Raw genomic sequence first — 57,671 nt, 5'->3', positions numbered from 1 at the left:
TGCCGCGCAGTTCGTCGAGCGACGGCAGCGAGGCGAGCGCCTTGACGCCCTCCGCGTCGAGCAGCTGGCTGCCCATCGCGCCGCCAACGATCTCGAGCTTGTCGTTGGTCTTCGCGAAATCGATCGCCACCTTTGCCGCAGCAACGGGATCGATCGAGGTCGCAAGCGCCGTCGGACCCGTCAGCAGGTCCGCCAGCACGGTGTAATCCGTGCCGTCGAGCGCGATCTTGGCAAGGCGGTTCTTCGCGACCTTGTAGCTGGCACCAGCGTCGCGCATCTTGTTGCGGAGGTCCGTCGATTGCTTGACGGTCATCCCGAGGTTGCGGGTGACAACCACCACGCCGACCTCGCCAAAGGTGCGGTTCAGCTCGGCAACGGCTTCGGTCTTCTGAGTACGATCCATGCCGGTCTCCTCATTAGTCCCCAGTCCGAAGACTGGAGCCGGTTACGCCGGAGGATGGGCGGATGCCCAACCCCCTCGTCCGAGGGGCATGATCGTCAGGGCGCGGATAAGCTCCGGCTGGCTGACCTGGCCTGCCCGCAAGGGCTGGACCAGCGAATATCGTGTCCCCGTCTTGGCTGGAAATTAAGACCGGCAGATTCCGGTCACCAACTGTCTCGGACGGTTTCGCATGGCGGACGAGTCCGTCGTGCGAGGGCGCGCAATTAGCGGATTGCGCGCCCAAGTCAAGTCGCGGCGGCTTACTCGACCGGCTGCGGGGTTGGTTCGGCGTCGGGGCGGGGCAGGCGCGAGGTCATGCCGACCGCATCGGCATCGTCCTGAACCTGCTGCGCTTCCGACAGGTTCTGCGCCACCGGCGTCGGGGTCGGCGTGGGGGTGGGAGTCGGCGTGGGTTCGGCCTCGACCGCGACATTCTCGGTCGGGGTCTCGTCGATCACCACCGTGCTATCGGTCTCGTTCGACGTGGGCGGCGGCGCGTCCGGCTCGCTCGAGCAGGCGGCGAGCGCGGCGGCGGCGAGCAGGGCGGCAATCGGGGGAAGGCGACGGGTCATAAGGTCTCCTGTGAGCATCAGCTGTAGTGGGAGGCGATCGCCCTCACCCTTCCCACCGCCTGCGGCGGCGGACCCCTTCCCTCTCCGATGGGAGAGGGAGGGAGGCGCGAAGCGCCGGAAGGGTGAGGGCGACGCGATGGTGCTACCGTGCGGCCAGCGCCTGCGCGGCGGAGCGGGTTTCGATCTTGGACGCCAGCGTCTTGTCCCAGCCATAGGGGTCGCCGCGGAAGTTCATCGTGCCGTTCTGACTGGCATAGGCCGTCCAGTAGAGCAGATAGACCGCGACTTCCTTGGGCAGCTTGGCGCGGACGGTCTTGCCGGCGGCGAGTGCGCCGTCGATCGCCTCGGGCGTCCACTCGGCGCTGCCGTCGAGCAGCAGGCGGGCAAGGTCGCCGGGCTTTTCAAGGCGGATGCAGCCATGGCTGGCAAGCCGGTCATAGGCGTTGAAGATGCCCTTGCCCGGCGTGTCGTGGAGATAGACGGCGAAGGGGTTGTCGAAGTCGAACTTGTACTTGCCGAGCGCCGATTGCGCGGGCTGCTGCTGAAGGCGGCGATTGGCGCCGGTGCCGATCACCTTGAACCCGTTGCGCGCGAGATAGGCCGCGCCCTTGGGGAACAGCTCGCGCGCCGCGATGCCGGCCGGCACGTTCCATGGCGGATTGAGCACGACCGAGTGGATCGACGAGGCGAGCATCGGCGTCTCGCCGCCGCCGGGCTTGCCCGTCGCGCCGCGCATCGACATGACCGGGCGGTCGCCCTCGAACACCGCGACTTGCGCCGCGGCGATGTTCACCTGGATGCGATCGACCGGCATCTCCTTGGGCATCCAGCGCCAGCGCTCCATGTTCGCCATGATCTGGCGCACGCGGCTGGCAACGGGCACGTTCAATGCGGCGAGCGTCTGGGTCGACACCGTGCCGGTCGGCGGCAGGCCGTAGCGGCGCTGGGCGCGGACCACCGCGTCCTTGAGCGCGGCGTCGAAGCTGTTGCCGGTCGCGGCGACGTCGCCATCCTCGGCCGCAAGGCGTGCGCGCAGCGCGGCGACACGCGCGCCGCTGCTGCCGACGGAAAGGTCGGGACCGGCGGGAATCGCGCTCCAGCCGCCCGCCGCCTCGATCCGGCGATAGCGGGCCAGGCCCTTGCGCAGATTGTCGTAGCCTTCGTACTGCGGGGTCAGGCCGGCGAACCATTGCGGGATGCGGTTGTCGGCCACGGCCCTGGCAAAGGCGGGCAGGGGGTCCCAGGCGGCGGGACGCAGCGCCCAGTCTTCCTGGAAATCGGCGGTGGCGAGCCGCCCGATGTGAATGGCGCGGGCATAATCGAGCGCGGCGCGGACCAGGCCCTGATCGTCCTGCGGCAGCACCTGCGCCTCGGCCGCCGAATAGCGCAGCCCCTGCGCGATGCGACCCTCGACGATCAAGCGGCGAACCTGCTCGGCCTGTTCGCGCGAAAGCGTCGGCAGCGGCGTCTGGACCGGCGTGACCTGAACCGGGGTGGGGGTCTGTCCGGCCTGCGGCGCGGGGATTGCGCCGGTCGCCGGCGGTGGCGCCGTTACCTGTCCGCCGGCCTGCTGCGCGAGCGCGGCGGTCGAAACGCTGGTTGCAAGCAGAGCCGCCAATACACGCGACCCGGTTCGTCCAAACATCGATTGCTTCATCCCAATAGCGGTTTCGGGCCCCCAGCCTGACCGATGATAAGGGTCGCGGGCCGTAATGTCACCCGCCTGCGCGACCGAATCGGACTTCAGCGCGACAATCGCACCAGCGCCTGATCGAGCGCCTGAAGGAAATTGGAGCGATCGGTCTTGCCGAACGGGGCCGGTCCGCCGAGCTGATCGCCGCCGGCACGCAGGTCGGCCATGATCGCGCGCGTGGCGATCTGTGCGCCGATCGAGTTCGAGGTAAAAGCCTTGCCGGTCGGGGCAAGCACGGTCGCGCCGGCCCTGAGGCAGCGGTCGGCGAGCAGGATGTCGGCGGTGACGACCACCGTCCTTGCCCCAGCGCGCTCCGCAATCCAGTCATCGGCAGCGTCGAAACCGTCGCTCACCACTTCGCGCTGGATCAGCGGGTGGTCAGGGATGCGGATGAAGCTGTTGGCGACGATGGTCACCGGTATCTCGCGGCGCCAGGCGACCTTGTAGATCTCGTCCTTCACCGGACAGGCGTCGGCATCGACGAGGATTTGAACACTCATTGGTCATCACCGCGGCCTTGTGCCGGGGCCCACGGTGCGGCTTGAGATAGGCCAAGCCGATGGCGCGCTGAACGAGCCGAAAGGCAAACACGCAACGGCGCCGTGGATCCCGGCACGAGGCCGGGATGACGAAGGACTATACGAGCGGCTTGCCTCACTTCTTCGGCGGTTTGCCGCGATGATGCGGCTTGGCCGGGCGGGCGGCGTGGACCTTGCGGTCATGGTTGCGCGGCGGGCCGCGGCGTGCGCGGTCGTTCGGGCCATGGTCGCCGCGCGTGCCGGGCGGAGGCGGGCCGTCGGCGAGGGCGATGCGGACATCCTCGTCATCCGGTCCGGCCGATTTGGCGACTTCCTTGGCGAAGCGGTCGGCGATGGCGCGCGGGACCTGGAAACGGGTTTCGCCCGCGCCGATCCGGATCGCGCCGATCTCCTGCTTGGTGACATGGCCGCGGCGGCAGATCAGCGGCAGGATCCAGCGCGGGTCGGCATTCTGGCGACGGCCGATATTGATCGCGAACCACACGGTATCGTCGAAGCCGGGGCGATGCACCGGGCCGCGCTGTTCGGCCGGTCCGCGATCGATCAGTTCTTCCGGCGCGGGCATCGACGCGCGATGCGCCTGGACCAGCGCGGCGGCGATTTCCAGCGGCGACTTCTGCTCGAGCAGGGCTTCTGCGATCTCGCGATCGTCATCCTCGATCTCGATCGGGGCGATCAGCTTTTCCATCAGCCGCTCGCGGTCCTTGGCACGAATGTCCTCAGCGCTCGGCACCGGCAGCCATTCGGCCGCGATCTTCGCCTGCTTGAGCGTCATCTCGACGCGGCGGCGGCGGGGATAGGGGACGATGAGCACGGCGGTGCCCTTCTTGCCCGCGCGGCCGGTGCGACCCGAGCGGTGCTGAAGCGCCTCGGCGTCGCGCGGCAATTCGACATGCACGACCAGCGTGACGGTCGGCAGGTCGATGCCGCGGGCGGCGACGTCGGTTGCCACGCACACGCGGGCGCGGCGATCGCGCAAGGCCTGCAACGCGGCATTGCGCTCGTTCTGGCTATGCTCGCCGGACAGCGCGACGGCGGAAAAGCCGCGCTCGACCAGCCCCGCATGAAGATGGCGGACATTGTCGCGCGTGGCGCAGAACAGGATCGCCGTCTCCGCCTCGTGAAAGCGCAGCAGGTTGATGACGGCGTGCTCGATGTCCGCGGGCGCAACGGCGATCGCCTGATAGGCGATGTCGCCATGGCCGCGTTCCTCGCCAACGGTCGAGATGCGATGGGCGTCGCGCTGATAGCGTCTGGCGAGCGCGACGATCGGCTTGGGCATCGTCGCCGAGAAGAGGAGCGTGCGGCGCTCCTGCGGCGTCGCGTCGAGCAGCGCCTCCAGTTCCTCGCGAAAGCCCATGTCGAGCATCTCGTCGGCTTCGTCGAGCACGGCGACGCGCGCCTGGGACAGGTCGAGCGCGCCGCGCTCCACATGGTCGCGCAGACGGCCGGGGGTGCCGACGACGATGTGTGTGCCATGGCTCAATGTGCGCCGCTCGCGACTGGGGTCCATGCCGCCGACACAGGTCGCGACGCGCGCGCCGGCCGAGGCATAGAGCCAGGACAGTTCCTTGGCGACCTGAAGCGCCAGTTCGCGGGTCGGCGCGATGACCAGCGCAAGCGGCAGGCCGGGAGCGGGCAGGCGGCCATCGGCATCGAGCAGCTCGCCGGCCATGGCGAGGCCGAAGGCGACGGTCTTGCCCGACCCGGTCTGGGCGGAAACGAGCAGGTCGCGATCCTTGGCATCGTCCTGCACGACGGCGGCCTGCACGGCCGTGAGATCGGTATAGCCGCGCGCGGTCAGCGCCTCCGCGAGGCTGGAGGGAAGGTTGGGAAAGGTCATGGGCCTCAAATTCTGGGCGCGCGGGCAAATGACGCAGGCGCGCGGAAAGCGAGCCCCTTAGCGGAAAAGTGGCGCCTTGGCGAGAGCCTTGGCTGCGGCGCGCTGGAGACCGGTCAGGCTGCGCAGGTTGAACAGCTGCAGGCGGCGTCGTTCGCGGCGTTCGTCCATCCAATCGGCCTTGTACGCCTCGTCGCCATTGCCATAGGAGATGAGGTCGGGCCGGTCGTCGTCCAGCACGTGGCGGAACATCGCTTCGGACAGCCGCGTGCCGGGCGAATGTTCGCGTTCGCTTTCCAGATGCGCAAGCTTGTGGATCGTGGCGACACCGTTCTCGACGGTCCAGAGCTGCGCAGCGACCGCGCGGCCGTCACGCGTGGCAAGGCCGAGCCGCAGCGTGCCGGCGGCACCTTCTGCCCGAGCCAGTTCATGCAGGAACGCCATCGAGCCTTCGGCGGGTTTCCAGCTTTGTGCGTAGATTGCTTCGTAATCGGCCCAGGCCTGGGCGTCGAAGGCGGTGAACACCCGGCACGCGACCGCCGACTTCCTGGCGCGGCGGCGCACCGTGTTGCGCAGTCTGGACGAGCGGTTCGCCCAATAGGCGTCGAAATCCAGCCCTGCGGTATGCGCCACCCAGTGCGCGGCCTCGAACGAATCGCGCACCAGCCAGCCATTGGCGGCGAAGGCGCGGTGCAGCGCGGCGGCATCGGTCGGTTCGAGCGGCCAGAGATTGATCGTGGCGAAGCGATCGCGAAGCAGGCGGGCCGCCCGGTCGAGCAAGAGTGTCCGCGTGGCGGCATCGGTCCCCGGCGTGAAGAGCGGGGCGAAGGCGAGCGTATACCAGCTGGCGAGCGCGCGGCCGTGACGCTGGCCGTCGTCGCGGATCGGCAGCCACAAGGCGTCCTCGCCGCGCCGGACCGCGGCGATTGCGAGCGGCGCGTCGGGCCACAGCTGGCGGTGCGTCGGGTCGAGCCAGTCGAGCCGATCGTACAGGCCGGGCTGCACGTGCCGATCGAGGCTACCGCCGGCATCGCCCGCGACCTCGCCAAGCGAGGCGAGCAGCCGCGCCTCGATCGTCGGTTCGATCCGGGCGAAGTGCGCGGTCATCCCTCGCGCCTGAACTTGTTGATCGCGCGCCAGGCATAGGCTTTGAACAGGTTCTGACCCGGATGGCGCGATGGCAGGGCGGGCTTCATCCCCACCCGCCGCAGCATGGCGTTGAAGGCATGCGCGTCCATCTCGCGGTAGCTCCATTCGCTGCGCCAGGTGACCGACAGCGAGATCGAGGTGGCCGGGCCGTTCTGCACCCAGTGAGGCGACTTGACCGGCACATAGATGCCTTCGCCCGGATCGAGCGTCACTGGCGTGCCCTTTGGCATGAAGGCATCGCGGAAAGGCAGGTTGCGGTGGCTGCCGCGATGAAACGCCTCCTGCAGCTCGCCCGGCGTGAGTTCGGGGTCGGCAGCGGGGAACACCGTCATCGTCTTGCTGCCCCGCAGCTGCAGCAGGATATTGTGTTCGGGGTCCATGTGGAACGGCGTGACGGCGTTGGGCGAGGAGACGAAGATGAACGCGTCGCGCTTGTACATGCGGCCCGTCTGCGCGCGGACGGCGGGTTCGAGCTCGTCGAGGATCTCGTCCAGCAAGGCGCGGTAGGTCGGGTCCTGTTCGACGAACTTCAGCACCATCCACGACCCGTTCTGCTCGATCGAGCGGATCGAATCGGCGACCGACAGGCCGTTATGGCGAACGGCCGCGGGATCGACCTCGATCGGCAAGTCGGCAAGGTTCTGTTCGACATCGACCGGGCGGATGCGCTGCGACAGCTCGACCAGCGCTTCAAGCTCGAACAGCGGATGGCCGGCAATGCCATGCGTCACCTTGCCATGCCGCTCGGGATAGAGCGTGGCGAAATGGGCAAGGGCGCTGGGGTCGAAGACGGTGCCGGGGATGAGGCGCGTGTGAGCAGTCATGCGGAGGGCTCCGGGGCAGGGCGCTTGCGCGCGGCGGCGAGGCGTTCGAGTGTGCGGACAGCGTGGAAGATCGCCCGGCTTCGCACGCCCGCGAGCGGCAGGGTCACGCGCACGATGGCGCGGCGCTGCCCCCACAGGCTGTCGATCATCGGGTGGTCCTGCGCGGCGCAGCTGTCCATCCACGCGATCTCGTCGCGGTCGAGCATGTCGAAATTGGCGAGCTGGATCAGCACGCCGGGCGAATAGCGGGCATAGGCTTCGTCAAATGCGGTCTTGAAGGAATAGCTGCCGGGCGGGCTGAGGAAATTGACGAGGATCGCGATGGCGCGCCCGTCGAGGTCGAGGCGCAGCAGCTCGAGCTTGCCGGCGGCGCGAGCGCCGTGGAGCGCAGCGCGGAAAAAGGCGGCGGTCTGCGGCGTGCAGGCCAGGGCCGAGCCGGCCCGGCCCTTCCAGCCCGATGCTTCGAGCGCGAGGAAGGCGTCGATCCACGAGTCCAGGTCGTCGGCATCGTCGAGCCGGCGAATGGCGACAGCGCCCTGTTCGGCGAGGCGGGACTGGAGCCGGGCGATCTCCTTGCGCTTCTTCTTGCGCACGGTCGCCTCGTAATAGGCCTCCGGCGCGAGATCGCTTTGCAGCAGCGCGCGTTCGATGCGGTACACCGTGTCGCAGGGGCGCGCGGCCGCCTGGATCAGCGCGCGATGGACCGGGCCGTGCTCGACCAGCCCGGTCAGGTGCAGCAGGCCGGTGGCGTGTGGATCGGCGTCGAGTGCGGCTAGGATCGCGGCCCAGGCCGCATGCTCGTGCCCGGCACGCAGCAGCGGCCCGCCCAGAAAAGCGTGGTGGTGCAGCCAGTTCTCGTCATGCGGAAGGGGGAGGCGGCCATAACGGCTGGCGTTGGCCAGCGGGAGCAGGCCGATCAGCCGCCCGGCCTGACGAACCGCGAGCAGGCGCACGTCGCGGCTTGCCAGCGGAGCGCTCGCTTCGACGAACCAGCGCTGCGCGAAAACGTTCGGCTCGGCGGCATCCAGCGCGAGCGCATCCCATTGCGCCGCCAGATCGGCGGGCAGCGCGCCGGGCATGGCCCATTGCACGGCCGGCGTCGGCGTGGCGGCGACAGCCGCACCGGGATCGATTGCGGTGAACGCGTTCATGCTGTCTCGTGCCGTCTCCCAGGCGAGCGTTAGCGACGAAGCGTTAAATTTCGGCCACCAAAGTGAGCGCCATCCGGCATTTCCGTTACAGGTCCGGATCGGATTGCGCGCTCATGCGTAGGTTGGGCAGGGGAACCAACGGGTGAAGATCAATCAAGAGCGAGACGATGAGAGAACCCCCGCGCGCATTGTTGCGGGACGCGAGCCTGTTACTGGATTTCGACGGCACGCTGGTCGAGATCGCGGCCACGCCTGAGGCCGTGCGGGTGCCGGTCGAGCTGACGCAGTTGATCGGGCGGCTCCACGATGCGCTGGATGGCCGCGTCGCGCTCATCACCGGGCGACCTGCCCGGGCGGTGAGCGAGTTGATCGGCTATCCGGTCCATGTGGTCGGCAGTCATGGCGTGGAGTTCGCCTGGGCCGACCGGCCGCTCGAAGTGATGGAGCGGCCGGCTGCGCTGGACGAAGTGCTGGCGCGGATGCGCGCCTTTGCCGCGGATCATCCCGGCGTGCTGGTCGAGGAAAAGCCGCTCGGCGCCGCGCTGCATTTCCGCAATGCGCCTGCGGCCGAGGCAGCGTGCCTCGATCTGGCTACCACGCTCGCGCGGGAGGCGGGGCTGCAGCTGCAGGCTGGCAAGATGATGAGCGAGGCGCGCGCCGGCGGCGGCGACAAGGGGAGCGCGGTGCGCCGCATCATGGCCGAACCGGGCTTTGCCGGCACGCGGCCGGTGTTCCTCGGCGACGATGTGACGGACGAGGCCGGCTTCGTCGCGGCGGCGGCGCTGGGTGGCGCGGGCATCCTGGTCGGCGATCCGCGCGAAACCGCCGCGACCCACCGCCTGCCCGATGTCGCGGCGGTGCGCGGCTGGCTGGCATCAAGCATCGAGGTGACGGCATGAGCGATCTTGACCTCTGGCCGATCGGCAATTGCCAGGTCAGCGCGCTGATCGATCGCACCGGGCGCTTCGTGTGGGGCTGCGTGCCGCGCGTGGATGGCGATCCGCTCTTCTCCGCGCTGATCGACGGCGACGAGCCCGACCGGGGCGACTGGGTGATCGAGCTCGAGAACTGCGTCGCGACGACGCAAGCCTATGAACGCAACACGCCGATCCTGGTCACGCGCCACACCGATGCGAACGGCGCGGCAGTCGAGGTCATCGACTTCTGCCCCTATTTCCGGCGCATGGGCCGCAGCTATCGCCCGGTCGCCTTTGCGCGGATCGTGCGCCCGGTGGCGGGAAGCCCGCGCATCCGCGTGAAACTGCGCCCGACCTGCGGCTGGGGCGGGGAATGCGGGCAGCGGATCGGCGGCACCAACCATATCCGCTTCCAGACCGATGCGCTGACGCTGCGCCTCACCACCACCGCGCCGGTCGGCATGGTGCACGAAGGGCGCGGCTTCCGGGTGGAACGGCCGCTTCATTTCTTCCTGGGGCCGGACGAGAGTTTTTCCGGCGACGTCGCCGCCACGATCGACGCGATGCTGAGCGAAACCACCGCCGAATGGCGCGAATGGGTGCGTGGCCTGGCGATTCCTGTGGAGTGGCAGGACGTCGTCATCCGCTCTGCAATCACGCTCAAGCTGTGCCAGCATGAGGAAACCGGCGCGATCGTCGCGGCGCTGACCACCTCGATCCCCGAACATGCCGGGTCGCAGCGCAACTGGGACTATCGCTACTGCTGGATCCGCGACGCCTATTACACGGTGCAGGCATTGAACCGGCTGGGCGCGCTCGACGTGCTGGAGGGCTATCTCGCCTATCTGCGCAACATCGTGGACGAGGCGAAGGGCGGGCATATCCAGCCGCTCTATGGCGTGCTGGGCGAAGCGCGGATCGAGGAACGCTTTGCGCCCGACCTCGCCGGCTATCGCGGCATGGGGCCGGTGCGGGTCGGCAACCAGGCCTATGAACAGGTCCAGCACGATGCCTATGGCCAGATCGTGCTGTCCAACCTTCAGGGCTTTGTCGACCAGCGGCTGCTGCGCATGTCGACCGCGGCGGATTTCGAGGCGCTCGAAAAGGTCGGCGAGCGCGCTTGGGCCCTGCACGATCAGCCCGACGCCGGGCTGTGGGAGCTGCGCACCCGGCAGAGCGTGCACACCTATTCGGCCGCGATGTGCTGGGCCGCCTGCGATCGCCTGGCCAATGCGGCGACCGCGCTGGGGCTGAGCGAGCGCGCGACCTTCTGGCAGGACCGCGCCGACGCGATCCGCGCGACGATCGAGCGATCGGCATGGCGCGAGGAGACGCAGCGCATGTCCGCGACGTTCGCGGGCGACGATCTCGACGCCAGCGTGCTGCAGCTGCTCGACCTGCGCTTTCTGTCGCCCAACGATCCGCGGTTTCGCAGCACGCTGGACGCGATCGAACAAGGGCTGCGGCGTGGATCGCACATGCTGCGCTATGCCACGGAGGATGATTTCGGTCTGCCCGAGACGGCGTTCAACGTCTGCACCTTCTGGCTGATCGAGGCGCTGCACTATACCGGGCGCGGCGCGGACGCGCGCGCGCTGTTCGAGGAGATGCTGTCTCGCCGGACCGCTGCGGGGCTGTTGTCGGAAGACATCGATCCGCAGACCGGCGAGCTGTGGGGCAATTATCCGCAGACCTACAGCCTGGTCGGCATGATCAACTGTGCCGTCCTGCTGAGCAAGCCATGGAGCAGCGTGCGATGAGCCGCATAATCGTCATCTCGAACCGGGTCAGCGCAGGCGGCGGCAATCAGGGCGGGCTGGCGGTGGCGCTGAGTGCGGCGTTGCGGCAGCGCGGCGGCGTCTGGTTCGGCTGGTCGGGCGAGCGAACCGACAGCTTCACCGGCGACATCAACTTCCAGCGCCGCGACGGCGTGACGACCGCGACGGTGGATCTGGAAGACCAGGATATCGACGAATATTATAACGGCTATGCCAATCGCACGCTGTGGCCGCTGTTCCATTATCGCATCGACCTGGCCGAATATGAGCGCGATTTCGCCGGGGGATACCAGCGCGCGAACGAGCGGTTCGCCGACACCGTCCGGCCGCTGATTGAACCCAGCGACCTGATCTGGGTCCAGGACTATCACATGTTCCCGCTGGGGGCCGAACTGCGCCAGCGCGGCGTGACCAATCGCATCGGCTTTTTCCTGCACATCCCCTGGCCGCCGCGCCGTCTGCTCAACACCCTGCCGGAAGCGACGACGCTGGTCGCCTCGTTGCTGGCCTATGACGTGATCGGCTTCCAGAGCCGCGAATGGCTGGAGAGCTTCGCCGATTATGCGCGCGACGAACTGGGCGGCGAGATCGAGGACGATGTGCTGCGCTGGAACGGGCGGGCGGTGCGGCTGCTCGACTGTCCCATCGGGATCGATGCCAAGGCATTCGTCGAGATGACGGCGACCCCACGCGCGCGGCTGACCTGGCGCCAGATGCGCGACAGCGCGGACGGGCGCGAGATGATCGTCGGGGTCGACCGGCTGGACTATTCCAAGGGGCTGGAAGAGCGCTTCCTGGGCTATGAGCGCTACCTGTTACAGCGGCCCGAGCAGCGCAAGGAAGTGTTCCTGCTTCAGATCGCGCCGCCCTCGCGGGCCGACGTCACCAGCTATCAGCGAATCCGCAACACGCTGGAGGGGCTGGCCGGGCGCATCAACGGGGCGCTGGCCGATATCGACTGGGTGCCGATCCGCTACGTCAACCAGGGCTATCCGCGCGACGTGCTGGCGGGCGTCTACCGCGCGAGCCGGATCGGGCTGGTTACGCCGCTGCGCGATGGGATGAACCTGGTCGCCAAGGAATATGTCGCCGCGCAGAACCCGGAGGATCCCGGCGTCCTGATCCTCTCGCGCTTTACCGGCGCGGCCGAACAGATGCCGGACGCGCTGCTGGTCAACCCGCACAGCGCGGAGGAAGTAGCGGACGCGATCCATCAGGCACTGTCGATGCAGCGCGACGAGCGCATCCGCCGCTGGCGCGCATTGATGGACGGGGTCGAAACCTATGACGTGATGTGGTGGTCCGACCGCTTCACTTCCGCGCTGGCCGACGTGGTTCAATCCAACGTCGAAAATGCCTGAATGAAAAAGGGGCCGGCGTTTCCGCCAGCCCCTCGATCATTTTGCCAGTCAGGACCGGATCAGGCCGCCGAAACCTCGGCGACGTCGATCTTCACGCCCGGGCCCATCGACGACGAGACCGCGACCTTGCGCAGATACTTGCCCTTGGCGCCCGACGGCTTGGCACGGACGATGGCATCGACCAGCGCGTCGAAGTTCGCGCGCAGGTCTTCGGCCGGGAACGACGCCTTGCCGATACCCGAATGGATGATGCCGGCCTTTTCGACGCGGTATTCGACCTGACCGCCCTTGGCAGCCTTGACCGCTTCGGCGACGTTCATGGTGACGGTGCCGAGCTTCGGGTTCGGCATCAGGCCCTTGGGGCCCAGCACCTTGCCGAGACGGCCGACCAGACCCATCATGTCCGGGGTCGCGATGCAGCGATCGAACTCGATCTTGCCGCCCTGCACGATCTCGAGCAGGTCCTCGGCGCCGACCACGTCCGCACCCGCTTCGCGCGCTTCGTCAGCCTTCGCACCCTTGGCGAACACGCCCACGCGCACGGTCTTGCCGGTGCCCTTGGGCAGCGTCACCACGCCGCGGACCATCTGGTCGGCGTGACGCGGATCGACGCCCAGGTTCAGCGCGACTTCGATCGTCTCGTCGAACTTGGCGGTGGCGTTGGTCTTGGCGAGCGCAATCGCTTCGTCCACGCCGTACAGCTTTTCGCGGTCGACCGCGCCGGCCATGGCCTTTGCCTTCTTCGTCAGCTTTGCCATGTCTTCAGCCCTCCACCACTTCGAGGCCCATCGCGCGGGCGGAGCCTTCGATGATGCGCGTTGCGGCATCGAGATCGTTGGCGTTCAGATCCTTCATCTTCGCGGTCGCGATTTCCGAAAGCTGCGAGCGCTTGATCTTTCCGGCCGAGACCTTGCCCGGCTCCTTCGAGCCCGACTTGAGGTTCGCGGCCTTCTTGATGAGGTAGGTCGCCGGCGGCTGCTTCGTCTCGAACGAGAACGAACGGTCGGCATAGACGGTGATGACGGTAGGCAGCGGCGTGCCCTTTTCCATCTCGCCGGTCGACGCGTTGAACGCCTTGCAGAATTCCATGATGTTCACGCCGCGCTGACCCAAAGCAGGGCCGATCGGCGGCGAGGGATTGGCGGCGCCCGCAGGCACCTGGAGCTTGATATAGCCCGTGATCTTCTTAGCCATGTTTCACTCTTTCGCTGGTCCGCGAACGAACCGGTTCAAGTTTAGCGGTTCAGGCGAATGCCGAGGCACTCTCCCGCAATTCCATTGCTATTGCGCTGGAAGCGCGGGCGCATAGCGGAAAGGGGGCGGGGGCGCAAGCAGGTCGCCTCACCCGACGTCATTCCGGCACAAGGCCGGAATGACAGGGGGGACTTGGGTTCAGCGCTGCGCGCCGCCGCGCTGGCCACCGCCTTGGCCACCACCGCGATTGCCGCCGCCCTGGCCGCCACGCGCCCCGCCGGTGCTGCCGGCAGGACGCGGGCTGAACTTCTTCTTGGCCGGGCCATAGAAGCGCGGACGTTCGCCCTGCGGACGCTGTTCGCCACCCTCGCGCCCGCCGAAGCTTGCGCCCAGCGTCTGGCGCTCGCCTTGCGGACGACCCTGACGCTCACCGCGGTCGCCCGTCGGGTTGGCGCGCGGCCCGCGCTGGCTTTGCGGATTGTGCCGATGATGTGCGTTGCGGTCCTGCATGGTCCGGCCATTGCGGCCGTTCATCTCGTCGCGGCTCATCGTCACCGGCGCGCGGCTCGACTTAATCTTCGCCGACTCCGCCAGGAAGTTCTCGGGCAGCGGCTGGACGGTGATCTTCTGACGGATCAGCCGTTCGATGTCGCGCAGGTACGGCTTCTCGTCGTCCGCGCAATAGCTGATCGCAATGCCGTCCTTGCCGGCGCGCGCGGTGCGGCCGATGCGGTGGACATACTGGTCCGGCACGTTCGGCAGCTCGAAGTTGAAGACGTGGCTGACGCCCGACACGTCGATGCCGCGCGCGGCGATGTCGGTCGCAACCAGGATCTTGACCTTGCCGGAGCGGAATTCGCCCAGCGCGCGCTCGCGCTGCGGCTGGCTCTTGTTGCCGTGGATTGCGTTCGACGCGATGCCGCTGGCGGCGAGCAGCTTCACCACGCGGTCGGCGCCATGCTTGGTGCGGGTAAAGACCAGGGCGCGGTCGATGCTTTCGTCGCGCAGGTGCATGGTCAGCAGCGACTGTTTCTCGCTCTGGTTCACCTGCGTCACGAACTGTTCAACGCGCTCGGCCGTGGTGGCGACCGGAGTCACCTTCACTTCGATCGGCTCGTGAATGAACTGGTTGGCAAGATCGCGGATCGTCTTGGGCATGGTGGCGCTGAAGAACAGCGTCTGGCGCTTGGAGGGCAGCTCGCGAACGATGCGCTTGAGCGCATGGATGAAGCCAAGGTCCATCATCTGGTCCGCTTCGTCCAGCACCAGAATCTCGATGCCGAGCAGGATCGCATAGCATTGGTCGATCAGGTCGACGAGGCGGCCCGGGGTCGCGACGACGATGTCGACGCCGCGCGCGAGATCGGTCTTGTTCTTGTGGATCGACGTGCCGCCGAACACGGTCGCGACGGTCAGCTGCGTGCCCTTGGCATATTGACGCGCGCTTTCGGCGATCTGGCTGGCCAGTTCGCGCGTCGGGGCAAGGACGAGCATGCGGCAGCCGCGCGGCTGGGCGCGCTTGTTCGATGCGACCAGGCGGTCGATCGAGGGCAGCATGAACGCGGCGGTCTTGCCGGTGCCGGTCTGCGCGATACCGAGCAGGTCGCGCCCTTCGAGCAACGCGGGGATCGACTGCGCCTGAATTGGCGTCGCCTCGCTATAGCCCTTGGCGGCAAGCGCGGCGAGAACGGTCTCGCTGAGACCGAGTTGGTTGAACTGCATTGAATACCTTGTGTGGATCGGCCGTGGCGCACGCGTAAAGGGCGCGCGACATGGCGGGTCAAAGAATGACGACCCGCGTGACTAGGGAAGCCGGAAATGGAACCGAAGCGGAGCCTGAACCCGGATGTATCCCGGAATTCGATCACGCTGCATGACGCCTCGATGGCAGGCGATATGGCAGGGTTGCTGCCGAAAGTCAAGGTGAGGCGAGGGACGCTGCCGGTTCGGCCGAACGACGGCGCGCTATCCCGCGGCTCGCACCTCGGGCGCACTGGGGTCGAAGATCTCGCGCGCGGCGGCGGCAAGCTCGGGCATCAACTCGACGGTCACTGGATCGATCGGCCCGGCATGCTTCCAATAGGCGCCGATCGCGGCGGCGCGGCCGATCGGGAACATCGCCATGCTCTGCACGAAGGTGGCGAGATAGGCGTTCATCGGCACGCGCGAGTCGTTGCGGATGTCGGGGATCAGGATCGGCTTGCCCGCCATGATCGCCAGGCCCGAGATGCAGCGTGCCATGGGAAAGCGCTGCCCGGTCCAGAGCGGGCTGATCGCATCCTCTGCGACATAGGCGACCTCGTCGCCCTCACGCCGCACGACGGTGACGCCGTCCGATGCGGCGATGACGCGGGCATGGTCGCGCAGGATCGCGACCGCGTCCGTCGCATCCGACGCCGCGCTCAGCAGCCCGAGCGTGTGCGCGAGCCTGACCCTGCGATTGAGCAACCCACGTTGCGGCACCCGATTCCCCCCTTTCGGAACCGGAGCCTAGCACGCAATCGTCACCAAGCAAAAAACATAAGTAAAACGGCGTGTTAACCTGCCGCCTTGGCCAGGCCCCGCGACAACTGTACCGCAGCGTTCAGCCGCGCGCGCGGCGTCGCCCAGGCGCGGCTGATGACCAGTTTCATGTCCGGCCGCAGCTTCGCCGTGCCCTCAAGCTTCTCGACATAGGCGAGCAGGCCGTTGACATTGGGGAACTTGTCCTCGTGGAAGCTGACCAGCGCGCCCTTGGGGCCCACGTCGATCTTGGCGATGCACGCCTTCTTGGCGTTCAGCTTCGCTTCGATGAGTTGCAGCAGGTTGTCGGTTTCCTCGGGCAGCTTGCCGAACCGATCGATCAACTCGGCGGCGAATTCCTCGATACCCGACTTGTCCTCTACCTCGTTCAGGCGGCGATAAAGCCCCATGCGCAGGTCCAGGTCGGGAACGAAGCTCTCCGGGATCAGGATCGGCGCGTCGACGGTGATCTGTGGGCTGAGGTCGCGCGGCCGCTCGTCGCGCAGCCCGCCGGCCTTGGCGTCGAGGATCGCTTCCTCCAGCATCGACTGATAAAGTTCGTAGCCGACTTCCTTGATATGGCCCGACTGTTCGTCGCCCAGCAGATTGCCTGCGCCGCGAATGTCGAGGTCGTGGCTGGCAAGCTGGAAGCCGGCACCAAGCGAATCGAGATCGGACAGCACCTTCAGCCGCTTTTCCGCAGCCTCGGTCATCAGCCGCTGCGGCGCGGTCGTGAGATAGGCATAAGCGCGCGTCTTGGCGCGGCCGACGCGCCCGCGCAGCTGATAGAGTTGCGCGAGGCCGAAGCGATCGGCGCGGTTGACAATCATCGTGTTGGCCGAGGGAATGTCGAGGCCGCTCTCGATGATCGTGGTCGAGACCAGGACCTCGTACTTCTTGTCGTAGAAGGCGGACATCCGCTCCTCGACCTCGCTCGGCGCCATCTGACCGTGCGCGACGACGTAGCGCACCTCCGGCACCTCCAGCGCCAAGAACTTCTCGATGTCCGGCAGGTCGGCGATGCGCGGGGTGACGAAGAAGCTTTGCCCGCCGCGATAATGTTCGCGCAACAGCGCCTCGCGCAGCACGACCGGGTCCCAGGGCATCACATAGGTGCGCACCGCCAGGCGATCGACCGGCGGCGTCTGGATGACGGAAAGTTCGCGCAGGCCCGACATCGCCATCTGCAGCGTGCGCGGGATCGGCGTGGCGGTGAGGGTGAGCATGTGCACGTCGGCCTTGAGCGCCTTCAGCCGCTCCTTGTGCGTCACGCCGAACCGCTGTTCCTCGTCCACGATGACGAGGCCCAGGCGCTTGAACTCGATCCCCTTGGCCAGCACGGCATGGGTGCCGATGACGATGTCGATCTGGCCGTTCTCCAGCCCCTCACGCGTCGCCTTGGCTTCGGCGGCGGGGACGAGGCGGGACAGGCGCCCGAGCTTGATCGGGAAGCCTTCAAAGCGAGCCACGAAGTTGGTGTAGTGCTGGCGGGCGAGCAGCGTGGTGGGACAGACCACCGCAACCTGCTGTCCCGCCATCGCCGCTACGAAGGCGGCGCGCAGCGCGACCTCGGTCTTGCCGAAGCCAACGTCGCCGACGACGAGGCGATCCATCGGGCGACCGGCGCCCAGATCGTCGATGACGTCGCCGATCGCCCGATCCTGATCGTCGGTTTCTTGGAAGGGGAAGCGATCGACAAAGGCGGGATAGCCGCCGGGATCGGGCTCGAGCACTTCGCCCGGCCGCACCGCGCGCTTGGCGGCGGTGGCGATGAGTTCACCCGCGATTTCGCGGATGCGCTCCTTCATCTTCGACTTGCGCCGCTGCCACGCTTCGCCGCCGAGCTTGTCGAGGCTCGCGCCTTCTTCTGACGAGCCGTAACGGCTGAGGACTTCCAGATTCTCGACCGGGACGTAGAGCTTGTCGCCGCCGGCATAGGTCAGCGCGACGCAATCGTGCGGCGCCTTCTGCACCGGAATCTGCGTCAGTCCCTCGTAGCGCCCGATGCCGTGTTCGAGATGGACGACGAGATCGCCGGGCGAGAGCGTGGCCAGTTCGGCGAGGAACGCGTCGGTCGATTTCTTGCGCTTGTTGCGGCGGACCAGCCGGTCGCCCAGCATGTCCTGTTCGGTCAGGACCGCAATGTCGGGCGTGGTGAAGCCGTGATCGAGCGGCAGGACGACGAGCGCCACGCCCTTGTTCGCGCTGCCCAGCGCCGCCTGCCAATCGTCGGCCAGCGCGGCGCCGGTCAGCTCGTGATCCTCGAGCAGCCCCTTCAACCGCTCGCGCGAGCCGGTGGAGTAGCTGGCGAGAACCGGCTTCTTGCCCGCCTTGCGCAGCTTGGCGAGATGCTCGGTCACCGCTTCGTAGATGTTGGTGCCGGCGGCGCGTTCGGGCGCGAAATCGCGTGGGCCGTCGACGTTGAAGTCGAGCACCGTGGCGCTTTCCGGTTCGTGGAACGGGGTCGCAAGGTGCGCGGTCGCGGCCTTCAGCCGCTCGCTCCACTCGCCCGAGGTGAGATAGAGCTGATCCGGACCGAGCGGGCGATAGCTGCCCGCATCGGTCGATTGCGCGCGCACGCGGTTGGACTGGTAGTCGGCGATCGCCTCGAACCGCGACTCCGCCGCGCCCGCTTCGCCCGAGTCGCGGACGATGACGGCATCGCCGGGCAGATGATCGAACAGCGTCTCCAGCCGCTCCTCGAACAGCGGCAGCCAATGTTCCATCCCCGCAAGGCGGCGGCCGTCGCTGATCGCCTGATACAGCGGATCGCCAGTCGCGGTCGCGCCGAACATCTCGCGATAGCGGGTGCGGAACCGCTTGACCGTCTCTTCGTCCAGCAGCGCCTCGCTGGCGGGGAGCAGGGTGAAGCCGTCGATCCGCCCGGTGGTGCGCTGGTCGGCGGGGTCGAAGGTGCGCACGCTCTCGATCTCGTCGCCGAAGAAATCGAGCCGCAGCGCCTGTTCCGCGCCGGACGGGAACAGATCGACCAGCCCGCCGCGCACCGCGAACTCGCCGCTGTCGTGCACCGTGTCGGTGCGGACATAGCCGTTGGACGAGAGGAGGACGGCGAGCTTGTCGAGCGAGATGCGCTCGCCCGGAGCCAAGCGCGCGGTCATCTGGCGGACGCGGAACGGCGTTAGCGTGCGCTGGGTCGCGGCGTTGACAGTGGTGAGGATGAGGCGCGGCTTGCCGGCCCTTGCCTGCAACGCGGCGAGCGCGGCCATGCGCTCGGCCATGACGCGCAAGGTCGGACTGGCGCGGTCATAGGGCAGGCAGTCCCAGGCGGGGAACTGAACGATCTCGAGCTCGGGCGCAAAGAAGGTCGCGGTGGCGGCGACAGCGCGCATCGCGGCTTCGTCCGGCGCGATATAGACCGCGCCCGGCGGGTTGGCGCGCGCCAGGTCGGCCAGCAGCCAGGGCAGGAAGCCCGCCGGCACGCCCGACAGGGTGAGTTGCGTCTTGGCGGACAGGATGCGGTCGAGATCGGGCATTGGTGTCCCTGTTCGTCACCCCGCCACAAGGCCGGGGCGACGTTGGTCAAATAGAATCACTTGGAAATCGGCACGTAATCGAGCGTCTTGAGGTCGGCCATCATCGGACCCTGCCAGCGTTCAGGCACCGCTTCGGTTCCCATCGCCCAGGCCATGATGTCGACGTCCTGCTCTTCCATCAGCGCTTCGAACCACGCCACTTGCTCCGCGTCCCAGCCCGCCGAGCGGGCATCGAAGAAGCCGCCGAGCATCAGGTCGGCTTCCTTGACGCCGCGATGCCAGGCGCGGAAGCGAAGGCGCTTGAGGCGGGTTTCGTGGTCCATGGGTCCTCAACGGCAAATAGCCGACGGCGCTTTGCTGCGCTGTCGGCTGGGTGTAGGCGGCAGATAGTCATGCGGCCGGAAATCCTCAATCCATTGTTCGCCGAAGTGACCGCGCTGAAAGGCGTGGGCGCGCAGCTGGCCAAGCCGCTCGAGCGGCTGGGGCTGGCGCGCGTCGTGGACGTCGCCTTCCACCTGCCGAGCGGGTGGATCGACCGCCTGCCGCGCGAGGAACTGGATGCCGCCGATGTCGGGCGGACGATCGCGATCCAGCTGACGCCGGTCAATTATCGCATGAGCGGTAGCGCGCGGGCACCGGCGCGCGTCGAGGCGGTGGACGCGCGGGGCAACCATGTCACGCTGGTGTTCTTCGGCGGCAACAGCGGCTGGGCGCGAAAGCAGCTCCCGCTCGACGAAGCCAAATGGGTCTCGGGCAAGCTCGACCGCTATGGCGACGCGTTGCAGATCGTGCGGCCCGACGTGCTGCCGCTCACCGAGCCATGTCCAGGCGGGCGCGAGGCGATCTATCCACTGTCAGAGGGGATGACGTCGAAGCGGCTCGCTGCCCTTGCCGCGCAGGCGGTGGAGCGCGCGCCCGACCTGCCCGAATGGATCGAACCCAGCCTCAAGGCGAAGCATGGCTGGCCCGAATGGCGCGAGGCGCTGGCGCGCATCCATGCCGATCCGGCGGACGCCACGGCGCGCGATCGGCTGGCTTATGACGAGGTGTTCGCCAACCAGCTCGCGCTGATGCTGGTGCGCGGCGCCGCGCGGGGGAAGAAGGGGCGGGCGCTGCAAGGCGACGGGCGGCTGCGCGACCAGCTGCGGCTGCCATACGCGCCGACCGGGGCGCAATCGCGCACCATCGCCGAGATCGAGGGCGACATGGCGCAGGCCCGGCCGATGCTGCGACTGCTGCAGGGCGATGTCGGCGCGGGCAAGACGCTGGTGGCGGCGATGGCGCTGTTGATCGCGGTCGAAGCCGGCGCGCAGGGCGCGATGCTGGCGCCGACCGAGATCCTGGCGCGGCAGCATTTCGAGACGTTGCAGCGCCTGTTTGCGGGTTTGGGCGTCAATCTCGCCATCCTGACCGGGCGCGACAAGGGACGTGCGCGCGAAGCGACGCTGATGGGATTGCAGTCGGGTGAGATCGATATCCTGATCGGCACCCATGCGATCTTCCAGGCCGGCGTCGACTATCGCGACCTGGGGTTGGTCGTGGTGGACGAGCAGCATCGCTTCGGCGTTGCCGAGCGCATGATGCTCCAGGCCAAGGCGCGGGTCGCGCCGCACCTGCTGGTGATGACCGCGACGCCGATCCCGCGCACGCTGCAGCTCGCCACGCATGGCGAGATGGATGTCTCGAAACTCGACGAGATGCCGCCGGGCCGTCAGCCGATCGAGACGAGCGTGATCAACGAGGCGCGGATCGACGACGTCGTCAACGGCCTTGCGCGGCATCTGTCTGGCGGCGGACAGGCCTATTGGGTGTGCCCGTTGGTCGAGGAGAGCGAGAAGATCGACATGGCCGCGGCCGAGGCGAGGGCCGAAGCATTGCGCGCGCGCTTTGGCGAGCGGGTCGGCCTGGTTCATGGCCGAATGAAGGGGCCGGAAAAGGACGCGGTCATGGCGCGCTTTTCCGCCGGCGAGCTTGGCGTACTGGTCGCAACAACGGTGATCGAGGTGGGGGTAGACGTACCCAATGCGACGCTGATCGTCATCGAACATGCCGACCGCTTCGGCCTTGCCCAGCTGCACCAGCTGCGCGGGCGGGTGGGGCGCGGCGGCGGGCGGTCGGTGTGCGTGTTGCTGCGCGGCGGCACCTTGAGCGAAACGGCGCGGGCGCGAATGGCGCTGATGCGCGAGACCAATGACGGCTTTCGCATCGCCGAAGAGGATCTGCGCCTGCGCGGCGCGGGCGAAATGCTGGGCACGCGCCAGTCGGGGGAGCAGACGTTCAAGCTGGCTCCACCGGAAAAGTTCGCCGAGCTGATCGGTACCGCGAACGCCGATGCCCGGTTGCTGGTCGATCGCGACGGCGGTCTCACGGGTGAACGCGGCGCGGCGGCGCGCGTGGCGCTGTATCTGTTCGAGCGCGATGCGGCGGTGGGTCTGCTGCGGGCGGGGTAGCAGAAGGGCGGTTCGCGCCAGGCGCAGAGATTAAGCTTGGCGTGAACCGACTACTTCTTCAGCAGCGTCGCCAGCAGTTCGTAATAGCTGGCAAGGTCGATCGCGGTTTCGAAATTGACGCCAAGTCGCCCGCCCAGGCACCAGCGGATCTCGGCCACCACCACGCCGACCACCGGCAGCATGATGCGCAGGCGATCGCCCGCGGCAAACGTCGCCTCGCATCGCGCCATCAGGCCGTGCGGCGAAATGTTGACCACCAGCAGGGTGCGGGGCTGCGCGTCGGGACCGAAGGCGCGGGCGCGATAATGGACCTCGTCCCGTTCCGCGGCCCGCCGCTCGTCCGCTGCTACTCTCGCGAATTGATACGTCACGCGATGCCCCACATCGGCCGAGCCCCTACCTGGGCTAAGCCATTGTCATCATGGGTAATGGCGGCGCGTAAACGGGAACGGAATCGGCGTGGTTAGCGAAACGCTATCAGCGCGCGACGATCATGCCGTGTTTTTTCTGGCCAAAGCTGATCTTGTCGCCCGGGCGCACCACGGCACCGACGCCGCCGACCTTCTCGCCATTGAGGCGGATCGCGCCTTCCTCGATCTTGCGCTTCACTTCCTTGTTGGACGTCGCAAAGCCGATCTCGGTGAACGCCTGAACGATGCCGATGCCCTCGGCCGGGACCGCCAGCGTCGGCAGCGCGTCGCCCGACACGCCTTGCTCGAACGTCAGCCTTGCCGTCTCCGCCGCAGCATCGGCGGCCGCGCGGCCGCGGCACATGGCGGTCGCCTCAGTCGCCAGCACCTTCTTCGCCTCGTTGATCTCCGCGCCCTCAAGGCGCTCCAGCCGCTCGATCTCGTCCAGCGGCAGGTCGGTGAACAGGCGCAGGAACCGGCCCACATCGCGGTCGTCGGTGTTGCGCCAGAACTGCCAGTAATCGAATGCGGGCAGGGCGTCGTCGTTCAGCCAGACCGCACCCGACATGGTCTTGCCCATCTTGCCGCCGTCCGCCGTGGTGATCAGCGGCGTGGTAACGCCATAGACCTCGGTCGCATCGACGCGGCGGGCAAGTTCGATGCCGTTGACGATATTGCCCCACTGGTCCGACCCGCCCATCTGCAGCCGCACCCCAGCGCGGCGCGACAGCTCCAGGAAGTCATAGCCCTGCAGGATCATGTAATTGAACTCGAGGAAGCTGAGCGATTGCTCGCGGTCGAGCCGCAGCTTCACCGAATCGAAGCTGAGCATCCGGTTGATCGAGAAATGCTTGCCGATGTCGCGCAGGAACGGGATGTATTCGAGGCGGTCGAGCCAGTCGGCATTGTCGACCATCACGGCGTCGGTCGGGCCGTCGCCGAAGGTCAGGAACTTGGCGAACACGGTCTTGATCGACGCGACGTTGGCGGCGATGACCTCGTCGGTCATCAGCTTGCGCGCTTCGTCCTTGAAGCTGGGGTCGCCGATCTTTCCGGTGCCGCCGCCCATCAGCACGATCGGCTTGTGCCCCGCCTGTTGCAGGCGGCGCAGCAGCATGATCTGCACCAGGCTGCCGACATGGAGCGAGGGCGCAGTGGGGTCGAAGCCGATATAGCCCGGCACGATCTGCTTTGCGGCAAGCGCGTCGAGCGCGGCGGCGTCGGTCACCTGATGGATATAGCCGCGCTGGTCGAGCAGGCGGAGCAGATCGGACTTGAATTGCGTCATGATGCTGCGCCGATTAGCGCCTGGGTAGCCGGCCGTCACCCCCATGCGGCAAGCAACGCTGGCAGATCGTGGCGGCGGCGAACAGGCGGGCGGCGATCAACCCCCCCGCCCGCCGTTCCGGTCAGAAGCGCAGGCGCGCGCCCACACGATAGATCGGGCCCGAGCTTGCATAACGGCTCACCGCTTCCTGGCCCTGATAGGCATATTGGTCGCTGGTCTGATTGGTAAGGTTCAGGCCTTCGGCGCTGATCGAGAACCAGTCGGTGAGCTTGTAGCTCATCGACGCGTCGACGTTCGTCGTGCCGCGCGTGTAGACGAAGTCGTTGACGAGCGGGCCGTCGCACACGGTCGCGCCGGTCGCGGTCGGGTTCGTGATGCCCGGGGAGCAGGAGCCCGATGCGATCGGATAGGTCGCCGAAAAGCCCTTGCGGTTGGCTACCGAGACACGTGCGCGCAACCGGTCGGATTCGTAATAGAGCGTCGCGTTGAACGCCTGGGGCGACACGCCCAGGAAAGGACCCTTGCCCAGCGTCTGTGGTACGACCTGCTGCCCCAGCGCGTTGGTGGTGCCGGGGTCGAGGATGTAGTTCAGCTCCGACTTGATATAGGTGTAGTTCGCCTGCACGCCGAAATTCTTGAGCAAGCCCGGCAGGAAGGTGAAGTCCATCTGGAAGCTCGCTTCCAGACCGCGCAGATACCCGCCTGGCGCATCGCGGAACTGGCGCGCGGTGAAGGGATAGTTGTTGTCGAGATAGGCGAGCTGGTTGAGGTTGGTGAACTGCTCACGGATCGCCGCGATCGTCGCCGCGTCCGCGAACTGGCTTAGCTGGGCGGTGTAGAAGATCGTCTGCGGGAAGCTTTCGATATCCTTCTGGAACAGCGCCAGGCTGAGCAGGCCGCCCTTGGCGAAATACCATTCGATGCTGGCGTCGTAATTGGTCGAGCGGAACGGTTCGAGCTGCGGGTTGCCGACGGTCAGCGTCGCGCCGACCGTGTCGCCAGTGTTCGGGACCGAGATCGCGGTGATCGTCGGCGACAGGTTGCCCAGCAGCGGCCGTGCCATCACGCGCGATGCCGACAGGCGGACCAGCACGTCGTCGATCGGCTCGTACACCGCGTTGATCGAGGGCAGATAGTCGGTGTAGCGATTCTTGCCGACGATCGGACGCCCGGCCTGGGTCGTGCCGTTCGACGTGATGTCGGTGATCGCAATGCGCGTGCCGGCATTGCCGCGGAACGGGCGGCCGAACAATTCGCTGTTCCAGTCGAGCTGGAAGTAGAGGCCGGTATCCTTTTCGGTGACGCCGAAATTCTCGCGGCCGCCGTTGCGCCGGTTGGTCAGGCGCCAGTCGCCCCATTTGTTGACGCAGTTGCAGGTGAAGTCGAAGACCGCGTCGAACTTGTCGATATCGGGGGCATAGAAGCTGCTGAGCGTGCCCGCCGGCACGTTCAGCCCCTGGCCGAACTGGATCACCCGCCCGGTCTGCGCGGTCGCCACGCCCGCTTCGCGCAGCGTTGGGTTGAGCGTGTCGGTATTGCGCTCGAAGAACGAGGTGTTGAACGAATATTCGCGGTAATTGCCGCCAAAGCCGATGTTCAGCTCGTCATTGGCCTGCCAGTCGAAATCGATCTTGCCCTGCTTGTAGGTGTTCTTGACGAAGCGCCGCGTGTGCCGGATCGCCGAAAAACCCTTGACCGTTTCCCAGTTGTTCGGGTCGGCGGCGTCGAAGCCGAAATCGATCTTGGGCATGCTGCCGTCGCCGCGTTCGTCATAGACGAAATTGCCCGGGCTATCCATGCGGTTATACTCGACGAGCAGGCCGCGCTGGTTGTTTGTCGACTCCGAATAACCGCCGATGAACTGCACCTTGAACGTGTCGCTGAAGTCATGCGTCAGGTCGATCGACCCTTGCTTGAACTCGGTAACATAGTCGGCATGGTCGGCGGCCGAACGGAAGTCGACGTTGCGCAGCACCAGATAGTCGGCAAGCCCGTTGGTCACGTTCGCGTCGAGCACGTCGACTGCTGGCCGGCCGATCAGCTGACCGCGAAAAGCGAGCCGGTTGGTCGAGGGGATGTACCCGACCGAATTGGGATTGTTGTAATAGTCGTACGGGTCGAGGTTGAACGGGTTGGTCGAGAAGATGTTGGCGTTGGCCGGCGACACGCCGCCCGGCACGACGGCCGCGGCGCCCAGTACCGAAGCGACGCGGTTGCCATTCTGGTCGAACGCCGTCGCGAACGCGGGCGTGCTGCCGTAAAGTTCCTGCCCGCAATCCTGCGGCGGAACCAGGCTGCTGCCGGCATTGGGCGTGCACAGGCCCGGATACAGCGCGCGCGCGGCGGTCGGCGTCAGATTGTTGCCGGCGGTGTTGTAGGCCGCGTTGGTGTTGTTGCGATTGAGGCCGACGGACGAGACCTGGTAATAGGTGCTGTCGTTCTTCAGCCGCGAATAGGCGCCGTCGATCGACAGCCGGGTGCGGCCCGAAATCTGCCACTGATAGGATGCCGTGATGCCCAGCCGCTCGTTCTTGACGTCCTGCTGCTCAAGCGAGGCGAGCGCGGGGATGCGTACGAGCGAATCGTCGAACCGCCCCGGCGTGTTGAACGGCGCGCCGGGATACAGTTTGGCATAGGCCGCCGGATCGGAGCCGGTCTGGAACGCAAGTGCGTCCGGGTTGGTAATGTTGGTGCCGAACGTCGTTCCGACCGGAGCCGAGAAGCCGGCGCGCGGCGGGGATTCGTTGCCCGCCCAGGTCGAACCGCGATAGAGATAGTCGGACTGGCCAACGCCGCGCCGATACTGGTCCAGTTCGTTCGACGATTTGGAATAGGCGCCCGAAATCAGGATGCCCATGTCGCCGCCCGCAAAACGGGTCGAGGCGAGGCCGGCGATACGCGGCGACCATTCCTTGCTGTTCTTCTGATAGCTGCCCTCGGCCGACAGCGCGAACGTCGCCTTCTTGTAATCGAACGGCCGCCCGGTCTGCAGGTCGATCGTCGCGCCGAGCGAACCTTCGTCGGTCTCGGCCGATGGCGTCTTCTGCACCTTGAGCGAATTGAACAGCTCGGACGCAAAGGTGTTGTAGTCGAAGCTGCGGCTGCGGTTGGGCGAGGACCCGTTGTCGTTGGCGCCCGCCGTCGCCAGCGCCTCGAGCCCGTTCAGCCGGGTGCGGTTGAAGTCGCCGCCCAGGCCGCGCACGGTGATGCCGCGCCCTTCGCCATTGTCGCGGTCGATCGACACGCCCGGCAGGCGCTGAAGCGACTCGGCGAGATTGGTGTCCGGGAAGTCGGCGATATCCTCGGCATTGATCGCATCGACCTGCACCGTCGCCTCGCGCTTGGTGTTCAACGCACTCTGCAGCGAGGCGCGGAACCCGCTGACGACGATCTCGCCCTCGGCGACTTCGGCATCGCTCGGCGCGGCGGGGTCTTGTGGGCCGGCCGCTTCCTGGGGTGCTGACGCGGTCTGCGCCGCCGCGGTCGAGGTGCCGGCGATGATGCAGGCAAGCGCTAGAACCGAGCTGTTGACTCGCAAGGACGACGAAATGTGCATGTTGGGTTCCCCAGTTGTTCGTGCGGCGCGCGGCGCCGTGATCGGTGTCCGGCCGGTGCGGTCGGCCGTGAGCTTATCGGGCGGCGTGCGGGGTCGGGATGCGCAGCGTCAGGACGCGCGACCGCGATGCCCCTGCTGGGCATGGGGCCGAGGCGCGACGATGGACTGTGTGAAAGGCTGACGAACAGCAGCCGGCTATGCGTGATAACGCTAACATAACCCTCTCCCCGTTGACGAGTCTTGCGCTCGTGTGTCGATTGATTTTGCATAGACTGACACCGGTATCAACGAAAAAGTTGGTGCTGTGTTTACTTGGCCTGAACATGGCCAGTCGAAGTATCCGATGGTCGAGGGCTGACGAGCTGGCGGTTTGCGGTCTTAGATGCAGTAAGCCGGCTTGCCGGCCGGCATGCACGCTGTTAGCGTTACCATTAAGCGGCGCACGATGCCGTCGATTTGGAGAGGCACATGCGGACGAGCCAGCCGATCAGCCGCCGTGCGACCCTTGGCACGCTGCCCGCCGGCAGCGGCTGTCTCGCGCTGGGCCAACGCGGCGCGTCGGCCGCCGCGGCCACTTCCACCCCCGCCACTTCCACCCCCGCCTCAATCTATGTCCAGCCGCCCGATATCGTCGTGGCCAGCGACGGGTCGGGGGATTTCACCACCGTCCACGCTGCCTTGCAGTCGATCCCGAGCGATAATGCCGAGCGCCGGATCGTGCTGGTGCGCGACGGTGTTTATGAAGAGCGGGTTCGCGTCGCCGCGCCCTATGTCACGCTGCGCGGCGAAAGCCGCCATGGCGCGCGGCTGATCGCAGACGCGCCGGCCGACCGGTCGGACGACGACATTGGCAAGGGCGTGCTCAACATCGCATCCTCGGCGCATGATTTCGTCGCCGAGAACCTGACCATCCACAACACGGTCCGGGTGACCGGCCCGCATGCCTTTGCCGTGCTCGGCTATGCCGACCGCACGATCATCCAGGACGCCGATCTCTACAGCCTGGGCGCCGACACGCTTTCACTCTGGCGGACCACCCGGTCGAAGGCGGAGCAGGGGCGGTCCGAAGGACCCGGCGCGACGCCGCTGACGCAGGAGGGCGGGCGCTATTACCATGCGCGGCTGCGCGTGTCGGGTTCGGTCGATTTCATCTGCCCGCGCGGCTGGTGCTACATGAAGGATTCGGTTGTGCTCGCGGCAAATCATTTCGCCGAGGCGGCGATATGGCATTACGCTACGCACCCCGATCACAAGTTCGTGCTGGTCGACACCGCCTTTGACGGGCCGCCCGGCTTCTACCTCGGCCGTCATCATGTCGATGCCGCCTTCTACCTGATCGGCTGCCGCTTTTCCGAGCGGATGCGCGATCGCCCGATCTATCGCGTGATCTATCCGCTCGACGGCTCGCAGCCGAGCGAAGCGGACCGGCGCAAGAACCGTGAACTCGATGCGCAGAACCGCCTCGGCCCGCGTTATTATTTCCACGATTCCCACCGTGCTGGCGGCGGCGACTTCGCCTGGATGAAGGACAATCTCGCCAGCGCCTGGGGCAGCCCGGACGCGAGACGCGTCGACGCCGCATGGACGTTTGGCGGCAGCTGGGATCCCGAACGCGGCGCCCCGCTGGTGACCGCCATACGCCGTGGGTCGGCGGGCATCGACCTCACCTTCAGCGAACTCGTCACGGTCAAGGGGCGGCCGCGTCTCCGCTACGCAGGCGGCGCGATGGCCGACTGCCTCGGCGGCAGCGGCACCGACACACTGCGCTTCGCGTCCGGACCGGGGCGACCGACTGCGCTCGACTTTGCCGGCGGCACGATCGTCGCGAGCGAGGCGGCGGCCCGCATCGTGCCGGCATCGGTACGTCTGCCACGCTGATCGCCACAATGAACAACATGGGAGAGGCAAAGATGATAGACCGACGCCGACTGCTCGCCGCAGGTGCGGCGCTGCCGCTGGCCGGCCTTGGCCCCGCAGCCGCGGCAAACAAGGCGGTCTCGACCGCGGCCGACAAGGCGGCGATCCCCGGCGCGACCGACAAGGCGGCGATCCGCGGCGCGATGCTGCGCGCCACGCGCTTCATGACGGACAAGGTCGCGTATCAGGGCGGCTATGTCTGGTCCTATCTCGCCGATTTCTCGCGCCGCTGGGGCGAGATGGAGGCTTATCCGACGATGATCTGGACTCAGGCACCCGGCACGCCGGAAATGGGGCAGATCTTCCTCGACGCTTGGCGCGCGACCGGCGACGAACGCTATTATCTCGCCGCCGAACGCGCCGCCGATGCGCTCGTGCGCGGCCAGCATCCCAGCGGCGGATGGAATTACGTCATCGACTTCGCGGGTGAGGCATCGATCCGCCGCTGGTACGAGACGATCGGCGCCAGCGGCTGGCGGCTCGAGGAGTTCCAGCATTATTATGGCAACGCGACGTTCGACGATCTCGCGACGATCGAATGCGCCCGGCTGCTGCTGCGGCTCTATGTCATCAAAAAACAGGCCAAATATCGCGCGCCGCTCGCCCGCGCGATCGACTTCGTGCTGACCAGCCAATATCCCTCCGGCGGCTGGCCGCAGCGTTACCCGCGCGCGGCGCCCTTCGCGAACAAGGGGCATGCCGACTATACCGGCCATGTCACGCTCAACGACGAAGTGGCAGAGGAGAATATCGACTTCCTCCTGCTCGTGCTGCAGCAGTTTGGCGACCAGCGCGTGCGCGAGCCGATCCGGCGTGCGATGGACTGCTATCTTGCGCTGCGTCAGCCGATGCCTTCGCCCGGTTGGGCGCTGCAATATAGCGCGCACAACTTGAAGCCGGCCGGCGCGCGCACGTACGAGCCTGCCGCGCTGTCGCCGCACACCACGGCCTCGGCGCTGGTCAAGCTGATGGACTTCTATGAACTGACCGGCGACGCCAAATATCTCTCGCCGATCGCGCAATCGATCGATTGGCTGGATCGAGTGGAGGCGCCGCGCAGCGCGCATCGCGACGGCCGCAACCAGTATCGCTTCATCGAGGTCGGCACCAATCGCCCGCTGGCGGTCCATCGCCGCGGCTCGAACGCCCATAACGGCGAATATTATGTCGATTATGACATGACCGATCAGGTCGCGGAAAAACGCGTCGACACCACCGCGCTGCGCAGCCGCCTGGCCCGGCTGACGGCGCTGCCCGCCGCGCAGGTCACGCGCGATTCTCCGCTGCTCGGGCGCGGCCCCTCGCTGCTGCCGCGCTATGTCGTGGTGCGCGGCGTCGGCGGATCGGACCTCAACGTCACGGCGGCCAAACCCGGCCCGCATGATGCCGCAAGCCTGATACGCTCGCTCGATAAGGATGGCTGCTGGTCGGTCGAACTGCGCACGACCAGCCATCCCTGGCGCCCTAATCCGCCGGCGGCGCCTCCGCCCGGCTTCGTCGATCGCGGCCAGGTGGGCGACGAATGGGACACCTCGCCCTTCACAGAGCCGAGCGGCCCGCCCGGCATCTCGACCGGCACGTTCATCAACAATATGAGCGTGTTGATCCGCGCTCTCGTCAATCAGGGCTGACACGCGGCATTGCGTCGGCGGCGGGGATCATTATATACCGACCGATATGGAAACTGCCGTCGCCAGTCCCGAGAAGGCCAGCGCCATAAAGGGCCGTCCGCGCGAATTCTGCGCGGACGCGGCGCTCGCCGCTGCGCTGCGCGTATTCTGGAGCAAGGGCTATGAAGGCACCTCGCTGACCGACCTGACCGAGGCGATGGGCATTACCCGCCCCAGCCTCTATGCCGCGTTCGGCAACAAGGAAGCGCTGTTTCGCAAGGCGCTCGACCTCTACGAGCAGGAAAAGCTCTGCTACATCAGCGCCTCGCTGGACCAGCCGACCGCGCGCGAAGTCGCCCGGCATCTGCTGTGGGGCAGCATGGAAAACCAGACCAGCAGCTGCGAGCCGCATGGCTGTCTCGGCGTGATCAGCGCCGTCGCCTGTGGGGTCGAGGCCGAATCGATCCGTCGCGACGTGCTCGAACGCGGCAAAGTCGCACGTGTCGCGCTCATTCAGCGGCTCGAGCGGGCCAGGGCTGAAGGCGACCTTCCCGCCGACGCCGATGTCGAGGGGCTGACCAGCTTTCTCTATGCGATCGTCCAGGGGATGGCGGTTCAGGCAGGCGCCGGCGCGACGCGGGAGGACTTGATCCGCCTGATCGACACCAGCCTGTTGATGTGGCCGTCCAAATAACGACCGATTGATGGCGTCGGCCGGTGTCGACGGCTCGGCAAGACTGCACCCGTACCGAACGCCGCACTCGTTTCGCGAATTAAATGTATCGACCGGTATAGAAAGCGGTTGACGACACCGCCGCCGATTTCTATACCAGTTGGTACAGAAGATGGCGGTACTGCCATCGGCAACCGCATCGGAAAGGGAAACGATGCAGCGATTTACCCAAACCTGAAGGTTGATGCGGGCCGCTAGTTCGGCCGCACGATCACCATGACATCACCGGCAATCGTCAGCGGCACTGTGCCTTGCCGCGCGACGGCGTGCGTCCGCCGGACCTGCTCACATCATCATACCGCGCCTGCGCGAGCGCAGTTGCTCGTCTGCGCCTGGAGGAGATCGACCATGGCCTATCTTGCCTTTGCCGAACCCGGCATGCCCGCCATCCCCGGCTATGCCGTCCCCGCCGCCGACGCGCCGGCGAGCTTTTCCGCGCTGGAATGGAGCGTCGTCGCGCTGGCCGAGCGTGACCCGCTGTCCAGCCTGCGCAGCCCGGGCCGCATGGCGGTGGCGCTGGGCAGCCTGTTCGGCGACCGGCCCAACCCCAAACTCGCCGACCCGAAGCTGGAGGCGCTGCGCCGCCTCGCCGTGCTGACCTGGCATCATGGGTTCCAGGTCGCCCAATCCGCCGTACGCGGCTTTCTCGAGGCCGGTTTCTCGGCCCAGCAATATGAGCTGCTGACCGGCAGCATCGTCAGTGCGCGCGTCAAGCGCCGGAGGCAAACGCGATGAACATGATCACCCGTATCGAGGCTGAAGACAGCGCCGCCCTGCCGCGCCGCCGCTTCGCCGACTGGCCGCTATGGCAGCGCGCCTCCGCACTGCTGCTGCCAGTGGTCGCGGTCGGGGCGGGCGTCGGCCTGCTTAACCGCGAAAGCCCCGCGCTCGCCGCGCCACCACCGCCCACGGTCACCGTCGCGACGCCGCTGGCCCGCGACCTCACGCAATGGGACGACCATGTTGGCCGGTTCGAAGCATCCAAGCAGGTCGAGGTGCGCCCGCGTGTCTCGGGCGCGATCACCGCGGTGCATTTCACCGATGGCGCGATCGTGCAGAAGGGGCAGTTGCTCTTCACGATCGACCCGCGTCCGTTCACCGCTTCGCTGGCGGAGGCCCGGGCCGGCGTCGCCCAGGCGCAGAGCGACCTGGCGCTCGCTCAGGCCGATCTCGATCGCGCGACTCGCCTGCTGGCCGAGGATGCCGTGTCGAAGAGCGACTATGACCGCCTTGCCGCCCGTACCCGCGCGGCGCGCGCCTCGCTGGCGGCGGCGCAGGCCCGCGTCGGCGGCCGTGCGCTGGACGTTCAGTTCACGCAGGTCCGCGCGCCGATCACCGGCCGCATTTCCGACCGACGGGTCGATGCCGGCAACCTCGTCTCGACCGCGGATGCGGGCGGCGGCACGCTGCTCACCACGATCAATGCGCTCGACCCGATCTACTTCACTTTCGACAGCAGCGAGGCGCTCTACCTCAAGGCCCAGCGCGAGCGCGCCCGGTCCGGGGGCCTCGCGCAACAGGTCGAAGTGCGGCTGCAGGACGAAAGCGAGTATAGCCACAAGGGGCGGGTGGACTTCACCGACAATGGCATTAGCGCGCAATCGGGTACGATCCGCGCCCGCGCGGTGATCGCCAACCCCGATTACTTCCTTGCGCCTGGCATGTTCGGCAACATGCGCCTGACCGGTGGTTCGCCGCAGCGTGCGTTGCTCGTGCCCGACGCCGCGGTGCGCACCGACCAGGCGCGCAAGGTGGTGTTCGTGGTCGGCAAGGACGGCACCGTCGCAGCGCGGCAAGTGACCCCTGGCCCGCGCGTCGGCAACCTGCGCACGATCCAGGCCGGTCTCGCCCCGACCGACAAGGTGATCATTCAGGGTCTGCAGATGATCCAGCCGGGTGCCAAGGTGACGCAGCGCCCCGGTCGGATCGACGCGCCGCGCGTTGCCGCCGCGCCACCCGCTGCGGTGGTCACCGAACCCGCCGCCTCGCAGGCGACGCTCACGCGGTAATTGCCGCTCACTGCCGGATCCATTCCACGCCGCCCGCAGCGCGGGCGGCGCAAGCCGAGGCTTTGCCCGATGCGCTTCAGTCATTTCTTCATCCGTCGCCCGATCTTCGCGGGCGTGATCGCGATCCTCATCACGATCATCGGCGCCTTTGCCTATTTCGGCTTGCCGGTGTCGCAATTTCCCGCCGTCGTCCCGCCCACGGTGACGGTCGCCGCCAACTATCCCGGCGCATCGGCCGAGACCGTGGCCGATACCGTCGCCGCGCCGATCGAGCAGCAGATCAACGGCGTCGACAACATGCTCTACCAGTCCTCGCAATCGACGGGCGACGGGCGTGTGACGATCACCGTGACGTTCAAGCTCGGCACCGACCTCGATACCGCGCAGGTGCTGGTGCAGAACCGCGTCGCGCTGGCCGAGCCCAGCCTGCCCGAGGAAGTGCGGCGGCAGGGCGTGGTGGTGCGCAAGACCTCGCCCTCCTGGCTGATGGCGATCAACGTCCTCTCGCCGGATGGCTCGCTCGATCGCGGCTATGTTTCCAACTACGCGCTGACCCAGATCAAGGATCGGTTGACTCGCATCGACGGGATCGGCGACGTGCAGGTGTTCGGCGCGCGCGATTATGCGATGCGGGTATGGATCGATCCGGGCCGCACGTCCGCGCTTGGCCTGACGGCGGGCGAGGTGGTCGCGGCGCTACGTGCACAGAACGTCCAGGTCGCCGCCGGCACGGTCGGCCAGCCGCCCTATGACACCGGCGCCGCCCAGCAGCTGAGCGTCGAGACGCAGGGCCGCTTCAAGACCGCGGAGGAGTTCGCCGACATCATCGTGCGCACCGATTCGTCCGGCGCGATCACGCGCGTGCGCGACGTGGCGCGAGTCGAGCTGGGCGCGGAGGACTATGGCGTCAACGCTTACCTCTCGGGCCAGGATTCGATCATCATGGGCGTGACGCAACGCCCCGGCACCAACGCCCTCGCCGCGGCCGAAGGCGTGAAGGCCGAACTGGCGCAGGCCGCCCAAAGTTTTCCCAAGGGGCTGGAATACCGCATCATCTGGAACCCGACCGAATTCATCAGCGAATCGATGGATGCGGTGGTGACGACGCTGTTCGAAGCGGTGCTGCTCGTCGTCCTCGTCATCCTCGTCTTCCTGCAAAGCTGGCGCGCGGCGGTGATCCCGATCGTCGCGATCCCAATCTCGCTCATCGGCACCTTCGCGGTGCTCGCGGCACTCGGCTATTCGCTTAACACGCTTTCGATGTTCGGCCTGGTGCTGGCGATCGGCATCGTCGTCGACGACGCGATCGTCGTGGTCGAGAATGTCGAGCGCAACCTGGAGGACGGCATGTCCCCGCGCGAAGCCTCGCACAAGTCGATGGACGAGGTATCGGCCGCGCTGGTCGCGATCGTGCTGGTGCTGTGCGCGGTGTTCGTGCCGACCACCTTCCTCACCGGCATTTCGGGCGAGTTCTACCGTCAGTTCGCGGTCACGATCTCGGCCGCCACGGTGATCTCGCTGATCCTCTCGCTCACCCTCTCGCCCGCGCTCGCCGCGCTGCTGCTCCGGCCCAAGGCGCATGAAGCGCCCGCATCGGGCTGGCGGCGCTGGGCGTGGCTGGCGGGCGACCGCTTCAACCGCGCCTTCGACCGGCTCGGCAACTGGTATGCCGGCCTGACGCAGCGCTTCGCCGCCGCGCCCAAGCGCATGTTCGCGGTCTATGGCGGCCTGGTCGCCGCGACCGGCCTAATCTTCACCGCGACCCCAGCCGGGTTCATCCCCGCGCAGGATCAGGGCTATGCGCTCGCCGCGATCCAGCTGCCGCCAGGCAGTTCGATCGAAGAGACCGACCGCGTGCTCAAGAAAGCAGTGAAAAAGCTGCTCGAAGTGCCGGGGACCGAGGCGGCGGTCATGTTCTCCGGCTTCGACGGCGCGTCGCAGACTCAAGCGTCGAACGGCGCGGCGGCCTATGTCACCTTCAAGCCGTTTGCCGAACGCGCCGGAACGGACCTCACCGAAGCCAACATCATCGCCGGTATGCGCGGCAAGCTTGCCGACATGAACGAGGCGCTGGCCTTCGTCCTGCCGCCGCCCGCGATCCAGGGCATCGGCAATGGCGGTGGCTATCGCATGATGGTTCAGGACCGCAGCGGCGCCGGCTTCCAGGAACTGGAAAAGGCAGCCGGCGGCGTGATCGGCGCGGCGCACCAGAGCAAGGAGCTCGCCAACGTCTTCACGCTGTTCAACACCGCGACGCCGCGCATCTACGCCAATGTCGATCGAGCCAAGGCCGACATGCTGGGCGTGCCCGCGGCCAGAGTGTTCGAGGCGATGCAGGTCTATCTCGGCTCGTCCTATGTCAACGACTTCAACCTGCTCGGCCGCACCTTCCGCGTGACGGCGCAGGCCGACGCGCCGTTCCGCGACGATCCGGCCGATATCGCGCAGCTCAAGACTCGCTCCAACGGCGGCGGCATGGTCCCAATCGGCGCGGTGGCGACGTTCGAGGACAAGACCGGGCCGTATCGCGTCACCCGCTTCAACCTCTTCCCCGCGGTCGAGGTCGATGGCGATACCGCGCCCGGCTATTCGACCGGCCAGGCGCTGGCGCGGATGGAAGTGATCGCCAAGGACCTGCCACAGGGCTTTGCGGCGGAATGGACCGACCTTGCTTTCCAGCAAAAGGCGGCAGGCAACGTCGCGGCGCTGATCTTCGCGCTGTCGGTGGTGTTCGTCTTCCTGGTGCTGGCCGCGCAGTTCGAAAGCCTGATGCTGCCGATCTCGATCATCCTGATCGTGCCGATGACGCTGCTGGCGGCGATGCTGGGCGTCAATCTGCGTGGGCTGGACAACAATATCCTGACGCAGATCGGTCTGATCGTGCTGATCGGCCTGGCGGCGAAGAACGCGATCCTGATCGTCGAATTCGCCAAGCAGGCCGAGGAACGCGGCGCCACTGCGATCGAGGCGGCGGTCGAGGCGGCGCGGGTCCGCCTTCGCCCCATCCTGATGACCAGCTTCGCCTTCATCCTGGGGGTGTTGCCGCTGGTCACCGCGTCGGGACCGGGGTTCGAGCTGCGCCAGGCGCTCGGCACCGCGGTGTTCTACGGCATGATCGGCGTCACGCTGTTCGGCCTCGTCTTCACCCCGACCTTCTACGTGGCGTGCCGAGCGCTTGGTCACCGGATCGCCCGCCGCCCGCGCGGCGCCGCCCCGGCCGCCGAACTCCAGCCCGCCGAATGACAGGAGCGAATCCATGTTCCGCACTTTGATGACAGCCGCCTCGGCTCTCGCGCTTGCCGCCTGCGCCACCGGGCCCGACCATGTCGCGCCGCAGACCCCATCGGCTGCCGCCGGCGCGTTCGTCGCCGCCACCACGCCCGCGCTCGATCCGCTCGCGCCGGTCCGCGCCGACTGGTGGAAGCTTTATGACGACCCCGTGCTCGACGGGCTGATCGCGGACGCGCAGGCGGCGAACACCGATGTGCGCGTTGCCGTCGCCCGGCTTGATCGCGCGCGCGCCGCACTGCGCGAGACGCGCACCGATCGCCTGCCGCAAGTGGGGGTCGGGGCAGGGGCCAGCTATGGCCGCGTGCCTGCCGCGCAGCTTCCGCCCGGCGCGCCGCGTCAGGACTGGAGCATCGATGCCGGCCTGGATGTCGCCTATGAAGTCGACCTGTTCGGCCGCGTGACACGCGGGATCGAGGCGGCACGGGGCGACCTCGGCGCGGCGCAGGCCGATGAAGAGGCGGTGCGTGTTGCCGTCACCGCACAGACCGTCCGCGCCTACGCCGACGCCGCTTCCGCTGCCGAGCGGATCGGCGTTGCCGAGCGGATCGTCGCGCTGCTCGACCGCTCGCTGTCGCTGACTCAGCGTCGGCAACAGGTAGGCCTGACCACCGGCCTCGACACCGCGCGTATCGCCACGCTGCGCGATCAGCGCCGCGCCGAGATCCCCGCGCTTGCGGCCGAGCGCGACGCCGCGCTGTTCCGCCTCGCCACGCTGACCGGCCGCGCCCCGGCCGAGCTTCCGCCGATCGCCGGCCAGCGCGCCGTGACGCTGCGCCTGGCGCAGCCGATCCCGGTCGGCGACGGCGCGGCGCTGCTCGCCCGCCGGCCCGATGTACGCGCCGCCGAACGCCGCCTTGCCGCCGCCACCGCGCGCATCGGCGTCGCCACGGCGGACCTCTATCCGCGCATCTCGCTCGGCGGATCGGTCGGTTCGACCGGCGCGAACATCGCGGACGTGTTCGGCGGCGGGCCGCTACGCTGGCTGCTCGGCTCGCTCATCAGCTGGTCGTTCACCGATCACGAGCGCGCCCGCGCGCGTGTCGCGGGGGCCGAGGCGGACAGCCGCGCCGCGCTGGCGCAGTTCGACGGCACGGTGCTGCGCGCGCTGGAGGAGACCGAGACTGCACTGTCGGGCTATGCCCGGATGCTCGATCGCCGCACCGCGCTGCGCGCCGCGCGCGACTCCGCCGAACGTGCCGCCCGCATCGTCCGCGCGCAGCAGCGCGAGGGGCAGGTCGACGGCCTCGTCCTGCTCGACGCCGAACGCAGCTTTGCCGAGACCGAGGCGCAACTCGCCGCGATCGACGCGGGCATCGCCACGGCGCAGATCGATCTGTTCCGCGCGCTGGGCGGCGGATGGGGCGGCACGACGCGCGCTCCCGGATAAGGACGCGCATGGACAAGCTTTCGAATTTCTTCGATTAAGCCGCCGGGTCGAAACGAATCGGCTAGCTTGATCGAGGGGATGACATGCGCCTGTCCGCCAACCGACCCCGCGTGTTGCGAACCGCACTGACCCTGTCGCTCGCGGCGCTCTGCCTCGCACCCAGCCTCGCGCAGGCGCGGCAGCCGGCCGAGGCCCGGCAATCCGGCAAACCGCGCGTCCTCGTCCTCACCGATATCGAGAACGAGCCCGACGACGCGCAATCGCTGGTCCGCTTCCTCGTTTATTCCAACCAATGGGATATCGAGGGGTTGGTCGCGACCACCTCGGTCCATCTGCCCGACCGCGTTGCACCCGAACGCATTCGCCGCATCGTCCAGGCCTATGGCAAGGTGCGCGGCAACCTCCTGCTGCATGAAAAGGGCTTTCCGACCGCGGCGAAGCTGCTTTCGCTGATCCGCGCCGGCCTGCCGCTCTATGGCCTCAAGGGCGTGGGCGAGGGCAAGGATTCACCCGGATCGCAGCGGCTGATCGAGGCGGTCGACCGCGCCGACGATCGCCCGCTCTGGGTACTCGTCTGGGGCGGCCCCAACGTTCTTGCCCAGGCGCTGTGGCGTGTCGAGCGCGACCGGTCGCCAGAGGAACTGGCCCGGTTCGTCGCGAAGCTGCGCGTCTATACCATCTCCGATCAGGACGACACCGGCCCCTGGATCCGCACGCGCTTTCCGGGCCTGTTCTACATCGCCAGCCCCGGTGTTCATGCCGGCGGCGCCTATCACGCCTCGACCTGGAGCGGGATCAGCGGTGACAAGTTCCACGGCCGCTTCGTCGGGGCTGATTTCGCAATCGTCGACAATCCCTGGCTCGACGCCAATGTGCGTGCCAAGGGGCCGCTCGGAGCCGAATATCCGCACACCGAATTCATCATGGAGGGGGACACGCCGTCCTTCCTTTACCTCATCGACAATGGCCTTGGCAGTCCCGAACATCCCGACTGGGGCAGCTGGGGCGGCCGCTATGAATGGTACACGCCGCGCACGCGCAAATGGTTTCTCCAGCCCGAAACGCGCCCCTTCTGGGCCGATGGCGAGGACGAGGTGCTAGGTGTCGACGGCCAGTGGCACACCAGCAACAAGGCGACGATCTGGCGTTGGCGGGCGGCCTATCAGAACGATTTTGCCGCGCGGATGGACTGGACGATCCGGCCTTACAAGGATGCCAACCACCCCCCCGATCGTCCGGCTCGGCCATCCCGACCGGCTGACCGCCCGGCGGGGCGAGACCATCCGGCTTGCCGCCACCGGCTCGCGCGATCCCGATGGGGACCGGCTCGAATATCGCTGGTTCCACTATCCCGAACCCGGCACCTTCACGGTTTCGTCGGGCAAGGTCGGCGTGCCGATCGAGATCGCGACCGATGCCGCCGGCTCGGCCGACGTTACGATCCCGACGACGCGCGTGCTGCGCAACGGCACGCTGCACCTGATCCTCGAAGTGACCGACAGCGGCAGCCCGCGGCTGACGCGCTATCGCCGGGTGATCGTGAACGTGACCGACTGACCCTAGGGCACCACGTCGATGATGACTCGCTTGTAGCGGGTCAGGCGCGGCGTGCCGTGGTCGGTCACGGCCAGGATGACGTGCATCGTGCCGGTGCCGGGGCGCACCACGCGATCCCGCTTGACCACTAGGTGTGCCTGCTGCCGGTCGAAATCGGCGACGACATGCTTGAGGCCGGTGTTCGAACTCGACATGCTGCGCGTGCCCGGCTCCTCATAGACGAACCACTCGTATGACAGCGCGTCGCCATCGGGATCGCTTGTCCCCGCGGCGCTGAACTCGACTCGCTCGCCGGCCCGCGCCTTCACATAGGCGGGCGTCGCGAGCTTCACGATCGGCGGGTGATTGGCCTGCGCATAGGATTTGACCGTCCAGTCCATCCGCGCGGCGAAGTCGTTCTGATAGGCCGCCCGCCAGCGCCAGACCGTGGCATAGATCGACTGGTGCCAGTTGCCGTCATGCCCCAGCACCTCGTCCTGCGCGTCGGTCCAGATCGGGCGCGTCTCGGGCGCCAGGAACCATTTCTGCATGCGCGGGGTGTAGAGTTCGTAGCGGCCGCCCCAGCCGCCCCAATCGGGTCGTTCGGGCACGCTCAGCCCATTGTCGATCAGATTGAGGAAGGATGGCGTGTCACCCTCCATCATGAACTTCCATCGCGGATATTCGGCACCCAGCGGCCCCTTGGCGCGGACATTTGTTTCCAGCCACTCGTTGGTCACCAGCGACCAGTCGGCACCGGTGAAGCGGCCGTGGAAGTAGTCGCCGCCGATCCCGATCCAGGTCGAATGGTGAAAGGTGTTGCCGGGATTGACGATGTAGAACAGCCCCGGAAACCCGCGCCGGATCCACGGCCCGCTATCGTCCTGGTCCGAAATCGCATGGACGCGCAGCTTGGCGACGAAGCGGTCGAGCGCTGCCTTGGATCGCGTCGCGCGCACTTTCCACAACGCCTGCGCCAGCACCGCCGGCCCGCCCCACACCGCAACCCATAACGGCCGCGCATCGGCGCGGTCGACCGCCCGGATCAGCGCGTCGGATGCTGCATTGTCATGCCCCTTGCCAACTGCCGCGACGCCGTCGAGCCTGGGTCCGGCGACGATCCCCGCGCGGATCGTCGTGGCATCGGGAAAGCCGGGTTCGTGCAGCGCCAGATTGCCGCGCACCTTGGCATAGGCGTCGACCACTTTCTCGATCAGCTCGGGAAACACGCCCGCGCTGTTGCGAGTCGCCGCCAACCCCTCGATATCGATCTGGTTGGAATAGGTGAGCAGCCGCACCAGCGACATCTTGTCGTCGGGATCGCCGCCGATATCGGTCAGCACGAACAGTCGCGGCTGGACGCGGGCGACCGCCTCGCTCGGCGACGCATCGCGCGCGGAGTCGCGCGCCTGCGCGGCGGCAAGCGGCGGCGTCAGCATCAATGCGGCGATGGCCAGCGGCGCTGCCGCGCTGCGGATCGCGCACATCGGTGTGAAAGCTTTTCGCATCATGCTCTCCCGGTTTGTTCGCGCTGGTGCGCTTATCGATCCGTGCTGCGCTTTGCCTGTCGGCTCCCCAGCAGCACGGCTTCGGGCAACCGGTGTCACGCAAAAGCGAGCTTCATGCAATCCAATTTGGTTGCGTTTGTCTTCGATCTTTGGTCAGCTTGCCCCTATTGTGCAGTCTCCGAGCCTCCAAGAACGCTCCTTTGCGGAGAGATGGCCGATATCCCCCTTTCGTTTATTTGTTTTTCATTGACGGTCGCCTGCGCCGGGCGTACCGATGACACCGGTCGCAATGACGGCCGTGGCAGCATGCGCTGTTCGTATCACGACAGGCCCGCAGGGCCGGATTGGGGGAGGTGCTCGATGGCTTATCGGAACTTGTTGTCGAACCGCGCGCGCCTGGCGACCGCATCGGCGCTTACCATGGCGCTGGCGATGGCCAATGCCGCGCATGCCCAGGAAGGCCCGACGGCCGAGGAGCAGGCGGCCGAGGGTGAGATCGTCGTCTCCGGCTTCCGTAGCTCGCTCAACCAGGCGCTTGAGGTCAAGCGCTCGTCCGCCTCGCTGGTCGACGCCATCGTTGCCGAGGATATCGCCAAGTTCCCCGACCAGAACCTCGCCGAATCGCTTCAGCGCATTCCCGGCGTCGCGATCGAACGCCAGGGCGGCGAGGGGCGTCGCATCTCGGTCCGCGGCCTGGGCGCGCAGTTCACCGCGGTCCGCCTCAATGGCCTGCAGACCATCGCCGCCGGCGCGGACAATGCCAGCCGCTCGTTCGACTTCAACATCTTCGCGTCCGAACTGTTCAACAGCCTGGTCGTGCACAAAAGCTATGAAGCCTCGCTCGACGAAGGCTCGCTTGGTGCGGTGGTCGACCTCAACACCGGCAATCCGCTGGCGGGCAAGCATGGCCTAACCGTCGCGCTCAACGCGCAGGGCGTGTACAACAGCAATACCGAAAAGGTGAAGCCGCGCGTCGCCGGCCTTATCTCGTACAAGGCGCCGTCGGGCGTGTGGGGCGCGAACGTCTCGGTCGCCTATTCCAAGACCTATTCGCAGGAAACCGGCCACGACACCGTGCGCTGGGCGCAATCGACCTTCGACTCGGTGAACGGCACGCCGTGCTGGACCACGCCCAATCGCGGCGGCAGCTATGTGCCGAGTGCGATCTGCAACCAGGCCGCGCTCGCCTTCCACCCGCGCATTCCGCGCTATGTCGACGATCGCCGCTATCGCGAGCGGCTGGGTGTCACCGGCAGCTTCCAGCTTGCCCCGACCGAGCGCACGAAGCTGTCGATCGACGCGCTCTATTCCAAGTTCGACGAGCTTCAGGACTTCCAGACCGCCGAAGTGCTGTTCCGCGGCAACGAACGCGCGGTCGACGTCGTGAACTTCACCGTCCGCGACGAAGCGTCCTCGCTCAGCGGCGTGCCCAACCGCACGATGGTCACCGGCACGTTCAATGACGCCTGGGTCCGCACCGAACATTATCAGCGCGACATGAACACCGAATTCTACCAGTTGAGCGGCAAGCTCGACCATGAATTCTCCGACAGCTTCCGCGTCCACCTGCTCGCCGGCCTGTCCAAATCGACCAGCGATGTGCCGCGCGAAACCGCGATCATGTTCGACGATCGTGACGCGCAGGGCTTCAAGTACGACTATACCGACATGCGCCGCCCGGTGATCGCGTTCGGCACCAGCGTCACCGATCCGGCCAGCTTCCAGATCACCGAGATTCGCGACAGCCTTTCGCGCGTCGATAACAAGTTCCGCACCTTCTCCGGCTCTGCGGAATGGCAGGTGACCGAAGACTTCAAGGTCAGCGGCGGCGGCTTCTATCGCCGCTATGAATTCGATCGCGTCGGTTCGGACCGCAACACCGTGATCTGCCCGTCGGTGAACACGCCGACGCGCGACGTGGTGCTGGGAACGGTCACCTGCACACCGACCTCGGTGTTCGGCCCCAGCGCCGTCTATGGCTATCAGGTCACCTCGGCGCTCGCCTCGCTCTACAATCTGCCGGCTTCGGCCAACGCCGCGCCGGGCACGACGACCTCGTGGCTGGTCGCCAACCTGCCGGCCGCCGCCGCCTACACCAACCTCTATGGCATCACGCCGCGCCTCAACGAAGGCGGCACGCGTGGGGTCATCGAAGAGACCAAGGGCGCGTTCCTGCAGTTCGACGCCAGCGGCCAGATGTTCGGCATGGATTATTCGGTGAATGCGGGCATCCGCTACGCGCGCACCGACCAGAATTCGCGCGGCTACAACAGCGGCACCGTCGTCACGATCGACCGCGATTACGAGGATTGGCTGCCCGCGTTCAACTTCTCGCTCACCCCGATCGAGAATGTCGTGATCCGCGCCGCTGCATCCGAAGTGATGACGCGGCCTGAACTGGGCGACCTGACGCCCGGCGGCTCGGTCGACGGCTTCAACTATCGCGTCAGCTTCGGCAACCCGTTCCTCGATCCCTATCGCGCTTCGTCCTACGACCTTGCGATCGAATGGTATTTCCGCCCCCAGGCACTGTTCTCGGTCGCCTATTTCAAGAAGGACGTGCAGAGCTTCCCGATCGCGCGCAGCACGACCGGCACCTATGCGTCGACCGGGCTGCCGACCTCGATCATCAACCCCAGCTCACCCGCTGCCACCAATGTCGAGGGTGCGCCCTGGACGATCGCCTCGATCGTCAACGGCACCGGCGCCAAGATCGACGGGTTCGAAGTCGCCTTCCAGACGCCGCTGTGGTTCCTGCCGGGCTTCCTCAAGAACTTCGGCGTGATCGCCAACGCGACCTTCGTGTCGTCCAGCGCTGACTATAGCGTGCAGGGGCCGGGCACCACCGTCAACGCTGCCGGTGCGGTTCCGCTCACCAACGTCGCCGCGCTGCCGGGTCAGCTCTATAACCTGTCCAAGCGCTCGGCCAACGGCACGCTCTACTATGAGGATTCGAAGCTCAGCGCGCGTGTGTCGGGCGCCTATCGCAGCCCGTTCGTCGTCGGCCCCAGCGGCACCGGCAACGTGTTCGAAGGCACCAATGAATCGCTCTATTTCGATGCGTCGATCAGCTACAAGGTGACCGACTTCCTCACGCTCTCGCTGGAAGGCATCAACCTTACTAACGAAAAGCAGGATCGCTTCGCCGATGTTGCATCGGACCGCATGCTGACCCTGTTCGGCGTCGGGCGGACGATCACCGCCGGCGTGCGCGTCGGCTTCTGAGCGGCACAAAGCCCGTGCGCGTCGACGAACCTTCGCGGCGCGCGCGGGCTGCCGGCTTGTATCCGTCGTCCCTTGCCGCCATCCCAGGCGCGCAGACGGAGGGAAGATCGATGGCGCGGGGCAGCTCGAACATCTTGTCGCGGGCCAGGCGGCAAAAGATCCTGGAGTGGATCCAGGAAGAGGGCAGCGCGCGGGTGCGCGCGCTCGCCGACGCCTTTTCGGTGTCGGACGTGACGATCCGTCAGGACCTCGAACGGCTCGAGGCGGACGGGCATATCGTGCGCGAGCATGGCGGCGCCTATCTGCGTTCGGCGCAGCAACAGGTGCGCGCCATGGCGCTGCATCACCTGGTCAATATGGAGGCAAAACGCCGCATCGGTGCCGCCGCCGCCGCGCTGGTCGAGGATGGCGAGACGATCATCCTTGATTCCGGCTCCACCACCACTGAAGTCGCCGCCAACCTCATGGAGCGCGAACGGCTGACCGTCATCACCAACGCGCTTAACATCGCGCTGATGCTGGGCGCGCTGCCGTCGTGCGACGTCCATATGCCCGGCGGGCATTTCAAGGCGCCGACCCTCTCGCTCAGTGGCGACAAGTCGGCGCAATATTTCGAAGGGCTCTATGTCCAGAAGCTGTTTCTGGCGACCGCCGCGGTTTCGATCGACGCGGGGCTCACCTATCCTGCGCTTGCCGACATCTCGGTCAAGCGTGCGATGATCGCCTCGGCCGAACAGGTCGTGCTGGTCGCGGATTCAAGCAAGATCGGCCGGCGCTCGTTCACCAGCCTTTGCGGCATCGACCGGATTCACATGCTCATCACCGACGACGGCATCGCCGATGCCGACGCCCAGGCGCTCGAAGCGTCCGGGCTTAAGTTGACGGTGGTCTGAGCGCAGGCAGCCGCCGGCGCGATGCCGGCAGGAAAGGGGACGGATGCGGCGAATGGCATGGCGAACTGCAGCGACGCTGTCGCTGGTCGTGGCGCTCGGCGCATGCACCGTGGTTCCGGTGGAAGAGGCACGCCGCATCCGCGATGCGCATGGCGGTCAGTTCGACGCCACCGCCTATGTCGCCGGGCTGTGGACGCCCGAAACGATCAGCGAACTGCGCGCCCGCGCCGTCCCGCTCGAAACGTTGCAGGCGGGCAAGCTCGATGAGCTCGGCAAGACGCGCGGCACCCGCGCGGGCGAAGGGTCGCCCTGGACGTTCGTGACTCAGGCTTCGGGCGTCGTGAAGAGCATCGCGCGCGATCGGCCGCGTGGGGCGCTGGTCATCGCTGGGCCGGCCGGCGATATCGAGGTTCAGACCGGTCCGGTGGTGTCCGGCACCGCCATCCGCGACGCAATCCCTGCCGTCAATTTCGACGACTTTCCCGACCAGATTGCCTTTGCCGAGGTCGGGCAGGGGCTGACCGACCGCGCGATTGCCGGGGTCGGGCCGGCGCTGGCCCGGCTGCGGCCCGGCGAGCGAGTGAATGTCCTCGGCGTCGTGACGCTGGCGCAACCCGGCGCGACCTTGCGCGTCACCCCGCTCGCGATCGAGCGGATCGAACGTTGAGCAGGGCCGCGCGATGATCAAGGTCGCCGCCAGGGGGATCGAGCGCCGCTATGGCCGCGTGCGCGCGCTCAGGGGCGTCGATTTCGACGCGCATGCCGGCGCGGTCAATGTGCTGATCGGTGAGAATGGCGCGGGCAAGTCGACGCTGATGCGCATCGTCGCGGGGGTCGAGACGCCCGATGCCGGCGAGCTGCTGGTCGATGGCGTGCCCGTCCGGCTGGGGTCGATCCGCGATGCCGCCGCGCTCGGCATCGGCATCGTGCATCAGGAACTCAGCCTATGCGTGAACTTGAGCGTCAGCGAGAACATCTTTGTCGACCACGGCGCGCGGCGTGGCGGCGTGGTCGATCGCCGGGCCGAGCGGGATCGTGCCGCCGCCCTGCTCGCGCGCCTCGGCTCCGGCATCGATCCGGATACCTGCGTGCGCGACCTGCGCATGGGCGAGCGCCAGCTGGTCGAGATCGCCCGCGCCCTGGCGCGCGATGTCTCGGTCCTGATCCTCGATGAACCCACCTCGGCATTGAGCGCGGTCGAGATCGAGCAGCTGTTCCGTGTCATCGCGGAGCTGAAGGCCGCCGGCGTCGCGATCGTCTATATCTCGCACCGCATGCAGGAGATCGAGCAGATCGGCGACTATGTCACCGTCCTGCGCGATGGCGAGCGCGTCGCCCACGCCGCGCGCGGCGACTTCTCGGTCGCCTGGATCGTCGATCGCATGCTCGGCGAAGCGCGCGCACCCATCGTGCGCCGCGCGATGCAGGCGGGCGATCCGGTGCTGGCGATCCGTGACCTGCGCGTGCCCCGCGCCAGCGGCGGTCTCGCCGTGGACGAACCCGGTCTCGAGGTCCGCGCCGGCGAAGTCACCGCCATCTATGGCGTGCTCGGCGCCGGCCGCACCGAGTTGCTTGAGGCGGTGTGCGGCGCGCGTCCCGCCAGCGGCGCGATCCTTGTCGCCGGCCGCGATCTTGCCGCGCTGCCGCTGCCCGATCGCCTCGCTCATGGCGTCCAGTTCGTACCCGAGGATCGGCAGGGCGAGGGCATTTTCGCCAACCTCGCCGTCGCGCCCAATCTCACCCTCTCGATCCTTGCGCGGTTCAGTCGCATCGGCCGGATCGTGCCGCGCGACGAACTGGACGAGGCGGCGGGCGCGGTTCGGCGGCTCGGCATCAAGACCGCCTCGCCAATGCAGCCCATCGGCGCGCTGTCGGGCGGCAACCAGCAAAAGGTGCTGATCGGCCGCTCGCTGCTGCCCGGACCCAAAGTGCTGCTGCTCGACGAGCCGGGCCGCGGCATCGACGTCGGCGCGCGCACCGACATGTTCGAAGCGCTCCGCGTGCTGGCGGGGGAGGGGATGGCGGTGCTGTTCTCGACCTCCGACCTCGCCGAAGCGAGCAGCTTCGCCGACCGCATCCTGGTGATGGCAGGGGGGCGGCTCACCGCCGACCTGCGCGCCGATGAAACCACCGAACAGGTGCTGGCACAGGCCGCGAATCCGCGCCCGGCCGGCGATGGAGTAGCCGCATGACCGCCGTTCAAGCCGCGTCCCCGCAACGCAGCGCAATCGACCTGCTGATCAAGCTGCGCGCGCTCGTCGCGCTGGCGGTGGTGGTCGTCTTCTTCTCGGTGATGACGCCCAACTTCCTGTCGCTCGCCAACGCCGTGATCATGGCCAAGCATATCGCGATCATCGCGATCCTCGGCATCGGCATGACCTTCGTCGTGCTGACCGGCGGGATCGACTTGTCGGTCGGCTCGATCGCGGGGCTGGCGGGAATCGTCGCCGGCGCATTGATCCTCAACGGCATCGAACTGGGGCTGTTCGGCGTGGTCGTGTTCCCCAGCGTGCCGCTCATCATCCTGCTGGTCCTGGGCCTCGGTGCCCTTGTCGGGGCGGCCAATGGCCTGCTGGTCACGCGCTTCGGCGTTGCGCCGTTCATCGCCACGCTCGGCATGCTCTATGTCGCGCGCGGCGCCGCGCTGCTGCTGTCGGACGGTGCGACCTTCCCCAACCTGGTCGGCAATCCCGCCTTCGGTAATGAAGGCTTCCCGCTGCTCGGCGCGGGGCGGCTGCTCGGCGTGCCGGTGCCGGTGTTGCTGCTGGTGCTGGTCGGCGGACTGGCGGCGTTCATTGCCGGATCGACGCTGTTCGGCCGGCGCGTCTATGCCGTGGGCGGGAACGAGCGCGCGGCCTTTCTGTCCGGCGTCCGCGTCAACCGCATCAAGGTCTGGGTCTATGTCATTTCCGGCGCGTGCGCGGCGCTGGTCGGGCTGATCGTCGCGTCCGATCTGGTCGCCGCGCATCCGGCCTCGGGCGAGACGTTCGAGTTGAGCGCCATTGCCGCCGTCGTGCTGGGCGGTGCTTCGCTGGCCGGCGGGCGCGGCACCATCGGCGGGACGCTGATCGGCGCCTGCGTCATCGGCGTGCTCAACGACGGCATGGTGATGATGGGCATCAGTGAATTCTGGCAGATGGTAATCAAGGGCGCGGTGATCGTCGGCGCGGTGATGCTCGACCGGCTCCAGACGCGCATGCAGCCGGGAGGTGCCAAGTGATGCTGTGTTCCAAATGGCTGGCGATCGCCGCCATGGCCCTGCTCGCCATTGGCGTGGCGGCGTTGCTCGCCACGCGCCCGACCGGGTCGGCTTCGAAGCTCATGGTCATCATCACCCCCTCGCTCGACAACCCGTTCTTCGGGCAGGAGGCACGGGCGGCTGCCGCGCGGGCACAGTCGCTGGGCTATCAGACGCTGTCCTTCTCGCACGGCGACGACGCGTTCAAGCAGAGCGATCTCATCGAGACGGCGATCGCGCGCAATGCCGCGGCGATCATCCTCGACAATGCCGGTGCCGACGCCAGTGTCGCGGCGGTGCTCAAGGCCAAATCGGCGGGCATCCCGTCCTTCCTCATCGACCGCGAAATCTCGACGCGCGGCGCTGCCGTCGCGCAGATCGTGTCGAACAACTATCAGGGCGCGACGCTGGGGGCCGAACAGTTCGCCGAGGCGATGGGCGGCACCGGCGACTATGCCGAACTGGTCGGCAAGGAATCCGATACCAACGCCGTGATCCGCTCGAAAGGCTATCATTCGGTGCTCGACCGGTATCCCGGACTGAAGATGGTTTCGCGGCAAAGCGCCAACTGGGATCAGGCGCAGGCGTTCAACGTCATGCAGTCGATCCTTCAGGCTCATCCGCGGGTCAAGGGCGTGATCGCCGGCAACGACACGATGGCGCTGGGCGCGATCGCCGCGCTGGAAAGCGCGGGCCGGCGCGACGTGATCGTGGTCGGCTTCGACGGCTCGAACGACGCACGCGACGCAATTCTCGCGGGCAAGATGCTGGCGACCGTGCTTCAACCGGCCGCGCGTCAATCGGAATATGCCGTCGAACTCGCCGACAAATATCTCAGAACCGGCTCGACCGGCTTGCGTGAGAAGCAGCTGATGGAATGTTTCCTGATCACTCGCGCGAACGCCGGGCGGCTCCGCGACTTCGCCCTGCGCCCCTGATCGATCCGCGTTTGCGGATTGGGCGCCCTTAAACCCCCGTCCGCGCCGTCACCCGCTCGCGCTGCGCGGCATAGTCAGCCTGCGCCTTCTGGATCAGGTCCAGCTTGGTCGCTTCGAGCAGGTCGTCGGTCACGCGGCGCAGATGGGCGCGCATCGCCTCACGCGCGCGTTGCGGGTCGCGCGCTGCGAGTGCGTCGACGACCAGCTGGTGCTCGTTCGCGCGCGGCGTCACGCCAACTCGGCGGGCCTGCGCAAACATATGGACGCACAGCGGCGACTGCTCGCGTACGTCCCACAGCTGCGCGACCGCCGACGCCACCAGGCTGTTCCCCGTCGCCTCGGCGATGATCATGTGGAACCGCCGGTCCGCCGCCAGATCGTCGCCGGCTTCGTCATGGGCATCCATCTGGGTCAGCAGCGCGCGCAGTTCGCTCAGCTGCGCCTCGTCGATCGCTGCTGCCGCCAACGCCGCCGCCTCGCTCTCGAACAAGGTCCGCGCCTCGATCAGTTCGAATGCGCCGACGTCCAGCTCGGGCGACGGCCCGGCTGTCCCGGGCAAGGGGCTCGCGACATAGATGCCCGAACCCTTGCGCGCGCCGACCAGCCCGCGAATCTCCAGCGCGATCATCGCCTCGCGCACTGTCGGGCGGCTGACCGCAAACGTCTCGGCCGGGTCGCGCTCGGCGGGCAGGCGGCTGCCGGGGGCATAGCGCCCCGCCGCGATGTCGCCCGCGATCTGGTCGGCGATGCGCTGGTAGAGTTTCTGCGGGGGCGTCATCGCTGCTGCTTAGCGCCAACCCGCCAGCGCGCAAAGCGGCGGGCCGGGGCGAGCGCGCCTCACCAGTTCCACATCGTGCCGTCTTCCAGCCGCGCGACCGGCAGGTACGCCGGCTTGTAGGGATATTTCGCGGCCAGCGCCTCGTCGATATCGACGCCATGCCCCGGCGTCTCGCCGCAGAACAGCTCGCCATCGGCGAAGTGATAGTCGTGCGGGAAGACCGCGTCGGTCTCTTCGCTGTGCCGCATATATTCCTGGATGCCGAAATTGGGCACCCAGGTGTCGAAGTGCAGCGCCGTGCCCATCGTCACCGGCGACAGGTCGGTCGCGCCGTGGCAGCCGGTGCGGATCTGATACAGGCTCGCCAGGTCCGCAATGCGCCTGAGATGCGTCACGCCGCCAGCGCCGACGATCGTCGCGCGGATATAGTCGATCAGCTGGTTCTGAATGAGGTCCTTGGCATCCCAGATCGTGTTGAAGATCTCACCCACCGCCAGCGGGGTGACGGTGTGCTGGCGGATCAGCTTGAACGCTTCCTGATTCTCCGCCGGCGTCACGTCCTCCAGCCAGAACAGCTGATACGGCTCCAGCATCTTGCCCAGGTTCGCGGCTTCCTGCGGCGTATAGCGGTGGTGGCCGTCATGCAGCAGGTGATGGTCGAAGCCATAGGTCGCGCGCAGCTTCTCGAACAGCTTGGGCACATAGTTCAGTGACTTGCGCGTGTCCCAGCCGGTGACGGAGGGGAGGGCGGCGTCGGCCGGCTCGTAATAGAGCTTGCCGCGCCCGACCCCGTACGCGTCCTTGATCCCCGGCACGCCGGTCTGCGCGCGGATCGCCTTGTACCCCATGTCGATATATTGGCCGACCGCGTCGACCGTCTCGGCGATGTCCGACCCATTGGCATGACCATAGACCATCACGCCCTCGCGCGAGCGGCCGCCGAGCAACTGGTACAGCGGCATGCCCGCCATCTTGGCCTTGATATCCCACAATGCCACGTCGACCGCCGCGATCGCGCGCATCGTCACCGGCCCGCGACGCCAGTACGCGCCGCGATAGAGATATTGCCAGATATCCTCGATCCGCCGCGGGTCCATGCCGATCAGGCACGGCGCGACATGGTCCTCAAGATACGAGACGACCGGCAGCTCGCGCCCGTTCAGCGTCGCGTCGCCAATGCCATAGACACCCTGATCGGTCTCGATCTTCAGCGTGACGAAATTGCGTCCCGGACAAGTGACGATGACGCGGGCGGCGGTGATCTTCATGACGGCTCCTCGATGTTCCAGGCAGCCTAGGTCAGGATGACTGACAAATCAACAAATTGGTCAGGCCAGTTCGCGTGCCGGGTTTCATCTGCGCTCGGCCTTTCGCCTCGCGCCGGCCACTCCCATATTCGATCCGCATGGAAGGAGCGTCGATGAACCGCCGGACCCTGATCGCCGCCGCAGCGGGCAGCGCGGCAAGCTGGCTCGCGCTCGCGCCGTCGCTCGCCGCGGCCCAGCCGTTCGAAGTCACGCGCAGCGATGCCGCATGGCGCGCGCGTCTCGCGCCCGAAGCTTATCGCGTGCTGCGGCAACAGGGCACCGAACGCCCGGGCTCAAGTCCGCTCGACAAGGAAAAGCGCGCCGGCCTGTTCGGCTGCAAGGGCTGCGGCCTGCCGCTGTTCCACTCGCGCACGAAGTTCGAAAGCGGCACCGGCTGGCCCAGCTTCTACGCCCCGCTGCGCAATGCGGTGCGCACGCGCATCGATACCAGCCTGCTGATGCGCCGCGTCGAAGTGGTCTGCCGCGGCTGCGGCGGGCATCTGGGTCACGTCTTCGACGACGGCCCGCCGCCGACGGGCAAGCGCTATTGCATGAACGGCGTGGCGATGATCTTCCGGGCGGCGACAGGCTGATCCGATATCGGGGCAGCCCATAGCCATCATCCCCGCGAAAGCCGGGATCTCAGGCGATGGTGCCGGTCAGAAGCTGCACGAGGTTCCAGCTTTGCCGGGCTGGAGATCCCGCCCTTACTTCTGCAGCGACGTCTCAATCCCAAACTTCGTCAGGTCGACATAGGCGATCGTCACCTGCGGCAGCGTGTCCTCACGCTCCACCTTGGGCGCCTTGCCGGCATAGATGAAGCCGTTGACCGGATAGGTCGAGGTGCCGAGCCCGCCATTGCTTGCATACCACACCTTTACGCGGCTCCAGTCGCCACGCTCCGACACATCGACCGCGATCACATTCTTCTCGACGCCGCCACGGCGCGACCAGTTGGCGTGGGTGAGCAGCACTTCGCGGTCGTTCAGCACTTTTGATACCATGGCGACATGGCCCAGGCGCATCTTGCCCGATGCCGCGAACGACATCACCGAACCTTCGACCGGCTCGCTGCCGCGCTCGTACCGGCCTGCGGCCTGGCTCCACCAGGTGTGGGCATTGCCGAAGATCTGCACGCCGGAGATCATCCGGGCATAGGGCGCGCACTGCCAGAACTGGGCATTTGCCGGTGCGATCGTCGCCAGGCAAAGCGCGGCCATCAGCGCGAATCGCGCTGTCAACGAAGTGAAAGTCATGAAAAGTCCCGACCCCGAATCTCGTGATCGGCTGTTGGCAGAATGGTTCCCGCGCCAAAACCCCGCGGCGGCGGTTATAGGATGAACCGTTCGATCGCGTCGGTGACTGACAGTTTGTTCAGGAAAAGCGATGCCCCGACGGATACGACAGGCCGATGACGGTTCGTCGCAAGCCATGTTGCAACGCAGCAGCTTTCATGATTCCATCTGAACGGTGGCCAACGCGGCGTTAAGGGGCGCGTTAACCATCGGGGCGCATCATCGCTGTTGCCGGCGATGCTGCCGGGCAACCATGTGGGGTGGGAGTGTTGGAGAATGAGCGCGAGGAGTAAGCCGGCCGAGGGGGCAATGACCCTTGCTGAGATGAAGGAATTCGCCGGGTTCAGCGCAGCGACTCAGCGCTATATCCGCCGTTCGCTCGATGTCGGCCTCGATCGCACCGATGCCATGGAGCGCTGGTCGCGCGATACGGTCGAAACCGCCAGCATCCGCGCCCAGGCGCATATGTACGACCGCCTGCCCGAAATCCGTGCGTTGATCCCCGAAGACAGCGGGCTCGATGCGATGGAGCCGTTCATGGCGCCGCTCATCATGCTGACCGCGTTCGATCTGGGGCAGGGCCGGCTCATCAGCTTCTCGGCATACCGCTTTCTCTACGAACGGCTGATCGGGGCCGAGGCGCGCCCCTGGCTGCCGGCCGCCTTCTGCGCCGCCGCCGCGCTGCCGCATCTCCATCCCGACCTGCGCCGCAAGCTGCTTCAGTCGATCAGCGAAGCCGCCGCCACCGCCTCGGGCTGGTCCAACCGCCAGCCGGCCTTCTACCCGCAATGGGTGGAAAAGGTCGGCGCGGAGCCGATGCCGGGCTGATCTCCGCCGGGGGTGAAGCCGCCCCTCCCGTCATCCCGGCGAAAGCCGGGATCTCAGGCGGTTCCTTCCCCTCCGCGCCTCCGCGTGAAACAATTCCTCTTGCTTCGCGCCTTAGCGCCTTAGCGCGAACCATCTCTTCCTCTGCCGCACCCGCCGCTCACCGGCACGCTCGCCACCCCATCGTCCCACGATCCGCCTGGTCGAAGTGGAAATGATCGCGATGCGCCGCATTATAGTCCGGCGACAGCACCGTCGCGAACACGCCGCACGCGCCTTCGCGCACGTCGCGCAGGAAACGGCCCTTCGATCCCTTGTCGTCCCAGTCGCCGACCAGCGTGATGCGCGTCCCGTCCGCCAGCCGGAACGCTGCGATGTCCACTGCGTCGGCGCTGGCATGTTCGCTCCAGCTCGCGCCTTCGCGATTGTACATGCGCCGGCAGTTATAGCTGCCGAAATGCTCGATCTCGCGCACGCGCTGGCCGAAATGGCGCTGCGCCGCCGGCTGCACGCTCTCCCATTCCCACATGCTCAGCGCCGCCGCGACGGGGCAGGCGACGCCCAGGTCGCGCGGCGCGAAGCCGATCTGCCGCGCCCCGCCCGGCCGAAATCGCACCGCATCGGCATAGCCGCACTGATCGCCTTCGCTCAGCGGCGGCAGCGCGGTGTAGCGCACCCCCGCCTTGTCCAGTGCCTCGCGGCAGGCGGGGAAATCGTCGCCCAGCGCCGCCAGCTTGCGCGCGGTGAACATGCCCACCGGCTGCGACAGGTCGACCGGCGTCCAGGGCAGGTCCTGCGGCCGGCTCTTGCCCAGTGCATAGAGCGCCAGCGCCAGCGTCAGCAGCAGCCCGGCGACGACGACCGCCCCGATGGCACCGCGCAGCGCCTTCATCAGCGCAGGGCCCTCATCCGCGCAGGGCTTCGCCGGCGGGCTGCGACGTCACCGGATAACCCAGCCCCTCGGGAATGCACAGCTGCCGCACGCCGCCGCGCTCCTCGATCCACGGCGTGATCGTCTCGACGGGATGCGCACGGGCGTGGGCGACCGCTTCGGCAAAGCTGCCCAGCTGCGCCAGCCGCTCCAGGTTGCGCCGCGTCGGAAAAATGATCTGCGCGCGCCCCGCATCGGCCTCTGCCAGCACCTGCGCCGCGCTGGCCCACAACAGCCGCACGCTCTCGCCGCCATCGGGGCGCGGTTCCGGCGCGTCGTCGGGCAGCCGGGCGAGATAGAAGCGCGTGTCGAAGATGCGGTGCGTAACTCCGGCATGGGGCATCCAGCGGGCAAAGGGCACCAGATGGTCGAGCGCCAGATCCTCCGGCTCGATCAATTCGCCCAGCGCCGCGCCGCCGGCCAGCGCCTTGCGTAATGCGCTCACGTCATGCGTGCCGTTCAGCCCGACGGGAAGTCCCACTTCCTCGATCGTCTCGCGGATCGCCGCGATGCGCGCGGCCGCTTCGACGACATCGCCACCGATACGCCCTGCCAGCGTGCGATCGCCCGGGTCGATCCGCCCGCCGGGAAACACCAGCGCGCCGCCGGCAAAGCGCATTGCCGCCGCGCGTTCGACCATCAACAGCTCGGGCGGGCCGGCCTTGCGCTCGCGCAGGATGACGACCGTCGCGGCGGGGATGATCTGCGGCTCGGTCGAGGTCATCCGACCGATGTAGGGAATGGCGCGACAGTGCGAAACCCGCCCGACGCGCGCCGCCGTCGCGGCTGACGGGACCGGGCCGGAAAACGCATGCTCAATACCGGCTCAACTCGACCTGCATTTGCTTGTAGCCATGGACGAAGCACGCCGCGACGCGTTCCGGCTCGGCGGTCACGTTCACGCGCAGCCGGCGTTTGGCCATTTCCTCCATCAGCACGCCGATCTGCAATTCGGCCAGCCGCGCGCCGACGCAGCGGTGGATGCCATGGCCGAACGCCAGGTGGCGGCGGGCATTCGCGCGATCGACGATGATCTCGTCCGGCCGCTCGAACATGCTCTCGTCGCGATTGGCCGAGATGTACCACAGTGCAAGCTTGTCCCCGGCGCGGATTTGCTGGCCCATCAGCTCGGCATCGGCGGTCGCGGTGCGCCGCATATGGGCGAGCGGGGTCTGCCAGCGGATGATCTCCTGCACCGCATTGGGGATCAGCGACGCGTCGGCTTCCAGCTTCGCGCGCTGATCGGGATATTGCTCGAGGCCCCAGGCAAAGGCCGACATCGAATTGCGCGTGGTGTCGTTGCCCCCGACGATCAGCAGGATCAGGTTCCCCAGAAACTCCATCTGGTCCATCTCCGCCATCGCGTCGGAATGGATCATCATCGAAATGAGGTCGGGCGTCGGATCCTTGCAGATCTTGCTGTTCCACAATGCGCCGAACTCGGACGCGCATTGGAACAGGATCTGGCGGCGTTCCTCCTTGCGTACTGGGTCCTTGGCAATCTCGATATCCCCGGCCCAGTCCGACCAATAGGTCAGCTTGCGCCGTTCCGCCCACGGAAAATCGAACAGGATCGCCAGCATCTGCGTGGTCAGTTCGATCGACACGCGATCGACCCAGTCGAACGTCTCGCCGACCGGCAGCTCGTCCAGGATTTCCGCCGTCCGCGCCACGATATCGGCGCGCATCCGCTGCATCTCGCTGGGGGTGAAGGCGGGGGCCACGGTGCGGCGCTGGCCGGTATGCTTGGGGCGGTCCATCGCGATGAACATCGGCATCTTGATGTCGCCCTCCATCAGGTCGGCGACGGTGATGCCGCCGGCCTGGGAAGAGTAAAGCTCGGGCAGCGACTCGACCTCGACGATCGGCTTGTAGGCCGAGATCGACCAATAAGGCCCGAACGCCGAATCCTCGCAGCGATAAACCGGCGCCGTCGCGCGCAGCGTCCGGAACGGCTCGTGCCAGCGGTCGTCGCGATACAGTTCGGGCCGCGTCACGTCGAGCGGATCGACATGCGCGTCCCCATGCGTTGCCAGGCTGGCCATAACCCTCTCCCACGATCTGTTTCGTGGGAGAGTGGCTTAACTGACAGGGATGTCAACAGCGGCGCGTCTGCGCCGAAACAGCCTGGGAGAGCCCGACTGCAAGACGCCCCGCCTGAACAGCCGCGCCGCGATCGTCACCGTCAGCACGACCCACAGCGCCTGCCATGCCAGCGCCGCGCCGTGCCGCCACAGCTCGCTCGAATTGGCCGCGCGCGCCGCCATGGCAAAGGGCGAGCTGAACGGGAACAGCTCGGCCGCGGTCGCCACCCAGCTGTCGGGGCTTGCCGCTGCGGCCGAGGCGAAGCCGAACATCGCGACCTGGAAGATCGTGATTGGCAGCGACATCATCTGCAGCTCGCGCTGAGTCGATGCCTGCGCGCCAATGCCAAGGAACACCGCGCCCAGCAGCATGTACGCCATCACGAAATAGGCGAAGAACAAGAGCACGAACAGCGGCATGCCCACCGCGACGCCGACATCGCCAAGTGCCGTGGCGAGTTTCACCGGCAGGAACGCGCCGATGTTGAGCACCACCGTGCCCCAGAAGGTGAGGAACAGCAAAGCGACGCCGAACATGCCGATCAGCTTGCCGAAGAATACGCTTTCCAGCGGCACGGCCGCCGCCAGGATCTCGATCACCTTGTTCGACCGTTCCTCCGCCATCGTGCCGACGACCTGGCCGGCCAGCAACAGCGACACCATGAACAGGCCGAACACGGTGAAGAACGCTGCCTGCCCCTGGCCGCCCGCCGTGGTCCCGCTGCGTGCGATGGCGATCCGTGTCGGTTCGCTCAGCGCCTGCGTGCTGCCGATCTTCTCGACCTGCAACCCCTGCTCGGCCAACTGCGCCAGATAGTCGGCGCTACGGTCTCCCTGCGGACCATAAAGGATCTGCGGCTTCTCGAGCGGACCATACAGCACCGCCGACGCCTCGATCGCCTTTGAATCGAACAGCGCGCGCGCCTGCTTGGCCACGTCGCCAGCCGGCTTTTCGGCGATCAGCACCGGCGGCCGCTCGCGCTCGCGATAGATGCGGCGCAGGCGC

45 protein-coding genes and 1 pseudogene (2 of these 46 cut by a window edge) are annotated in these 57,671 nt (G+C 67.1%); 21 read left to right on the top strand and 25 right to left on the bottom strand.

Going from position 1 to position 57,671, the window contains the following annotated elements; all coding sequences use genetic code 11:
• The 8 genes from rplJ to BFL28_RS10835 form a co-directional block, all read right to left on the bottom strand.
• Positions 1–403: the 5' portion of a 50S ribosomal protein L10 gene (gene rplJ, locus BFL28_RS10870; protein ID WP_069320564.1), read on the bottom strand. 113 nt of this gene lie to the left of the window's left edge; only the first 403 of its 516 coding nucleotides appear in the window; the start codon lies at positions 401–403; its stop codon lies off the left edge, out of view.
• Between the two features lie 299 nt (positions 404–702).
• Positions 703–1,014, bottom strand: coding sequence for a hypothetical protein (locus BFL28_RS10865; RefSeq protein WP_069320563.1), 312 nt, complete (start codon positions 1,012–1,014; stop codon positions 703–705).
• A gap of 142 nt (positions 1,015–1,156) precedes the next feature.
• Positions 1,157–2,632 carry a L,D-transpeptidase family protein gene (locus BFL28_RS10860; RefSeq protein ID WP_420911758.1) on the bottom strand — a complete coding sequence of 492 codons (1,476 nt, stop codon included), beginning with the start codon at positions 2,630–2,632 and terminating at the stop codon, positions 1,157–1,159.
• 125 nt (positions 2,633–2,757) lie between these two features.
• The gene (locus tag BFL28_RS10855) at positions 2,758–3,207 is read right to left on the bottom strand and encodes a YaiI/YqxD family protein (protein ID WP_069320561.1); all 450 of its coding nucleotides are present in this window, start codon (positions 3,205–3,207) and stop codon (positions 2,758–2,760) included.
• Positions 3,208–3,361: 154 nt separating this feature from the next.
• The gene (locus BFL28_RS10850; protein ID WP_069320560.1) at positions 3,362–5,089 is read right to left on the bottom strand and encodes a DEAD/DEAH box helicase; all 1,728 of its coding nucleotides are present in this window, start codon (positions 5,087–5,089) and stop codon (positions 3,362–3,364) included.
• A gap of 57 nt (positions 5,090–5,146) precedes the next feature.
• Entirely contained in the window at positions 5,147–6,193 is a 1,047-nt protein-coding gene (locus BFL28_RS10845; protein WP_069320559.1) for a GNAT family N-acetyltransferase, read from the bottom strand.
• Entirely contained in the window at positions 6,190–7,059 is an 870-nt protein-coding gene (locus tag BFL28_RS10840) for a cupin-like domain-containing protein (protein WP_069320558.1), read from the bottom strand. The genes BFL28_RS10845 and BFL28_RS10840 overlap by 4 nt, the downstream gene beginning before the upstream one ends.
• On the bottom strand, positions 7,056–8,210 hold the full coding sequence (locus BFL28_RS10835) for a GNAT family N-acetyltransferase (RefSeq protein ID WP_069320557.1): 1,155 nt from the start codon (positions 8,208–8,210) through the stop codon (positions 7,056–7,058). Before BFL28_RS10835 ends, BFL28_RS10840 begins: the two co-directional genes overlap by 4 nt.
• Before the next feature lie 167 nt (positions 8,211–8,377).
• Between BFL28_RS10835 and otsB the strand changes: the two genes are divergently transcribed.
• Genes otsB through BFL28_RS10820 form a run of 3 tightly spaced genes read left to right on the top strand, consistent with a single transcriptional unit; the run spans position 8,378 to position 12,266 of the window.
• A complete protein-coding gene (gene otsB, locus BFL28_RS10830; RefSeq protein ID WP_069320556.1) occupies positions 8,378–9,109 on the top strand; it encodes a trehalose-phosphatase in 732 nt (243 codons plus the stop codon).
• Positions 9,106–10,887, top strand: coding sequence for a glycoside hydrolase family 15 protein (locus BFL28_RS10825; RefSeq protein WP_069320555.1), 1,782 nt, complete (start codon positions 9,106–9,108; stop codon positions 10,885–10,887). The genes otsB and BFL28_RS10825 overlap by 4 nt, the downstream gene beginning before the upstream one ends.
• Positions 10,884–12,266, top strand: coding sequence for an alpha,alpha-trehalose-phosphate synthase (UDP-forming) (locus BFL28_RS10820; protein WP_069320600.1), 1,383 nt, complete (start codon positions 10,884–10,886; stop codon positions 12,264–12,266). The genes BFL28_RS10825 and BFL28_RS10820 overlap by 4 nt, the downstream gene beginning before the upstream one ends.
• 59 nt (positions 12,267–12,325) lie before the next feature.
• Here BFL28_RS10820 and rplA read toward each other — a convergent pair whose 3' ends face one another.
• The 6 genes from rplA to BFL28_RS10790 all read right to left on the bottom strand — a co-directional run bounded on the left by rplA (position 12,326) and on the right by BFL28_RS10790 (position 19,779).
• Positions 12,326–13,024: a 50S ribosomal protein L1 gene (gene rplA / locus BFL28_RS10815; protein WP_069320554.1), complete on the bottom strand. Its 699-nt coding sequence runs from the start codon at positions 13,022–13,024 to the stop codon at positions 12,326–12,328.
• A gap of 4 nt (positions 13,025–13,028) precedes the next feature.
• Entirely contained in the window at positions 13,029–13,460 is a 432-nt protein-coding gene (gene rplK / locus BFL28_RS10810) for a 50S ribosomal protein L11 (protein WP_069320553.1), read from the bottom strand.
• A 198-nt stretch (positions 13,461–13,658) separates the two neighbouring features.
• The gene (locus BFL28_RS10805) at positions 13,659–15,182 is read right to left on the bottom strand and encodes a DEAD/DEAH box helicase (protein ID WP_069320552.1); all 1,524 of its coding nucleotides are present in this window, start codon (positions 15,180–15,182) and stop codon (positions 13,659–13,661) included.
• A 243-nt stretch (positions 15,183–15,425) separates the two neighbouring features.
• Positions 15,426–15,923 carry a GAF domain-containing protein gene (locus tag BFL28_RS10800; protein WP_069320551.1) on the bottom strand — a complete coding sequence of 166 codons (498 nt, stop codon included), beginning with the start codon at positions 15,921–15,923 and terminating at the stop codon, positions 15,426–15,428.
• Between the two features lie 74 nt (positions 15,924–15,997).
• Complete coding sequence (mfd, locus tag BFL28_RS10795) at positions 15,998–19,456, bottom strand: transcription-repair coupling factor (protein WP_069320550.1); 3,459 nt, start codon at positions 19,454–19,456, stop codon at positions 15,998–16,000.
• 56 nt (positions 19,457–19,512) lie between these two features.
• Positions 19,513–19,779, bottom strand: a complete 267-nt coding sequence (locus BFL28_RS10790; RefSeq protein ID WP_069320549.1) for an FAD assembly factor SdhE — start codon at positions 19,777–19,779, stop codon at positions 19,513–19,515.
• Positions 19,780–19,848: 69 nt separating this feature from the next.
• On the opposite strand from BFL28_RS10790, the gene recG reads away from it, so the two are divergent.
• Entirely contained in the window at positions 19,849–21,906 is a 2,058-nt protein-coding gene (gene recG / locus BFL28_RS10785; protein ID WP_069320548.1) for an ATP-dependent DNA helicase RecG, read from the top strand.
• Between the two features lie 50 nt (positions 21,907–21,956).
• Here the strand turns inward: recG and BFL28_RS10780 are convergent, their stop codons facing one another.
• The 3 genes from BFL28_RS10780 to BFL28_RS10770 all read right to left on the bottom strand — a co-directional run bounded on the left by BFL28_RS10780 (position 21,957) and on the right by BFL28_RS10770 (position 27,160).
• The gene (locus tag BFL28_RS10780) at positions 21,957–22,277 is read right to left on the bottom strand and encodes a PilZ domain-containing protein (protein WP_069320599.1); all 321 of its coding nucleotides are present in this window, start codon (positions 22,275–22,277) and stop codon (positions 21,957–21,959) included.
• Positions 22,278–22,383: 106 nt separating this feature from the next.
• The gene (gene tyrS / locus BFL28_RS10775) at positions 22,384–23,604 is read right to left on the bottom strand and encodes a tyrosine--tRNA ligase (protein WP_069320598.1); all 1,221 of its coding nucleotides are present in this window, start codon (positions 23,602–23,604) and stop codon (positions 22,384–22,386) included.
• Between the two features lie 121 nt (positions 23,605–23,725).
• Positions 23,726–27,160: a TonB-dependent receptor gene (locus BFL28_RS10770; protein ID WP_069320547.1), complete on the bottom strand. Its 3,435-nt coding sequence runs from the start codon at positions 27,158–27,160 to the stop codon at positions 23,726–23,728.
• A gap of 468 nt (positions 27,161–27,628) precedes the next feature.
• Between BFL28_RS10770 and BFL28_RS10765 the strand changes: the two genes are divergently transcribed.
• The 9 genes and pseudogenes from BFL28_RS10765 to BFL28_RS21855 all read left to right on the top strand — a co-directional run bounded on the left by BFL28_RS10765 (position 27,629) and on the right by BFL28_RS21855 (position 39,664).
• Complete coding sequence (locus BFL28_RS10765) at positions 27,629–29,038, top strand: pectinesterase family protein (RefSeq protein ID WP_069320546.1); 1,410 nt, start codon at positions 27,629–27,631, stop codon at positions 29,036–29,038.
• Positions 29,039–29,070: 32 nt separating this feature from the next.
• Complete coding sequence (locus tag BFL28_RS10760) at positions 29,071–30,708, top strand: pectate lyase (RefSeq protein ID WP_069320597.1); 1,638 nt, start codon at positions 29,071–29,073, stop codon at positions 30,706–30,708.
• Between the two features lie 46 nt (positions 30,709–30,754).
• The gene (locus BFL28_RS10755; RefSeq protein ID WP_069320545.1) at positions 30,755–31,381 is read left to right on the top strand and encodes a TetR/AcrR family transcriptional regulator; all 627 of its coding nucleotides are present in this window, start codon (positions 30,755–30,757) and stop codon (positions 31,379–31,381) included.
• 387 nt (positions 31,382–31,768) lie between these two features.
• Entirely contained in the window at positions 31,769–32,155 is a 387-nt protein-coding gene (locus BFL28_RS10750) for a hypothetical protein (protein ID WP_069320544.1), read from the top strand.
• Positions 32,152–33,429, top strand: a complete 1,278-nt coding sequence (locus BFL28_RS10745; protein ID WP_069320543.1) for an efflux RND transporter periplasmic adaptor subunit — start codon at positions 32,152–32,154, stop codon at positions 33,427–33,429. Before BFL28_RS10750 ends, BFL28_RS10745 begins: the two co-directional genes overlap by 4 nt.
• Positions 33,430–33,498: 69 nt before the next feature.
• Positions 33,499–36,672, top strand: a complete 3,174-nt coding sequence (locus tag BFL28_RS10740; protein WP_069320542.1) for an efflux RND transporter permease subunit — start codon at positions 33,499–33,501, stop codon at positions 36,670–36,672.
• 13 nt (positions 36,673–36,685) lie between these two features.
• On the top strand, positions 36,686–38,107 hold the full coding sequence (locus BFL28_RS10735) for an efflux transporter outer membrane subunit (protein WP_069320596.1): 1,422 nt from the start codon (positions 36,686–36,688) through the stop codon (positions 38,105–38,107).
• A gap of 83 nt (positions 38,108–38,190) precedes the next feature.
• Positions 38,191–39,063: pseudogene (locus tag BFL28_RS21445) on the top strand (DUF1593 domain-containing protein); the annotation flags it as partial.
• 256 nt (positions 39,064–39,319) lie between these two features.
• Complete coding sequence (locus BFL28_RS21855; protein ID WP_420911760.1) at positions 39,320–39,664, top strand: hypothetical protein; 345 nt, start codon at positions 39,320–39,322, stop codon at positions 39,662–39,664.
• Between the two features lie 2 nt (positions 39,665–39,666).
• Here BFL28_RS21855 and BFL28_RS21440 read toward each other — a convergent pair whose 3' ends face one another.
• Positions 39,667–41,151 (bottom strand): nucleoside hydrolase-like domain-containing protein, encoded by a 1,485-nt coding sequence (locus BFL28_RS21440; protein ID WP_241527292.1) that lies wholly within the window; start codon positions 41,149–41,151, stop codon positions 39,667–39,669.
• 360 nt (positions 41,152–41,511) lie between these two features.
• Between BFL28_RS21440 and BFL28_RS10720 the strand changes: the two genes are divergently transcribed.
• The 6 genes from BFL28_RS10720 (at position 41,512) to BFL28_RS10695 (ending at position 49,445) form a co-directional block, all read left to right on the top strand.
• On the top strand, positions 41,512–44,376 hold the full coding sequence (locus BFL28_RS10720) for a TonB-dependent receptor (protein ID WP_069320541.1): 2,865 nt from the start codon (positions 41,512–41,514) through the stop codon (positions 44,374–44,376).
• Positions 44,377–44,486: 110 nt separating this feature from the next.
• A complete protein-coding gene (locus tag BFL28_RS10715) occupies positions 44,487–45,269 on the top strand; it encodes a DeoR/GlpR family DNA-binding transcription regulator (RefSeq protein ID WP_173655725.1) in 783 nt (260 codons plus the stop codon).
• 52 nt (positions 45,270–45,321) lie between these two features.
• Positions 45,322–45,936 carry a DUF2291 domain-containing protein gene (locus tag BFL28_RS10710; protein WP_069320540.1) on the top strand — a complete coding sequence of 205 codons (615 nt, stop codon included), beginning with the start codon at positions 45,322–45,324 and terminating at the stop codon, positions 45,934–45,936.
• A gap of 13 nt (positions 45,937–45,949) precedes the next feature.
• Positions 45,950–47,461 carry a sugar ABC transporter ATP-binding protein gene (locus BFL28_RS10705; RefSeq protein WP_069320539.1) on the top strand — a complete coding sequence of 504 codons (1,512 nt, stop codon included), beginning with the start codon at positions 45,950–45,952 and terminating at the stop codon, positions 47,459–47,461.
• The gene (locus BFL28_RS10700; RefSeq protein WP_069320538.1) at positions 47,458–48,489 is read left to right on the top strand and encodes an ABC transporter permease; all 1,032 of its coding nucleotides are present in this window, start codon (positions 47,458–47,460) and stop codon (positions 48,487–48,489) included. Before BFL28_RS10705 ends, BFL28_RS10700 begins: the two co-directional genes overlap by 4 nt.
• Entirely contained in the window at positions 48,489–49,445 is a 957-nt protein-coding gene (locus tag BFL28_RS10695) for a D-ribose ABC transporter substrate-binding protein (protein WP_069320537.1), read from the top strand. Before BFL28_RS10700 ends, BFL28_RS10695 begins: the two co-directional genes overlap by 1 nt.
• Before the next feature lie 28 nt (positions 49,446–49,473).
• On the opposite strand, the gene BFL28_RS10690 is transcribed toward BFL28_RS10695, so the two are convergent.
• Both BFL28_RS10690 and manD read right to left on the bottom strand, forming a co-directional pair.
• The gene (locus BFL28_RS10690) at positions 49,474–50,223 is read right to left on the bottom strand and encodes a FadR/GntR family transcriptional regulator (protein WP_069320536.1); all 750 of its coding nucleotides are present in this window, start codon (positions 50,221–50,223) and stop codon (positions 49,474–49,476) included.
• Between the two features lie 59 nt (positions 50,224–50,282).
• Complete coding sequence (gene manD, locus BFL28_RS10685) at positions 50,283–51,491, bottom strand: D-mannonate dehydratase ManD (protein WP_069320535.1); 1,209 nt, start codon at positions 51,489–51,491, stop codon at positions 50,283–50,285.
• Positions 51,492–51,643: 152 nt separating this feature from the next.
• On the opposite strand from manD, the gene msrB reads away from it, so the two are divergent.
• Positions 51,644–52,123, top strand: a complete 480-nt coding sequence (msrB, locus tag BFL28_RS10680; RefSeq protein ID WP_069320593.1) for a peptide-methionine (R)-S-oxide reductase MsrB — start codon at positions 51,644–51,646, stop codon at positions 52,121–52,123.
• 114 nt (positions 52,124–52,237) lie between these two features.
• Here msrB and BFL28_RS10675 read toward each other — a convergent pair whose 3' ends face one another.
• Entirely contained in the window at positions 52,238–52,750 is a 513-nt protein-coding gene (locus BFL28_RS10675; RefSeq protein ID WP_241527291.1) for a CHAP domain-containing protein, read from the bottom strand.
• Positions 52,751–53,101: 351 nt separating this feature from the next.
• On the opposite strand from BFL28_RS10675, the gene BFL28_RS10670 reads away from it, so the two are divergent.
• Complete coding sequence (locus BFL28_RS10670) at positions 53,102–53,653, top strand: hypothetical protein (protein WP_069320533.1); 552 nt, start codon at positions 53,102–53,104, stop codon at positions 53,651–53,653.
• A gap of 157 nt (positions 53,654–53,810) precedes the next feature.
• Here BFL28_RS10670 and BFL28_RS10665 read toward each other — a convergent pair whose 3' ends face one another.
• The 4 genes from BFL28_RS10665 to BFL28_RS10650 form a co-directional block, all read right to left on the bottom strand.
• On the bottom strand, positions 53,811–54,542 hold the full coding sequence (locus BFL28_RS10665; protein ID WP_069320532.1) for an extensin-like domain-containing protein: 732 nt from the start codon (positions 54,540–54,542) through the stop codon (positions 53,811–53,813).
• Positions 54,543–54,555: 13 nt separating this feature from the next.
• Entirely contained in the window at positions 54,556–55,305 is a 750-nt protein-coding gene (locus BFL28_RS10660; RefSeq protein ID WP_069320531.1) for an NUDIX hydrolase, read from the bottom strand.
• A gap of 91 nt (positions 55,306–55,396) precedes the next feature.
• Complete coding sequence (locus tag BFL28_RS10655) at positions 55,397–56,626, bottom strand: cytochrome P450 (protein WP_069320530.1); 1,230 nt, start codon at positions 56,624–56,626, stop codon at positions 55,397–55,399.
• 36 nt (positions 56,627–56,662) lie between these two features.
• Positions 56,663–57,671, bottom strand: partial view of an ABC transporter permease gene (locus BFL28_RS10650; protein ID WP_069320529.1) — the 3' portion only. The gene runs 236 nt beyond the window's last position; only the last 1,009 of its 1,245 coding nucleotides appear in the window; the start codon falls outside the window, past its right edge; the stop codon is at positions 56,663–56,665.

Source organism: Sphingomonas turrisvirgatae, from assembly GCF_001721295.1.
In the GTDB taxonomy this organism is placed as follows: Bacteria; Pseudomonadota; Alphaproteobacteria; order Sphingomonadales; family Sphingomonadaceae; genus Sphingomonas; species Sphingomonas turrisvirgatae.
Note: the sequence above shows the minus strand (reverse complement) of the source record. Positions and strands in the feature narration are given on the sequence as shown.

Excerpts from the sequence above, each read along its gene's own strand:
- BFL28_RS10865 (WP_069320563.1), bottom strand. The coding sequence starts at position 1,014 with ATGACCCGTCGCCTTCCCCCGATTGCCGCCCTGCTCGCCGCCGCCGCG.
- BFL28_RS10855 (WP_069320561.1), bottom strand. The coding sequence starts at position 3,207 with ATGAGTGTTCAAATCCTCGTCGATGCCGACGCCTGTCCGGTGAAGGAC.
- BFL28_RS10850 (WP_069320560.1), bottom strand. The coding sequence starts at position 5,089 with ATGACCTTTCCCAACCTTCCCTCCAGCCTCGCGGAGGCGCTGACCGCG.
- BFL28_RS10845 (WP_069320559.1), bottom strand. The coding sequence starts at position 6,193 with ATGACCGCGCACTTCGCCCGGATCGAACCGACGATCGAGGCGCGGCTG.
- BFL28_RS10840 (WP_069320558.1), bottom strand. The coding sequence starts at position 7,059 with ATGACTGCTCACACGCGCCTCATCCCCGGCACCGTCTTCGACCCCAGC.
- BFL28_RS10835 (WP_069320557.1), bottom strand. The coding sequence starts at position 8,210 with ATGAACGCGTTCACCGCAATCGATCCCGGTGCGGCTGTCGCCGCCACG.
- otsB (WP_069320556.1), top strand. The coding sequence starts at position 8,378 with ATGAGAGAACCCCCGCGCGCATTGTTGCGGGACGCGAGCCTGTTACTG.
- BFL28_RS10825 (WP_069320555.1), top strand. The coding sequence starts at position 9,106 with ATGAGCGATCTTGACCTCTGGCCGATCGGCAATTGCCAGGTCAGCGCG.
- BFL28_RS10820 (WP_069320600.1), top strand. The coding sequence starts at position 10,884 with ATGAGCCGCATAATCGTCATCTCGAACCGGGTCAGCGCAGGCGGCGGC.
- rplA (WP_069320554.1), bottom strand. The coding sequence starts at position 13,024 with ATGGCAAAGCTGACGAAGAAGGCAAAGGCCATGGCCGGCGCGGTCGAC.
- rplK (WP_069320553.1), bottom strand. The coding sequence starts at position 13,460 with ATGGCTAAGAAGATCACGGGCTATATCAAGCTCCAGGTGCCTGCGGGC.
- BFL28_RS10805 (WP_069320552.1), bottom strand. The coding sequence starts at position 15,182 with ATGCAGTTCAACCAACTCGGTCTCAGCGAGACCGTTCTCGCCGCGCTT.
- mfd (WP_069320550.1), bottom strand. The coding sequence starts at position 19,456 with ATGCCCGATCTCGACCGCATCCTGTCCGCCAAGACGCAACTCACCCTG.
- BFL28_RS10790 (WP_069320549.1), bottom strand. The coding sequence starts at position 19,779 with ATGGACCACGAAACCCGCCTCAAGCGCCTTCGCTTCCGCGCCTGGCAT.
- recG (WP_069320548.1), top strand. The coding sequence starts at position 19,849 with ATGCGGCCGGAAATCCTCAATCCATTGTTCGCCGAAGTGACCGCGCTG.
- tyrS (WP_069320598.1), bottom strand. The coding sequence starts at position 23,604 with ATGACGCAATTCAAGTCCGATCTGCTCCGCCTGCTCGACCAGCGCGGC.
- BFL28_RS10770 (WP_069320547.1), bottom strand. The coding sequence starts at position 27,160 with ATGCACATTTCGTCGTCCTTGCGAGTCAACAGCTCGGTTCTAGCGCTT.
- BFL28_RS10765 (WP_069320546.1), top strand. The coding sequence starts at position 27,629 with ATGCGGACGAGCCAGCCGATCAGCCGCCGTGCGACCCTTGGCACGCTG.
- BFL28_RS10760 (WP_069320597.1), top strand. The coding sequence starts at position 29,071 with ATGATAGACCGACGCCGACTGCTCGCCGCAGGTGCGGCGCTGCCGCTG.
- BFL28_RS10755 (WP_069320545.1), top strand. The coding sequence starts at position 30,755 with ATGGAAACTGCCGTCGCCAGTCCCGAGAAGGCCAGCGCCATAAAGGGC.
- BFL28_RS10750 (WP_069320544.1), top strand. The coding sequence starts at position 31,769 with ATGGCCTATCTTGCCTTTGCCGAACCCGGCATGCCCGCCATCCCCGGC.
- BFL28_RS10745 (WP_069320543.1), top strand. The coding sequence starts at position 32,152 with ATGAACATGATCACCCGTATCGAGGCTGAAGACAGCGCCGCCCTGCCG.
- BFL28_RS10740 (WP_069320542.1), top strand. The coding sequence starts at position 33,499 with ATGCGCTTCAGTCATTTCTTCATCCGTCGCCCGATCTTCGCGGGCGTG.
- BFL28_RS10735 (WP_069320596.1), top strand. The coding sequence starts at position 36,686 with ATGTTCCGCACTTTGATGACAGCCGCCTCGGCTCTCGCGCTTGCCGCC.
- BFL28_RS21855 (WP_420911760.1), top strand. The coding sequence starts at position 39,320 with ATGCCAACCACCCCCCCGATCGTCCGGCTCGGCCATCCCGACCGGCTG.
- BFL28_RS21440 (WP_241527292.1), bottom strand. The coding sequence starts at position 41,151 with ATGCGAAAAGCTTTCACACCGATGTGCGCGATCCGCAGCGCGGCAGCG.
- BFL28_RS10720 (WP_069320541.1), top strand. The coding sequence starts at position 41,512 with ATGGCTTATCGGAACTTGTTGTCGAACCGCGCGCGCCTGGCGACCGCA.
- BFL28_RS10715 (WP_173655725.1), top strand. The coding sequence starts at position 44,487 with ATGGCGCGGGGCAGCTCGAACATCTTGTCGCGGGCCAGGCGGCAAAAG.
- BFL28_RS10710 (WP_069320540.1), top strand. The coding sequence starts at position 45,322 with ATGGCATGGCGAACTGCAGCGACGCTGTCGCTGGTCGTGGCGCTCGGC.
- BFL28_RS10705 (WP_069320539.1), top strand. The coding sequence starts at position 45,950 with ATGATCAAGGTCGCCGCCAGGGGGATCGAGCGCCGCTATGGCCGCGTG.
- BFL28_RS10700 (WP_069320538.1), top strand. The coding sequence starts at position 47,458 with ATGACCGCCGTTCAAGCCGCGTCCCCGCAACGCAGCGCAATCGACCTG.
- BFL28_RS10695 (WP_069320537.1), top strand. The coding sequence starts at position 48,489 with ATGCTGTGTTCCAAATGGCTGGCGATCGCCGCCATGGCCCTGCTCGCC.
- BFL28_RS10690 (WP_069320536.1), bottom strand. The coding sequence starts at position 50,223 with ATGACGCCCCCGCAGAAACTCTACCAGCGCATCGCCGACCAGATCGCG.
- manD (WP_069320535.1), bottom strand. The coding sequence starts at position 51,491 with ATGAAGATCACCGCCGCCCGCGTCATCGTCACTTGTCCGGGACGCAAT.
- msrB (WP_069320593.1), top strand. The coding sequence starts at position 51,644 with ATGAACCGCCGGACCCTGATCGCCGCCGCAGCGGGCAGCGCGGCAAGC.
- BFL28_RS10675 (WP_241527291.1), bottom strand. The coding sequence starts at position 52,750 with ATGGCCGCGCTTTGCCTGGCGACGATCGCACCGGCAAATGCCCAGTTC.
- BFL28_RS10670 (WP_069320533.1), top strand. The coding sequence starts at position 53,102 with ATGAGCGCGAGGAGTAAGCCGGCCGAGGGGGCAATGACCCTTGCTGAG.
- BFL28_RS10665 (WP_069320532.1), bottom strand. The coding sequence starts at position 54,542 with ATGAAGGCGCTGCGCGGTGCCATCGGGGCGGTCGTCGTCGCCGGGCTG.
- BFL28_RS10660 (WP_069320531.1), bottom strand. The coding sequence starts at position 55,305 with ATGACCTCGACCGAGCCGCAGATCATCCCCGCCGCGACGGTCGTCATC.
- BFL28_RS10655 (WP_069320530.1), bottom strand. The coding sequence starts at position 56,626 with ATGGCCAGCCTGGCAACGCATGGGGACGCGCATGTCGATCCGCTCGAC.